This window comes from Nostoc sp. DedQUE07 (genome assembly GCF_034530975.2).
Classification (GTDB): domain Bacteria; phylum Cyanobacteriota; class Cyanobacteriia; order Cyanobacteriales; family Nostocaceae; genus Nostoc.
In genome coordinates, this window is record NZ_JAVRCC020000011.1 from 128,762 (window position 1) to 175,130 (window position 46,369).

General features: G+C 42.4%; 38 protein-coding genes and 2 pseudogenes (1 of these 40 only partly in view). 10 read left to right on the forward strand and 30 right to left on the reverse strand.

Annotated elements, in window-relative coordinates; all coding sequences use genetic code 11:
* From RMZ95_RS11885 to RMZ95_RS11895, 3 genes are all read right to left on the reverse strand, one after another.
* Positions 1-131, reverse strand: the beginning of a protein-coding gene (locus RMZ95_RS11885) for an RNA polymerase sigma factor, RpoD/SigA family (RefSeq protein WP_322639107.1). Its footprint begins 853 nt before the window's first position; only the first 131 of its 984 coding nucleotides appear in the window; it begins with the start codon at positions 129-131; its stop codon lies off the left edge, out of view.
* A gap of 687 nt (positions 132-818) precedes the next feature.
* Positions 819-2,549, reverse strand: coding sequence for an ATP-binding protein (locus tag RMZ95_RS11890; protein WP_322682475.1), 1,731 nt, complete (start codon positions 2,547-2,549; stop codon positions 819-821).
* A gap of 178 nt (positions 2,550-2,727) precedes the next feature.
* The gene (locus RMZ95_RS11895; protein ID WP_322682440.1) at positions 2,728-3,522 is read right to left on the reverse strand and encodes a glutathione S-transferase family protein; all 795 of its coding nucleotides are present in this window, start codon (positions 3,520-3,522) and stop codon (positions 2,728-2,730) included.
* 709 nt (positions 3,523-4,231) lie between these two features.
* On the opposite strand from RMZ95_RS11895, the gene RMZ95_RS11900 reads away from it, so the two are divergent.
* Entirely contained in the window at positions 4,232-5,080 is an 849-nt protein-coding gene (locus tag RMZ95_RS11900) for a fasciclin domain-containing protein (protein WP_322682441.1), read from the forward strand.
* 76 nt (positions 5,081-5,156) lie between these two features.
* On the opposite strand, the gene RMZ95_RS11905 is transcribed toward RMZ95_RS11900, so the two are convergent.
* Together RMZ95_RS11905 and hemL are read right to left on the reverse strand one after the other, a co-directional pair.
* A complete protein-coding gene (locus RMZ95_RS11905) occupies positions 5,157-6,077 on the reverse strand; it encodes a polysaccharide deacetylase family protein (protein ID WP_322682442.1) in 921 nt (306 codons plus the stop codon).
* Positions 6,078-6,797: 720 nt separating this feature from the next.
* Complete coding sequence (hemL, locus tag RMZ95_RS11910; protein ID WP_322682443.1) at positions 6,798-8,096, reverse strand: glutamate-1-semialdehyde 2,1-aminomutase; 1,299 nt, start codon at positions 8,094-8,096, stop codon at positions 6,798-6,800.
* Positions 8,097-8,325: 229 nt separating this feature from the next.
* Here hemL and hisIE point away from each other — a divergent pair, with 229 nt between their 5' ends.
* Positions 8,326-8,976 carry a bifunctional phosphoribosyl-AMP cyclohydrolase/phosphoribosyl-ATP diphosphatase HisIE gene (gene hisIE, locus RMZ95_RS11915; RefSeq protein WP_322682444.1) on the forward strand — a complete coding sequence of 217 codons (651 nt, stop codon included), beginning with the start codon at positions 8,326-8,328 and terminating at the stop codon, positions 8,974-8,976.
* Positions 8,977-8,995: 19 nt separating this feature from the next.
* Here the strand turns inward: hisIE and RMZ95_RS11920 are convergent, their stop codons facing one another.
* On the reverse strand, positions 8,996-10,255 hold the full coding sequence (locus RMZ95_RS11920) for an MFS transporter (protein WP_322682445.1): 1,260 nt from the start codon (positions 10,253-10,255) through the stop codon (positions 8,996-8,998).
* Positions 10,256-10,741: 486 nt separating this feature from the next.
* Here RMZ95_RS11920 and RMZ95_RS11925 point away from each other — a divergent pair.
* Positions 10,742-10,933 (forward strand): annotated as a pseudogene (locus RMZ95_RS11925) (DUF2811 domain-containing protein); the annotation flags it as partial.
* 655 nt (positions 10,934-11,588) lie between these two features.
* Here the strand turns inward: RMZ95_RS11925 and RMZ95_RS11930 are convergent.
* On the reverse strand, positions 11,589-12,308 hold the full coding sequence (locus RMZ95_RS11930) for a response regulator transcription factor (RefSeq protein WP_194040360.1): 720 nt from the start codon (positions 12,306-12,308) through the stop codon (positions 11,589-11,591).
* Positions 12,309-12,958: 650 nt separating this feature from the next.
* On the opposite strand from RMZ95_RS11930, the gene RMZ95_RS11935 reads away from it, so the two are divergent.
* Positions 12,959-13,585, forward strand: coding sequence for a CPP1-like family protein (locus RMZ95_RS11935; protein ID WP_322682446.1), 627 nt, complete (start codon positions 12,959-12,961; stop codon positions 13,583-13,585).
* Between the two features lie 165 nt (positions 13,586-13,750).
* On the opposite strand, the gene RMZ95_RS11940 is transcribed toward RMZ95_RS11935, so the two are convergent.
* The 11 genes from RMZ95_RS11940 to RMZ95_RS11990 form a co-directional block, all read right to left on the reverse strand.
* Positions 13,751-14,431, reverse strand: a complete 681-nt coding sequence (locus tag RMZ95_RS11940) for an HAD family hydrolase (RefSeq protein WP_322682447.1) — start codon at positions 14,429-14,431, stop codon at positions 13,751-13,753.
* Between the two features lie 118 nt (positions 14,432-14,549).
* Positions 14,550-15,656 (reverse strand): 4-hydroxyphenylpyruvate dioxygenase, encoded by a 1,107-nt coding sequence (gene hppD, locus RMZ95_RS11945; protein ID WP_322682448.1) that lies wholly within the window; start codon positions 15,654-15,656, stop codon positions 14,550-14,552.
* A 106-nt stretch (positions 15,657-15,762) separates the two neighbouring features.
* Positions 15,763-16,467, reverse strand: coding sequence for an SDR family oxidoreductase (locus RMZ95_RS11950; protein ID WP_322682449.1), 705 nt, complete (start codon positions 16,465-16,467; stop codon positions 15,763-15,765).
* Positions 16,468-16,548: 81 nt separating this feature from the next.
* Positions 16,549-17,691: an NYN domain-containing protein gene (locus RMZ95_RS11955; RefSeq protein WP_322682450.1), complete on the reverse strand. Its 1,143-nt coding sequence runs from the start codon at positions 17,689-17,691 to the stop codon at positions 16,549-16,551.
* Between the two features lie 313 nt (positions 17,692-18,004).
* A complete protein-coding gene (locus RMZ95_RS11960; RefSeq protein ID WP_322682451.1) occupies positions 18,005-18,784 on the reverse strand; it encodes a phosphate ABC transporter ATP-binding protein in 780 nt (259 codons plus the stop codon).
* Positions 18,785-19,200: 416 nt separating this feature from the next.
* Complete coding sequence (gene pstB, locus RMZ95_RS11965) at positions 19,201-19,980, reverse strand: phosphate ABC transporter ATP-binding protein PstB (protein ID WP_322682452.1); 780 nt, start codon at positions 19,978-19,980, stop codon at positions 19,201-19,203.
* Between the two features lie 71 nt (positions 19,981-20,051).
* The gene (gene pstA, locus RMZ95_RS11970) at positions 20,052-20,933 is read right to left on the reverse strand and encodes a phosphate ABC transporter permease PstA (RefSeq protein WP_322682453.1); all 882 of its coding nucleotides are present in this window, start codon (positions 20,931-20,933) and stop codon (positions 20,052-20,054) included.
* A gap of 73 nt (positions 20,934-21,006) precedes the next feature.
* The gene (gene pstC / locus RMZ95_RS11975) at positions 21,007-21,984 is read right to left on the reverse strand and encodes a phosphate ABC transporter permease subunit PstC (protein WP_322682454.1); all 978 of its coding nucleotides are present in this window, start codon (positions 21,982-21,984) and stop codon (positions 21,007-21,009) included.
* Positions 21,985-22,215: 231 nt separating this feature from the next.
* Positions 22,216-23,259 (reverse strand): phosphate ABC transporter substrate-binding protein PstS, encoded by a 1,044-nt coding sequence (pstS, locus tag RMZ95_RS11980; RefSeq protein ID WP_322682455.1) that lies wholly within the window; start codon positions 23,257-23,259, stop codon positions 22,216-22,218.
* Positions 23,260-23,561: 302 nt separating this feature from the next.
* Positions 23,562-24,401: a DUF6745 domain-containing protein gene (locus RMZ95_RS11985; RefSeq protein WP_322682456.1), complete on the reverse strand. Its 840-nt coding sequence runs from the start codon at positions 24,399-24,401 to the stop codon at positions 23,562-23,564.
* Between the two features lie 52 nt (positions 24,402-24,453).
* Complete coding sequence (locus RMZ95_RS11990) at positions 24,454-25,416, reverse strand: stage II sporulation protein M (protein WP_322682457.1); 963 nt, start codon at positions 25,414-25,416, stop codon at positions 24,454-24,456.
* 80 nt (positions 25,417-25,496) lie between these two features.
* Between RMZ95_RS11990 and RMZ95_RS11995 the strand changes: the two genes are divergently transcribed.
* Both RMZ95_RS11995 and RMZ95_RS12000 read left to right on the forward strand, forming a co-directional pair.
* A complete protein-coding gene (locus RMZ95_RS11995; protein WP_322669954.1) occupies positions 25,497-26,342 on the forward strand; it encodes a hypothetical protein in 846 nt (281 codons plus the stop codon).
* Between the two features lie 45 nt (positions 26,343-26,387).
* Entirely contained in the window at positions 26,388-27,173 is a 786-nt protein-coding gene (locus RMZ95_RS12000) for an RDD family protein (RefSeq protein WP_322682458.1), read from the forward strand.
* A 62-nt stretch (positions 27,174-27,235) separates the two neighbouring features.
* Here the strand turns inward: RMZ95_RS12000 and RMZ95_RS12005 are convergent, their stop codons facing one another.
* On the reverse strand, positions 27,236-28,024 hold the full coding sequence (locus RMZ95_RS12005; protein ID WP_322682459.1) for a DUF1868 domain-containing protein: 789 nt from the start codon (positions 28,022-28,024) through the stop codon (positions 27,236-27,238).
* Between the two features lie 413 nt (positions 28,025-28,437).
* Between RMZ95_RS12005 and holA the strand changes: the two genes are divergently transcribed.
* The gene (holA, locus tag RMZ95_RS12010) at positions 28,438-29,427 is read left to right on the forward strand and encodes a DNA polymerase III subunit delta (protein ID WP_322682460.1); all 990 of its coding nucleotides are present in this window, start codon (positions 28,438-28,440) and stop codon (positions 29,425-29,427) included.
* 109 nt (positions 29,428-29,536) lie between these two features.
* Entirely contained in the window at positions 29,537-30,019 is a 483-nt protein-coding gene (locus RMZ95_RS12015; protein WP_322682461.1) for a DUF4168 domain-containing protein, read from the forward strand.
* Positions 30,020-30,363: 344 nt separating this feature from the next.
* Here RMZ95_RS12015 and RMZ95_RS12020 read toward each other — a convergent pair whose 3' ends face one another.
* Positions 30,364-34,386 carry a PAS domain S-box protein gene (locus tag RMZ95_RS12020; RefSeq protein ID WP_322682462.1) on the reverse strand — a complete coding sequence of 1,341 codons (4,023 nt, stop codon included), beginning with the start codon at positions 34,384-34,386 and terminating at the stop codon, positions 30,364-30,366.
* Between the two features lie 190 nt (positions 34,387-34,576).
* Positions 34,577-36,958, reverse strand: a complete 2,382-nt coding sequence (locus RMZ95_RS12025) for a glycoside hydrolase family 31 protein (RefSeq protein WP_322682463.1) — start codon at positions 36,956-36,958, stop codon at positions 34,577-34,579.
* Between the two features lie 467 nt (positions 36,959-37,425).
* On the opposite strand from RMZ95_RS12025, the gene rsgA reads away from it, so the two are divergent.
* Positions 37,426-38,487 (forward strand): ribosome small subunit-dependent GTPase A, encoded by a 1,062-nt coding sequence (gene rsgA / locus RMZ95_RS12030; RefSeq protein WP_322682476.1) that lies wholly within the window; start codon positions 37,426-37,428, stop codon positions 38,485-38,487.
* Positions 38,488-38,711: 224 nt separating this feature from the next.
* On the opposite strand, the gene RMZ95_RS12035 is transcribed toward rsgA, so the two are convergent.
* The 9 genes and pseudogenes from RMZ95_RS12035 to RMZ95_RS12075 form a co-directional block, all read right to left on the reverse strand.
* Positions 38,712-39,719 carry an aldo/keto reductase gene (locus tag RMZ95_RS12035; protein WP_322682464.1) on the reverse strand — a complete coding sequence of 336 codons (1,008 nt, stop codon included), beginning with the start codon at positions 39,717-39,719 and terminating at the stop codon, positions 38,712-38,714.
* A gap of 22 nt (positions 39,720-39,741) precedes the next feature.
* Positions 39,742-39,933, reverse strand: coding sequence for a hypothetical protein (locus RMZ95_RS12040; protein ID WP_409882492.1), 192 nt, complete (start codon positions 39,931-39,933; stop codon positions 39,742-39,744).
* Positions 39,896-40,645: pseudogene (locus RMZ95_RS12045) on the reverse strand (SDR family NAD(P)-dependent oxidoreductase); the annotation flags it as partial. The pseudogene RMZ95_RS12045 and the gene RMZ95_RS12040, both read right to left, overlap by 38 nt.
* 198 nt (positions 40,646-40,843) lie before the next feature.
* Positions 40,844-41,587 carry an SDR family oxidoreductase gene (locus RMZ95_RS12050; protein ID WP_322682466.1) on the reverse strand — a complete coding sequence of 248 codons (744 nt, stop codon included), beginning with the start codon at positions 41,585-41,587 and terminating at the stop codon, positions 40,844-40,846.
* A 146-nt stretch (positions 41,588-41,733) separates the two neighbouring features.
* Positions 41,734-42,507, reverse strand: coding sequence for an SDR family oxidoreductase (locus RMZ95_RS12055; protein ID WP_322682467.1), 774 nt, complete (start codon positions 42,505-42,507; stop codon positions 41,734-41,736).
* Positions 42,508-42,564: 57 nt separating this feature from the next.
* Positions 42,565-43,062 carry a cupin domain-containing protein gene (locus tag RMZ95_RS12060; protein WP_322682468.1) on the reverse strand — a complete coding sequence of 166 codons (498 nt, stop codon included), beginning with the start codon at positions 43,060-43,062 and terminating at the stop codon, positions 42,565-42,567.
* 139 nt (positions 43,063-43,201) lie between these two features.
* Positions 43,202-43,564, reverse strand: coding sequence for a cyclophilin-like fold protein (locus tag RMZ95_RS12065; RefSeq protein WP_322682469.1), 363 nt, complete (start codon positions 43,562-43,564; stop codon positions 43,202-43,204).
* A 52-nt stretch (positions 43,565-43,616) separates the two neighbouring features.
* On the reverse strand, positions 43,617-43,772 hold the full coding sequence (locus tag RMZ95_RS12070; protein WP_409882498.1) for a hypothetical protein: 156 nt from the start codon (positions 43,770-43,772) through the stop codon (positions 43,617-43,619).
* Positions 43,738-44,139 (reverse strand): cupin domain-containing protein, encoded by a 402-nt coding sequence (locus RMZ95_RS12075; RefSeq protein ID WP_322682471.1) that lies wholly within the window; start codon positions 44,137-44,139, stop codon positions 43,738-43,740. Before RMZ95_RS12075 ends, RMZ95_RS12070 begins: the two co-directional genes overlap by 35 nt.
* Positions 44,140-44,348: 209 nt before the next feature.
* Between RMZ95_RS12075 and RMZ95_RS12080 the strand changes: the two genes are divergently transcribed.
* Positions 44,349-45,332 (forward strand): AraC family transcriptional regulator, encoded by a 984-nt coding sequence (locus RMZ95_RS12080; RefSeq protein ID WP_322682472.1) that lies wholly within the window; start codon positions 44,349-44,351, stop codon positions 45,330-45,332.
* Positions 45,333-46,369 lie beyond the last annotated feature (1,037 nt).

Genomic DNA, 46,369 nt, shown 5'->3' on the forward strand with positions numbered 1-46,369 from the left:
TGCTTGCCAAAGACAATTTCTTGTTCGCGGGTTAGCAGTGGTACACGACCAATTTCTCGCAGATAGGTTCGCACCATATCAGCCGTGAATTTGGTGTTGAGGTTTTCCGTTTGGGTATTGACAGTAGGCATTGGTGCGATGTCCTCTACTTCGTAAAGATAATGTATGTTTTATTACTAAATGGATGGGAAGAAGTAGTACATCTATCACGAAATATCGGGAGCTATCAAAAGCAATTAGTTAATTGATACAGCCGTTGTTAAGACGGTAAGCCCCCATTGATAGGTTCCCCTACCTTCCCTAAATTTTCAATTTTTTATAAGCACGCTGGTTATTTTTGAGAATTCTTCTCTTGGACTGTTACTAACACCAATCGGTAAATCCGAAGTCGGTATGAGTTTTACTTAACTTATGATACGATAAATCAGGCAAATAGTAAACTCTCTTAAGATAAAACCTATTATTATAATTTAAAAGCAGCCGTTATATAAAAAATTTTTAAATTTCCTCTAAATTGCTGACTACTTCTATAGTGACGCCAAAAACCCCTCTTCTGTTGCCAAAACTTGCGGGATAACCGAACTTAATTTGCTGTGATAATGGAGGGATGTCACGAATTAGTCATTTGTCATTTGTCATTGGTCATTTGTCACTTGTACTGAGCGGCTCGTGCCGACTTGTGCCGAGCGAAGTCGAGGTAGTGGAGCCGAGGTAAGTCGTTGGCGTAATCTCTGTCTTTGACACGCTGTTAGCGTTCGTAGAGAAGTATTGGTCATTTACAAAGGACAAATGACAAAGGACAACTGACAAATGACAATCTAAAATCCAAGGTCAGCTTTGGCTAGTTCCGCAGCGGCGAATACTTCTGCGTCAGGTTTTTCTTCCCAGGCTGGCTCACCAATTTCGGCATAAAAAGTTGCGTCATAAGGACGGGTACGGACTACTACGGGCATAGGAACGGCGTGACCCAATATTAAAGCTTGTTGTTTCGAGTCTAGCTTTGCCAATACCGATCGCAGTCCGCTACCACCAGATACACCTGTAAAAATCGCCTCAATGTCTTTTTCATCATTCAGCAAAGCGGTAATGCGAGTCCCTATTTGCGACATCACTTCATTATCAATGCCTGATGGACGTTGATCGACTACCAAAAGTGTGACAAAATACTTCCGCAGCTCGCGGGCGATAGTCCCAAAGATAGTACTTTGAACGATAGCCGGGTCAAGGAAACGGTGCGCCTCTTCAATGGTAATCATCAATGGCGTTGGGCGATCGCTAGGATTTTTGCTTTGCAGGAATTTATCTGCTTTCTTGACGTAATGCTCGTGAATACGTCGGGTGATCATATTCGTCACCAACATATAAGAGAGCATATTAGACTGGGAACCAAATTCTATCACAACATTCTTCCCAGCTTCCAGGCATTGCACAATTTTACTAATGTAATTCTGGGGGCAAACGGCTCGCATATACTTCAAGCTATCCATCCGCAAGAGTTTGCGCTGCAATGCCATAATCGAGCCTTTGTGTCCGCGTTTCTCCTCGCAGAACATCTCGATTTCTTCGTTAGTCATATTCAACAATTGGACAATCCAAGACTTGCCAAATTCGCTATACAAAATATTGGCATTATCCAAGGCTGCGTCAGAGAGTCCTAAATCTCGGCTACATAACTTAATATCTTCAACTTCTATTTGCTCGTAACTCAAATAAAGTTCTTGAGCATCACGCACACCCCGACGCTTTGTCGATTCCGGGTCGAGGGTATAAACTTCTACCTTACTAGGAAAAAGTTGCTTTAAGCCTTTAACAGTATTAACATTTTTACCTTCTGCAACGGCTTCCCAGCCATACTCAGAGTGCATATCAAAAATCAAATTGACTGCCGCATTTTTACGGATAACGCCAGCTAAAAGTAGCCGGGTTAGAAAAGATTTCCCAGTACCGGATTTCCCAAAAACCCCATTACTCCGTTCTACAAAGCGATTCAAATCGATACAAACGGGTACATCCATATCCAAAGGTTTGCCGATGGAAAAGTTGCGCCTTTGGGGGTCATCTTCCCAACCAAATACGCGGCGAAAATCGTCAACACTTGCTTCGTAAACTTGACTAAAGTGACTAGGAATAGTTTTCACCGGCAACAATTCTATTGTCGTGCTGGTTTGTGGCATAAATGAAGCTAAACCCGTCACCGATGGAAGGAAAGGATTTGCCGATTTGCCATTTGTTGGGGAGAAAGATTCTTCAGTTTCGGGAGTGAACATCAACATCGGCGCGAGGTTGATAGTACCATAAGTACCACTTCCGGCTAAAACATCTCGTAAAAAAGTGTCTTCCCAATTGGGGGGATTAGCAATAATTCGGGCATTAGCAGCTCCCAATGCTACATCTGTCAGCATACAAAAAAAACGCGATCGCATCCCTTGCACAACAAGAAATTTACCCACCCGCATATCTTCTACAGAAATGTCAGGATGCAATCGGACTTCTAAACCTTCAGTTAGAGAACCTTGAATGACCGAACCTAATGGCTGTGCCGAATTCATCTGATTAGTCATTTGTCATTTGTCATTTGTCATTGGTCATTGGTCACTTGTACTGAGCGTAGTCGAAGTATTGGTCATTTGTTTTTCTTTTCCATCCCCTATGCCCCATGACGCCAGTTGCTTCAAGTCGGCAAAGCCGCCCAACGCACTGGCTCCTCAATTCCCTATGCCCTATTATCTAATCAATCTGAATCGAGGTTGGCGCACTTCCTGTTGATGGAGTGGTACTAATTAACGGTTTGCGGAATTGGGCGTAAAGGCGATCGCGCCAGGTAAAGAATGGTTGATAATCTATATTCTCGGCAAAGATTGGCAATCCTTTACCTCTAATAGAAGCTGGTAAATCCAGATAGGGCCCAGAGGGGAACTTGAGTAATATCGATAAGCCAGCCACCGCTAAGTCAGCTAAAGTCGGCTCATCTCCTGTTAAATAAGGACTATCTGCCAATAATAACGTTAAGGCTTCCAAGTCTTGTTTTAAAGATGCGATCGCTGACTGTATCACATCTGGGCTGTAACCTACGCCAAAACCCAACACTGTCAGTAAGTCACTAGGTACTCCTTGAACCAGACTTTTAAATATATCTGGTGTTGAGGTGGGTAATAAAGACTTACGGAAATTTTGATCTTGACTTACGGCTGCAAATAGTGCTTTGCGACCTTTGATGCCTATGGACTCATCCGCCCATTCTTCTATTAATAAAGTTAAACCCCGTTGTTTAGAATTTTGCGGTATTATGGGGCGATCGGGATACTCTAAGTCTAAATACTTAGCTATTTCCGTGGAATCCGCAATATATTTATTACGATCCTTTAATACTGGCACTTGTCTTTGACCAGTCAGCCGGAACAGTTCCACTTGTCCAATCCCAGGCGTGACCTCTATTTTGCGGTAATCTAGTCCTTTAAAATCTAGAATTAGGCGCACTTTCTCTGAGTATTGAGAGAGTTCCCATTGGTATAATTCCAGCATGTGTTCTATCTCTTGTAACTGGTCAACTTATTAACTTTACAATTGTATCTTTAGTTTAAGTAATTTTTATTGGTATTAGTTGGTAAGCTATCTATTTAATTGACATTAAGGTTTAACCGATGCCTGATTGTTGGCAAAATTATCGATTTGAAAAAATCTTGTTTTCTGATTGATTAAAATATCAAATAACTAAGTAATTTAATTCGGCATGTATTATATAAATAGCCCTAACCCCTCATTTGTGGATCTTCAACAGTTACTTCAATTTTTGTCAGCGTTAGCCTACCCTAAAATATTTCGGGAATTAATTTCTGTGCTTTTGCTGAATAACCAATGTAATTCAACATTTATGAATCAACTATTAATTTAAGTACAACTTTGTATATAAATTATCTTTCAAGTATAATCTTTCTTTGGAGCTAATTGTAACTTATAGCTTGTAGAGGTGGGATTTTCATACTTTCCGATAATTTATGTTATCCGAGTGGGGTTTTTAAATTTTTGTGTGATGGAGAAAATTTGTTCAATTTCCAAGAAATAATATGGTAGATATATTTCATGACGAACGGCGTGAATCGAGGTTAAATATTTAACCTCACTAGCACAAACTATTCTACAGAAAAACCTTACTTCCCTCTTGAGTTAGATTTTGTGCATAGCAAAATGTTATAAATCTTTATGTAATGTGTGGACAAAAAAAACAAAATTTATGAAGACAAATTACAGCAAATTGCTGACCACGTTGGCAGGCATAGCAGGATTTACTAGTTTCAGCGTCCTCATTACTTTACCATCTGATGCGAAAGAGGTATTAAATCCTAACCCCAGTATTTTCAACGAAGCTCCTTATAACCAAGGTCAACGCCTTCAAGCAAACACTCAATACGTACCTACTGAAGCCGTTTCCCAAATCGAAAAGGGCAATACCAAACGCAAGCCAGTAGCACAGAGAAGTGGTGGAACGGTAAATCCCAGACCAAGTATTTTCAACGAGCCTCCTTATAACCGTAGTGGTGGTAGTGCTACACCTAGTGAACCTACACCCGTCACCCCAAGTACTACCCCAGAAACTCAACCTACCACACCATCTACTAATACACCTACTACAACTCCACCAAAACCAGGGGCAAGTAGCAATCAAGGCAAAAACTTATTAGCCTTGGCAGAGTCAAACGCTTCCTTTACCACGTTGACCAAGGCTTTGAAAGCAGCAGGATTAACCGCAGCTTTGCAAGGCAAAGATAACTTAACTATTTTTGCACCCACAGATGCAGCTTTTGCTAAGTTACCAGCAGATGCTTTGCAAGAATTATTAAAGCCAGATAACAAAGAAGTATTGCTCAAGATTTTAACTTACCATGTGGTGCCTGGTAAGGTATTGTCTACTGATTTAAAGTCTGGCGAAGTTAAAAGCCTCGAAGGTGGCACAATCAACGTTAAAGTCGATCCTGCTACTGGTGTCACTGTCAATGATGCTAAAGTAACACAGGCAGATATCACAGGTAGTAACGGCGTAATCCACGCGATCGATCAGGTGATTTTACCTCCTGACTTGTAGTTGTAAGGTATCAGCACAACTGGCAACATAACTAGATTGGCATAAAGTATTAATACGTTAAAGTTCCGTTCAGATGTTAGTTTTGGACGGTTTTTTTGTTTGCAGTTAGCTTTTGATCTTTATCTTGCATTTCTAAAAGTTCAGGAATAGTAACAAATTTATAGCCCTGTTTCCGAAAGTTGGCAATAATTTCTGGTAAAGCTTGGACAGTTTTAGAGCGATTACCACCACCATCATGCATTAGCACAATTCCACCTGGCTTGGCCCTCCTAAACACATTATTAATTAATTTTGGTACAGCAGGACGTGAGTAGTCTACAGAGTCAGATGACCAGCGAATAATGGCATATTTGCTATTTCTAGCGTAACTAGCCACCCCATTGTGCATGATTCCCCCTGGTGGTCGAAATAAATTTGTTTTAATCCCTGTCACTTGATAAATCAAGTCTGCTGTGTGGTCAATTTCATAGGCAGCTGCTTGTGGATTTAAGAATTGATACCAATGATGCCAAGTGTGATTACCAATTACGTTACCTTCAGCAATCTCCCGCTTCACTAAGCCTGGATAATTCTTTACGTTTTGCCCAATCAGAAAAAATGTCCCTTTTATCTGATTTTTTTTGAGAATATCTAGTACTTGTCCGGTACTTTCAGGCCATGGCCCATCATCAAAGGTGAGCGCAATTACTTTCTGGTCGGGAGTCAATTTTGCCGCATCAACTATTGCCCCTTGAAAACGCTGTGGCACAGTATATGAAAAACCTTTTGTTTGTACTTGTTGCTGCCAACTTCTAAGCATCGTTGCTTTGAGTTCTTCAATCTGCTGCTGAATTCCAACTTTGCTTGGTTGATTGTTTACATTTATATTCTCTGTACTTTGAGCATTAGAAGAGCTTGACTTAATAAGCATCATCGTGCTGACACTCACACTCCCACTCAATACAAGCAACGTAACTAATATTTTTTGCAGACCAAAAAATGACTTATTGTCGTCCACTTCATAGCTCCTTCAAGGTCGAACCATTTTTTTTCACAATACTTATGGCAGCTTTTTCTACTCTGTAAGCCTTGCCATCCAAGCTACAGTTATGACTGGTATATTTTTTAAAGTTAGCTTCAACCCTGACTCTGAAAAAATACCTTACCCGATGGATAATCTAATATCTATAAGCACAACCCTCACCATAAAGGTGAGAACCTTATTACGCATTAATTTTTGTAATCTATGGGGAATAAGGGAATTTCAAGAACTGTAAAAGGCAAGTAAAATAATTTGTAATTAAGTTAAGTTTTGCAACAGAGATTCAGACAAGAGCCACAAAAGTTGACACCTCTTAGTTGCCAATAACTTAACCCCCTATAATTTATTAATCCTTGCCTCATTAACTGTGAATCTTAATGTAGGCCAAATATTGCATATTCTATTGACGAAGCCATTGCGAAATGATGACGAAGATGTGACCTTTCTTGAGTAATGACGGTAGATAGCAAATCTGTTAAAAAATTTCTTCTATCCCCAACAGCGTCAGAGGATTGAACACCATTAACTGCTGAAAATTCTGCAAATAATGCTTTAAAGTGAGTCCGAAAATTCCGCACACTTGTTTCTGTCTCAAAAAAGGGACTTCCTATAAATCATCCATTTTGTGGGGCAAGATGCCTACCCCACAAGAGATAACAGGATACTTTTTATTTGGAAATCCCTTATTTTAAAGGATTACAAACTAGACATTACATCCCGTGCAACTGCTAAAGTCTGTTCAATGTCTTCTTCTGTATGAGCAAAAGATGTAAACCCAGCTTCAAATTGAGAGGGTGCTAAGTAAACACCACGCTCTAACATCCCGCGATGGAAGCGTCCGAATTTGGCTGTATCAGACTTTTTCGCATCTTCGTAGTTATGAACTGGGCCAGGCGTAAAGAATAAACCGAACATGGCGCTGATTTGACCGCCGCAAGCTGCATGACCAGCTTCTTTAGCAATTTGCAGCAAACCATCTGCTAGCTTTTTAGTAATTCGCTCAAGAGACTCGTAAGTACCTGGCTTTTGCAGCAATTCTAAAGTCTTAATCCCAGCAGTCATCGCCAAAGGATTACCAGAAAGAGTCCCAGCTTGATACACGGGGCCGGCGGGCGCAACCATTGACATAATATCTCGGCGACCACCATAAGCCCCTACTGGCAAACCACCACCAATCACCTTACCCAAGGTTGTTAAATCGGGAGTGACGCCAAATTTTTCTTGAGCGCCACCGTAAGCAATGCGGAAACCTGTCATCACTTCGTCAAATACCAACAACGCTCCATATTCGTGAGTTAGTTCCCGTAACCCTTCTAAAAAGCCAGCATCAGGTGCGATAAATCCAGCATTGCCGACGACTGGCTCAAGAATGACACCAGCAATCTCGTCGCGATTTTCTTCAAATAAAGCTTTGACTGCTTCTAAGTCATTGAAAGGTGCAGTAAGAGTACTGCTAGTTGCTGCTTTAGGAACTCCCGGTGAGTCTGGCAAGCCAAGTGTGGCAACACCAGAACCCGCTTTCACTAGAAACGTATCGGCGTGTCCGTGGTAGCAGCCTTCAAATTTAATGATTTTGTCTCGGTTGGTGAAAGCCCGCATCAGCCGCAAAACTCCCATACAGGCTTCAGTTCCAGAGTTGACAAATCTGACCATTTCGATGCTAGGAACGGCATCGATGACCATTTCTGCCAAAACATTTTCTAGGACTGAGGGTGCGCCGAAACTGGTGCCTTTTTCTAAAGCTTCATGCAATGCTGCAATGACTTCTGGATGAGCATGACCACAAATAGCTGGGCCCCAAGTGCCTACATAGTCTATGTATTTATTGCCATCTACATCCCAAATATACGCGCCTTTGACACGATCGAAAACGATGGGTTGTCCGCCCACAGATTTAAAAGCACGAACTGGAGAACTGACTCCTCCGGGCATAAGATTTTGAGCGGCGGCGAAGACTTCTTGTGATTTTGTTGTTTTAATTGTGGTATTTACCAAAGTTCTCTCCTAACAGTGGGCAATAAAACGCTCTATCTTAGGATAAAGTCAAACACTGCTTAGAATTTCTATCCTATAAAATTAGCGGAACCAAAAAAATAACATTATGTTATGCAAGTCGAGTGAAGACTTGCCTTGAGATATTTAATTCAAAAAAACATATCGGCTGTCCTATTTTGAATGGTATCGTGAATCCATAAATTATTCTCATGAGAGCAAACTAGCTGGTATGTCTTCTTACGATTCGCGATCGCTGCATTACACTATCCCGGTTGAGAAAATTCGCTACGATGAACGGGGTCTAGTGCCTGCAATTGTCCAAGACTATCTAGATGGTACTGTCCTGATGATGGCGTGGATGAATCAGGAGTCGTTACAAAAGACTTTAGAAACTGAAGAAACTTGGTTTTGGAGCCGTTCCCGGCAAGAATTGTGGCACAAGGGGGCGACTTCTGGACATATCCAAAAAGTGCAGAGTATCCGTTATGACTGTGATAGTGATGCGCTGCTCATCGGGGTAGAACAATTAGGAGATGTTGCCTGTCATACTGGAGAGCGCAGTTGTTTTCACCAAATAGAAGGAAAAATTGCTTCCCCTCCAGGTGATACATTGTCACAATTGTTTCAAATAATATGCGCTCGCCGCGATAATCCTACTGAAAGTTCTTACACTTGTAAACTATTTGCAGGTGGCGATAACAAAATTTTAAAAAAGATTGGTGAGGAAACCGCTGAGGTGGTAATGGCTTTTAAGGATGATGAAGCAGATGCGATCGCAGGTGAAGTGGCTGATTTGCTATATCATACTTTGGTTGCCTTAGCTCACCATCAAGTGGATTTAAAATCGGTATATCGCAAGCTCCAAGAACGCCGCCAATAGAGTCAAAAAACAGGTTATGTTACTCAGCCAAAATTCGATTGAGATACTGTAAAATTACCACAGCGATCGCTACACTGAAGATGAAGCCTAGCCAGTAACTATTAGTAATAATTTGTGGTTGGTCTAATGCCCATCCACCCAAAGGATGACCAATAAAAGAGCCAACAGCCCAGCATAAAGCGTTGATAGAAAAATACACGCCGCGTTGATTTTCCGGGGCTAACTCAGTCACTAAAGAGGCAGCAGATGGGGTATAGGAAACAATTGCCACAGCAAATACTCCCAATGCCAATGTTACCCAAAGCAGATGATGAGATGGGGCTATGCCGCTAACCCAAATCAGTCCGAAACCAATTGCCCAGAAAATGGCGGAAACAGTTAGTGCAAGTGTGTGAGAGCATCGTTTTAAGATGCTGGTGACAGGCAACTGACAAATAATTGCGAACACCAAATGCCAAGCAAATAGTCCGCTAATGGTAGTTTCAGTAAATCCCTTGACGGTACTTTCGACAAGGACAAAATTTTTGAAGTAAAGCGGCAGTGTACTGTGGATTTGAGAAATATAGATTGTAAAGAATATATTAACTGCGATGTAGACCAGGAAACGCCAATCTCTTAATACTGCCATCCAAGCAGCAAAAAGTTCTGTCTTTTCAGGTTCCTTTATCTGCTGTTGTTCGGTTTCATTAATCCCTACATAGACAACTCCAAAAAATGCCATAAAAGAGATGGCATCAATCACAAATAGCCAGCGATAACTCCCAATTATCGCGATCAAAAACCCAGCCAGCACAATTCCGATCGCTAACCCCAGATTATCAGCTAGTCGAGCGATCGCAAAAGTTTCCCGGCGATTGTCAATTTGGCTAGCGTCAGCAACCACAGCTTCAGCCGCAGGCCAATAGAAACCTATCCCTAAACCGCTAATCAAGCTACCGATTACCAAAGAACTGAAATTATCGGTTGCAGCTAAAACTAGAGAAGCAATTGCTGAAATCGCCGTCGCTAGCAACAAAGTACGCCGGCGTCCCCAATATTCAGAATCAGCCAAAGAACCACCCGCAATCCGCCCTACGATGCCGGAAATCGAGGCGCTACCCAAGGCTACCCCAACACTGGTTGCAGATAAACCAAGTTGATTGACAAAAAAGATGGGGGCGTAAAACAGGGTACAGCCGGTACCAACTTCCGAGAGAAATCTACCAATTGCGAAAACCCAGACCTGGGGATGTATCGAGGGCAACCACGATGATAACTGAGATTGAGAAGCTAATTTCATGAGTTTAAATGTCATAACTTGATGACATTTTTGTAATTCTTATCATTGGTTACTATTTTCCTCACTGATTCCACAGGGTTTCCACAGGGATTTTAGCAGTTTTCCACAGGTGCTATACGAGCTAATAGGCTTCTTGCTGTCTAACTGGGGATTGTTGATTACAAGTAGGAAAGAAGTTTAAGGACTGAGTTTTTATGAAGTAAAGTAACAAAAAATCGGCTTAAATCCTGATTCTTTCGTTCGCATTTATTTTTTATACCATCGTTTTTAACATTTCGCAGCATTGACAAACCCACCCCCTCTTGGCGCACAATGATGCGGCTTGCTTTTATAATTCCGTTCAACCGCTGGCATCAAATGTGTAAAATATATTACTACTAGATGTAAGCGCAGATTGTCGGGATAGCGAAAGAGCGTGTAAAGCCGTAAACCGCTTTACCGCAAGCAACTTGTCCCTCTTGATTATCCTCATAGGAGGAAAATCTCATGAAATCAACGGTTAGTATCTTTACAGAAATTCCTGAAACACTCCACGAATCCTTAAAAAACTACTTAGAAACCCATCCCGATTGGGATGAAAACAGAGTACTAACGGCGGCACTATCATTGTTTTTACTCCAAAATGGAGATAGCGATCGCCGTGCTGCTCGAGTCTATCTGGAAACTTTGTTCCATCACTCCACAGTAGAAATGCCCTGTACCGACTCACCAGCAACAGCTAATTTACTAGACACCCCATAGCTACTGGTATAAAGGGCCTTATTCCCCTATTTATTAATGGGGCACGGCATACCGTGCCCCATTAACGGGATTTTCAACTGATAGCGATCGGCAATATTACAATAAAAAAGATCGGTAGATTCCGATCCATAAAAAAGTTCTAATAGTTTCTTTTATTGCCAAAAGTAGTTGCTAATAGAGCGCAATTTACCTTTGTTCTCAGTCTCCAACTGGAAATATCTATTTTGAGGCTGCCGCTTCCCTGACTTACGGCAGCATTTCCAGACAGAGGCTATAAACGGGCTTTTAATGGGACTTTAGCTTCATTTGACTACCAATGCACAGCTATGTACCCTATGAACTCCAATCTCAGCACCGTTATATCTACCAAAACGGTTACATACCAAGAAATATTTTCCAGTGGACTTTCTCCCCTGTTTACTATCTTAAATAGATAGATAAATAAATATCTCAAATCACTGTTTGGCGTGTATTTGAGGAATATCTACTTATTTTGATTATCTAAATTTGTCTGTTACTAAAACTAAGAAAATTCACCAACCACTACCCCAAGAGTCAACAGTCAAGAGTTAAAAAACTCTAGACTATAAACTCAGGACTTGCCTTCCAACTGCTGGGGGTGAGCAGCAGATTCAAACTTATAGCCTACGCCACGTACAGTTTGAATTAATGCTGGCTGACTAGCATCAATTTCAATCTTCTTGCGAATTTGGCCGATATGAACATCTACAACCCGCTGGTCGCCGACATATTCATAATCCCACACCTCTTGGATTAGCTCTGCACGCCGCCAAACTCGGCCTGGATGACTAGCTAAAAAATGCAACAAGTCAAATTCCAGAGCAGTTAAGGGTACTGGTTGGTTATTAAGTGCTACCTCCCGTCGCACTGGATCGATCATAAGTTTTTCAAATACCAAGCGTTTCTGCTCGGCCGTAGTTATCACTCGCTGACGCCTCAAAATAGCTCCAACTCTAACTTCTAGCTCTCCTAGTCCAAAAGGCTTGGTGAGATAGTCGTCAGCACCTTTAGCAAAGCCGCGAATTTTATCAGCTTCGTCAGCACGGCTAGTCAACATCAAAACAAAAACACCATTACGACTTTGCATCTCTTGGCAGAGGTTAAACCCTGTGACATCTGGTAGATTCACATCTAGAATCACCAAATCAGGGTTAAATTGCTCAAATAGATTTAAGGCTGTCTTTCCGTCTTCGGCAGCCTCCACCTGATAGTTCTGTTTAATCAAAAAGCGTTGGATTAAATTCCGAACCGCAGGGTCGTCGTCAACTACAAGAATCTTGGCGGGAGCCATGACCATTACTTTGCACAAAAATTCGTAAGATTAACAAGAGAGTTGCGTAAAAACGCAGTTGCCACTTTAGGACTAACTAAGAATCTACATGGCTACGGTATAACAATCCCGATTATTCTAAAATAAATACTCTAATCAGGATTGTGGGCAATGAGAAGGCGAAACTTCTGTTAGCCAACAGTATATAAGCGCTCTGACTTGAACTGCAACCGTTCTTGATAGCAAGACACCTTCTCGATCCCAGTTAGCTGGTAACTTAAAACGTTTCAATTTTAAATCGATATGTGGATATATACCACAAGCGATTATTCAGTATAATTAAAAAAAAACTCTTTTAGGGCACAGTAAGTTGCCAAATTTGAAACATTAAAGTTGATTTTTTCATAAAAACCATGACTTTTAGGTACTCTCCGTTCAAATTCTAGATTAGAGCCAGAATTAGACAACGACATGAGGGTATACACGGAGTTATAGCGATATGTTAAAGTGACTATAGTTGAAATTACAAAGTCGATCAAACTAACCCGTGCTACTATCCTGGTAGGGCATATAAATAGGTCGAGACTTTAGTTTCGATCGAAATAAAACCTAAAATTGTTTTTTATTCGATAAAAGACTGCCGCTGATTGAGGCTGAAGTAACAAACTCCCATGAGCGATCAAAATCCCTACGAAAAACTTGGGGTATCAGAAGAGGCTAGCTTCGATGAAATTCAGGATGCTCGTAATCGCCTATTCGATCAACATAATGGCGACGCCAAGCATTTAGAAGTTATTGAGGCGGCTTACGATGCGATTTTAATGGATCGCTTACGGATGCGCCAGGAAGGTAAAATCAAAGTCCCTGAGCGGATACGGTTTCCAGAGTTGCGAGTGCCATCGCCTCCTAAAGAAAGTCCAACCCCTCGCGAGCAGTCACCCGCATGGCTGCAACGGATGCTGGATCAGCCAACACCTGCGGATATACTCTTACCAGGAGCTTGGTTTCTCGGTTTGAGTTCTATTAGCCTGTTCTATCCAGAGGGAGGCGATCAAGTTTTGCAGTTAGCATTGGTGGTTGGCGTAGGCACTAGTATTTACTTTCTTAATCGCAAGGAAGGCAAATTTGGCCGAGCAGTTTTGTTCACCCTGGTCAGTTTAATAATTGGCCTAATCGTTGGGGGACTAATTGCTAGCTGGCTTTTACCACAAATATCATTTATCAGTCTGGAAACGAATCAGTTCTCTACTGTAGTGACGTTTATATTGTTGTGGTTAGTTAGTAGTTTTCTACGTTAAACCACTGCCGTAAGCAGGTTTTGATAAAGAAGACATGGTTTATGTGTGTTCTTCTAAGATAAAAAGTTAGGAGTCAGAATACCTATTCTGACTCCTATTTTAATTTGCAACTCGAATGCTGATTAATTGAATATGTTGCAGGTACAGAGCCTTTTAGACAAGGTGTTAAGCTTTTAAAACTAAATCTACAGCAGCGCTAAAATCCTGAACAATTAAGTCGGGGTGGTAAAGTTCTAATTGGGTGCGATCGCGAATCCCGGATTCCACAGCCATTACCTTAATACTATAATTTTTCGCAGCGGTGATGTCGGCTTCCGTATCGCCTACCATCCAGGTATCAGCTGCGGGGGGCAGTTCTTCTAAAGCCCTAGCCATCAACAAGGGCTTATCTTCAATATCGCGAGTTTTAACGTAGTCGTTAGTCAAGCAAAAACAACGATTTTCTGGGAAAAATCTCCCTAAATCGTGTTTTTGGAAGGCATAATCTAGTTCCCGAAACCGGCGCATAGTCATAACTGCTAAATCAATTCCAGCTTGTTGAATTTTTAGCAGTGCATCCACAGCACCAGGCGCGAGGGTGTCATAGTCAAAGTAGGGTTCTGTATGCACAGTTTGTCGTCGCAGCTGGGCAAATTCTTGGGCTTGGGCTTCGTCTAACCCGGAATTTAAGGCGATTTGTTTTTCGGGAACACGCGATCGCTTTAACTGCCAAAATTCCGCTTTCGGAAGTTCTTGCACTACTTGATCTGGGCGACGGGTTTTATCTAAGCAGAATTGATAAACACGGTAGTACCGTTCGGAAACATCAATAATTGGGCCGTCGAAGTCAGTAATAAGTCTTAGCATCGGCGGTAAAAGTTAATTTTTATTAAGTTTATCTCAGATGTATGGCTATTTTTTGAGGGTATCAAGTCTAGCTAAAGGTTTTTTGTAAACTATTTTTAAGAAAGTATCGACAATTACCTCATTGCAGCGTACCGCGTTTAATTTGTTCGCTTTCAATGGCTTCAAATAAGGCGCGAAAATTACCTTCGCCAAAACCTTGAGCTTGGTAACGACGTTCAATAAACTCAAAGAAAAATGTCGGCTGTTCAAAAATGGGCTGGGTGAAAATTTGTAGTAATAAGGGTGCAGTATTTCCTCCGTCTAAAGGAGTATATTCTTGCCAGTCCACGAGAATTTCCTGTTGAGCGATCGCTTCTAATTCTAGAGGTGATAGCGTGAGTCCTGGTCGCTGTTTGAGTTGTGAGTAGTAGGTTTGGGGAACCGAGAGTAAGGATAAACCACTGGCACGAAATTTCGCGATCGCACTCACAAGATTAGTCGTCCGCAAGGCAATATGTTGAATTCCTGGCCCCCGATTGACATCTAGAAATTCCTGAATTTGAGAATTCTTGGAAGCCGGTTCATTAATTGGCAATTGAACGCTACCGTTACGCGAAACCATCACCTGGCTGTGTAAAGCAGAGTGATTGGTTTTAATTTTAAATGTTTGCTGGGGTTGAAAATCTAAGATATTTTCGTACCAAGCGACGGCACGATCTAATTCACCAACAGCCACGTTTAGCACTATGTGATCTATGGCAGTAATAGTGTTGTCATTTGTGATTTGTCCTACCCTGCGGGAAGCCGCAGAAGCGTCTATGTCATTAGTCATTTGTCCTTTCTCAAAAACCAATGACCTTTCTATCAACGTATGAGTCAATCCACCCCAGGCGGCAATTTTGCCACATTTGATGAACGCCGTACCTACCTGGCGTTCCTGGATGGGTTGTAGGATTGTAGCACCGTGCATTTGAGCTAGTGCGATCGCGCCTTCGACATCTTCGACAGCAAAAGCGACATCTGCCACACCAGGTGGATAGTGACGCAGAAATTCAGCTACTGGACTTGTGGGTAACAGTGGTGAAGACAGAAAAAAGCAAACAGTACCACTTTTTACCACTTCTGTACAAGTGTGAAATGAACTGCTGCGATCGTCGGTTACTGCTTGAAAACCAAGATGGCGTACAAACCAATCTCGCCAAACTTTGGCGTCTTCTACATAGAAATGAACGCGATCAATTTTCATAAATATTGAAAATCAAGCATAACAGTTTATATATCTGTAAATTTTGCCTTTTTTGCTAGATTTTCACTTCTTTCCTAAGCAAGAATTATGTAAGCATACTCCCCTTTTAAAAGAATAAATGACTATCAGGTTGAATGTTAATTTCCATTGGCACAGCCTGCGGTTCGGCAGAAAGAGCAAAGAAAATCGCATTGGCAGCAGTTTCAGGACTAAGCATTTTCTTTCGGTCTACTTTTAGGTTGACGTTATCCCAAAAAGGAGAATCTACCCCACCAAAGTAGAATAGCGTGAACTTGATACCAAAACGCTTGAGTTCTTCTGCCATGCACTTGCTAAAACCGACAACACCAAACTTAGAAGCCGAATAAGCCGCTGCCATCCCCATCGAATGCTTGCCCAGAATTCCTACGATATTACAGATGTGACCAGACTTGCGCTTTTGCATCTCTTCAGCAGCCGCCTGAGTGGTGTAAAAGCTACCTTTTAAGTTGACATCTAACATCTTGTCTAAATCAGCAGGTTCTAGGCTGTTGTAGGGCTTGAGTATACCAGCGCCAGCTGCATTCACTAAAATATCAATTTGACCAAACTCAGCGATGGTTTTTTCTATCAAAGTATCTACCTGTTGGGGGTCAGTAATATCGGTGGGAACAGTCAAAACTTGTCCTGGTAAATCAGCAGCCAATGTGGTTAAACGAACTGTATCTCTCGCAGCCAGTACCAACCGGACTCCGGTAGGCGCAAGTTTTTGTGTTAAAGCTGAACCAATACCACCAGTAGCACCGACAATAACAACAACTTTATTCTGCATCGTATTATTTACATTTCTTTACATCTTTGTACATAATACTGAATTATAGGCTCAGGTTATACGTAGACATCTAAAAAGTATCTATTCGGAGAATAGCGGCATTACCTCATATTCCTTGCCATTCATTTTTAATGTAAACGTGGGAGATGATTTTAGATATTTGGTAAAATTGGAACCTAACTTTAATTTTTTAATAATTGAATTAGGAGATTCTCCGGTTATTCTCCGTAACTCTGAGCCTAGTTTGGACACAGACACTTGAGTTTGGGGAGACTTTGTTTGTATATCTTGAATAATTTTTAATAATAATTTATCTAATGTTTTTTCATTAGGGATTTCCGCAGGTTCTTCTTGAATTAATTGTGCAGATAAATTATTTATAATCGGGGTAATTTCTTCAATCTCTGGTTGCTTATGATGAGATTTATTATTGATATTGGATCTTTCTTGAAACAAACTTGCAATCGTTGTTAACCTGTGTAATCGAGTATTGATTGAATCTTGTTCATTTTTAATTAAATCTTGAATTTGCTCAACCACTTTTTCTAAAGATAGAACTTCTGTTGCCATTGCTAAAGAATAATGAGTGAATTTGCCAGTATTCCGGTTTTCTATATGCAAAGTTTGCCCTTGTCTACGTACCCAATAGACAATTAATCCTTGGTTTTGGAGTTCATTACAGAGGTGACTTAAAATCCCATCGCTAGAACAGACTAATATTTCTTTAACGGTTGGATAAGAACGTACAATACAAGCACCGAAAGCAATCATTTTTGCATCAGCACTATCCTTACCTTCTGGCACATGGACAAGTTGATAGCCACGGTTATATAGTTCAATATCTTGCTTTCCAATACTTGGATTTTTCCAGTTAGCAAATGCCATTTTAAATTGGAGAGGATACTTACAGACACTAGCTAAAAATAATTCTGAATTAATATCTAATTTTAAGTTTTCTGCATCCAAAAGTAGAAGTGATATTCCTGTATCTAATTGATATTTTATTTCAGCTTTTGGTTGAATTTTTTGGATAAATTGGCTCAAAGCAGCAGATTCTAACCAACTAGGCGATAATATTGTTTGCAGCAGTTGTTCAGCTAATGTCAAACTAAAAGAACTAAGGCTTTTTTCTGTGATTTCTTCTTCGGGCAGGTTTTTTAATAAAGAAAGTTCCGTCGTTTCAGCCGTAGATACTTTAGTATATCCGTTGCTGTTAGCAAGCAAGTCAGTTTCTAAGGAACGAGAGAATGCAGATTCTAGGAATTGTTTACCACAATTTTTGCAGAGGTAATTCTGCTTGTCATTCCGACGACCATTTTTACGATATGAAGTAGATTCGCACCGAGGACATTTCATTTTATGATTTAGGTGGTTTAGAGAAGATACTTTCCTCTAAATATAGAGTATAAAAACAGACTGTCAATATCAGTCTGCATTGCCTAAGACAAGAAAAACTCAAAGCAAGCAGAAATTAAATTCAATCTTAATTTCCACTTGCACTATGTCATATACTTCTAAATCGCTAGAGTGAAACGCTTTAACTGACGCGGGCGAAAATGTAGTCGCGGGTGCGAAAATCCACAGGGTTAGTAAATATTTTATTTGTAGTACCAAATTCAACCATTTGAGTAATACGATTTTCATTACTATGAAAGAAAGCCGTAAAATCAGATAGGCGAGTAACTTGCTGCATATTGTGAGTAACAATCACAATTGTTAACTCAGAGCGCAAATTATGGATCAAATTCTCGATTTTCATACTACCCATAGGATCGAGACCTGAACAAGGCTCATCCATTAATAGAACGTTCGGTTTGACCGCTAAAGCACGGGCAATACATAATCTTTGTTGTTGACCACCAGAAAGCTCTAAAGCAGATTTGTGTAGTTTATTTTTCACTTCATCCCAAAGTTCGGCAGCTTTGATGGCAGATTCAACAATTCCATCTAATTCTACTTTCGGATGCCATCCAACTAACTTCACCCCATAAGCAACATTATCGTAAACGCTCATGGGAAAAAGATTTGGCTTGGGAAAAACCATATTAACTTGGCGGCGTAAGCGATTGATGTTAACGCGACGCTCATAAATACTCTGCCCAAAAAATTCTACTTTTCCTTCAACCCTTACTTCTGCCTCTAATTCACTCATGCGATTTAACGATTTAAGAAAAGTAGACTTCCCACAACCACTAGAACCAATAATTGCCGTGACTTTGTTTTGGTAAATATCCATTGACACGCCTTCAACTATCTTTTGAGTGTCGTAAGAGAAGCTGAAGTTTTTGACTCTGATGGCTGGAATTAGTTTACTCATATTCCTAAAACGTGTGAAACAAAACCTGACTAGGTAAAGTAGTACAAATTAGCGCCGCTGTTTCACTATGTTACCCCCAAAAGAAGATATTCATGGAAATTACGTAGCCATGCAGTAGCTATACAGCAGATAAACTGTTAGTCGATACTTATATTAAAGTTATGCCTCAACATTTATCTTTTACAAACTTTTTATACCCACCTTTCACACCTTAACTATTGAACAAGGATTAGGTCTTGTTCGATTTAAAATAGCTATGTAGAAATCAAAATACGAATATTATATACTCCTCATGGGTAGTAAGGAGTTAATTTATTTATAAAAATAAATTAGTAACTTTTTTCAACTACACTTTATAAGTATCTTTTAGTGCAAGATAGCTCGACAAAAATCAATAAGTCACGCTAGAACGTACCTTAACCGAAACGCCCTGAAATGTAGTCGCGGGTGCGAGGATCGAGTGGATTGTTAAATATTTGCTCTGTAGCGCCAAATTCAACCATTTGACCAATCCGACTTTCATCGGTGCTAAAGAAAGCCGTAAAATCAGAAACGCGAGCGGCTTGCTGCATATTATGGGTAACGATCGCAATTGTCAACTCAGACTGTAAGCTATGAAGTAGTTCCTCAACTTTCATGGTGGCGATGGGGTCAAGAGCCGAGCAAGGCTCATCCATTAGCAAAACTTTTGGCTTGACTGCTAAAGCACGGGCAATACATAATCTTTGTTGCTGACCGCCAGAAAGCCCTAAAGCTGATTTATCGAGCTTATCTTTGACTTCATCCCAAAGAGCAGCACTTTTGAGGGCTGATTCGACAATCTCATCTAATTCTAATTTTGAATGCCTACCTGCTATTCTCATCCCGTAGGCAACATTTTCGTAAATGCTTATCCCAAAAGGATTCGGTTTTTGAAACACCATACCAATTTGGCGGCGTAACCGATTGATGTTGACACGACGATCGTAAATATTCTGACCAAAAAATTCTACATCTCCTTCAACTTTGACAGGCCCTTCTAATTCGCTAATGCGATTAAGAATTTTGATGAAGGTAGATTTACCACAACCACTAGGGCCAATAATTGCAGTTACTTGGTTCTGATAAATATCTATTGATACCTTTTCAATAGCTTTTGTTGTCCCATAGTAAAAGCTGATGTTTTTAACTTTGATAGCTGGAATTAGGTTACTCATGCTTGCCCAAGGTGCGAAAGAAAAATTGATAAAAATAGGATTCAGGAACCAGGATAAATATTATATAATTCTCATTTGATTTTTCTTTGCCTAATAACTAAGCGAGAAAGAATACTGACAGATAAAATTAAGCCGAGTAGAACTATAGAAGTAGTCCAGACCAATTGACTTTTCTGTGGATCGGGGTCGTTGTAGAGGTTAAAAATCAATACTGGTAAAGAAGCTGTAGGACTTAACAATCCTTCTGACCAATCTAAACTAAATAAAGCGGTAAAAATTAAGGGTGCTGTTTCACCAGCCGCACGAGCTACAGCTAATAAAATACCTGTAGTAATTCCGGGGATTGCAGTAGTTACAACAATGCGAAAAGTTGTTTGGAAGCGAGTTCCACCTAAAGCAGCAGAGGCGAGGCGTTGAGATGTAGGAATCAGTTTTAAGGATTCTTCTGTTGTCAGTATAATTACAGGTAGCATAATCACGGCTAAAGCAAAACCACCTGCGATCGCACTAAATCCTTTAGTGACCAAAACTATTACACCATAAGCAAACACGCCGACAACAATTGAAGGTACGCCTGTAAGAATGCTGGTGACAAAGCGAACAATACTAGCAACTGGGTTAGTTTGACTAAATTCTGCTAAGAAAATTCCTGTCATGATTCCTGTGGGAATGCTTAAAATAGCACCAATTACCACCATAATTATGGTTCCCAAGATAGCATTGCCAAAGCCATTATCAATAACTGCTTTGACAAACATTTCTGATTTAAGTCCAGATATTCCCCGAATAAAAATTTCCCACAAAATTGATAATAAAGGAATAAGTACTAGACCTGTAAGACCAAAGGCGATCGCATTCATTGCATAGGTAAATATTACCCGCTTTCTTGGCAGAGGACTGCATAATTCTGCCGCCAAAGATTCATCTTTTTCTGACTGAATGTAACCACTCATAAGTTTGACAAATTTTTATTGATAAATGTCTTGTTAACTGAGGTATTTGTAGGAATTTAAAAATAAGATAGTGTTATTTATTTTTTCTGCCAACCCACTTCACTAAGATGACAGCGCCAATATTTACAGCTAAAATCAACCCAAACAAAATCAATGCTAAATAGCTTAAAGCACCTATATGCAAACCCGGTTCAGCTTCGGCAAATTCATTAGCTAATACAGAGGGAATTGTATAAGCTGGATCGAGTAAAGAAGCGCTGATTTGAGCAGAGTTACCAATCACCATAGTAACGGCCATTGTTTCACCCAAAGCTCGTCCTAAAGCAAGCATTGCTGCACTTACTATTCCAGAAAATCCAGATGGTAGCAAGACTCGAAAAATTGTTTCCCAACGAGTGCCACCCAAAGCCATAGATGCAGAACGTAATTCTTTAGGGATAGCCATTAAGACATCACGACTAATTGCTGCCATTGTGGGCAAAATCATGATGGCGAGAATAATTCCAGCAGTCAACATATTAGTCCCAGAAGGATCTTCTGTATTAAACAGTGGTATCCATTTAAAAGTACTGGCTAACCACTTTTGTAGAGGTTCTAGAACTGGAATAAAGACAAAAATCGCCCATAAACCAATAATTACACTAGGAATTGCAGCAATTAATTCAACAACAAATGCTAGGGTGATTCGCAGCGATGTAGGTAAAAAATTTTCACTTGTGACCAAGGCTACTGCAATTCCCACAGGGACAGCAAATAAAATAGCGATCGCACTACTTACTAAAGTTCCATAAATATAGGGTAATGCACCAAAAATCTGATTACCTGTATCCCAATCTTGTCCCCACAAAAACCCCATTCCAAACTGCTTAATGGCTGGTAGAGCTTCGTGTAAAATTACCCAACTCATTAACAATAGTATTGCAACAGTAATCACAGCAAAAAAGTATACTAGCCGTGTAAAACCTTGGTCAAACCAGAAATTTGTGCCGCTAGTAGTAGTTAGATTGAAATTTTCATCACCTAGATTTGATTTCTCTGATAAATTTGCCATTACAAATCAATAAAATAGTTTTTTCTTACTATTAGAGCGAGTTATTAACTCAGTCTGTCATTCGTCATTAATCATTTGTCCTTTGTTATTTGCAATTACAAAGGACAAATGAGCAAGGACGACCATAAAAAAAGTTTTCACAATCTCATTTAGGATTGCTATATTCAAAGCATCCTTCCCTTTTTAAGGGAATTGGGAAATCTCTTGTACATAATTTCTAAAAATTACAAATTAAGGCTTGACAGAGCTATTCACTGTCTGAAGCACTCGATTTGCTACATCAGATGGAATTTTGGTGTAGTTCAGATCGTCGTTATACTGTTGACCGTCTTTCAATACCCAATTAATCCATTTCTTAATTGCATCAGCTTTAGCAGCATTAGCATACTGTTTGTAAACCATCATCCAAGTAAGACCGACAATGGGATAACCTTGTCCTGGATCTCCTATAAAAACGCGGTAGTTGTTTGGAAAAGTGACAGTTGATAAAGCTGCATTTGCAGATTCTAAAGAAGGAGCAACAAATTCTCCGTTCTTATTTTGTACCAGTGCTGATTTCAGATTATTTTTGACAGCGTAGCTATATTCTACATAACCAATAGAACCAGGAGTCCGAGCTACTATAGCAGCTACACCTGGATTTCCTTTGCCTTTGAGGACGTTTGGCAGATTCCATTTTGGAGCAGTGTTAGTTCCAACTCTGCCTTTAAAATAACCGCTGATGGCACTTAAGTGATTTGTAAAAATGAAAGTTGTACCGCTACCATCGGCACGAACAGCAAATTTAATTGTTTGATTTGGTAGATTAGCGCCTGGATTATCAGCTTTAATTTTCGCGTCATTCCATTTGGTAATTTGACCTGAATAAATTGCTGGTAGTGTAGCGCGGGATAATTTGAGATTGTTAACGCCTGGAAGATTGTAAACAACAGAAACAGCACCGCCTGCTGTAGGTACTAAAATTGCACCATTCTTGACTTTAGCAATTTCATCATCTTTCATTGCAGCATCACTACCACCAAAGTCAACGGTTCCAGCGATGACTTGACGAATACCACCACCACTACCAATTGCTTGGTAGTTAATTTTCAAGTCTGGATATTTCTTCTTCACTTCACGAGCATAGCGTTCGTAAAGCGGAGCTGGGAAAGTTGCTCCTGCACCATTGAGAGTTTCAGCTTGTGCGATCGCACCAAAAAATGGACTAAGTGCAACAGAAGTTGTCACCATTGAAGTAGCAACGATACGATTCAATATGGCTGTCGAAAAAATCATATTACCTCTAATTAAAGGAATATTTTACTGCTGTAATTCCAGTCTTAAACAGGCTACATTTTGTATGGTTAAACCTTATTTAACAATTGATAAGCAATAAATTAAGATATGTTTAAATATTGAATTAAAAGATTTTTGCTTATTGATTTTGATTGACTAAATTATTTGATTAAAAATTAATAAAAATTTAAATTAAAATTTAAATAATTAAAATTGAGTAAATCACGCAATCTAAAAATTTTCACTTCAGTAAAAAAGAGATAAACACAGATGTTTATCGGTGAATCTCTGGAATTGCACATCTAAACAGACTCAGGATCTTGTCCCTGATAATATCGCTCTTCTTGAGAAGGATGTTTTCCGTGGCAAGCATAAACACTATAGCCGTCAGCAAATTGAAGAGCAGCTTCCCCTTCAGGATGAAGCATATTTTCTTCGTCAAAAGACAACTTGCAAGGGCGATCGCAGACTATACAAACCTTTTCAAATTGGAATATAAAACCACAATGCTGCATTAAATCTTGAAGTACATTCCATTTTTTCTTATCGTGTTGAAGATTAAGAACTGAGATACAAAAATCTAGCATACAACCCCAAATTGCCCATTCTGCTGGTCTAGTCAGGTTGTTTGTAAAGTATAAAATATCAGTAAATTCAAGTTCAAGCTTGTCGAGATCGGCAATTAGTTGATGTTTAAGACATCTTTCTGTATACGGAAAGTATGAAACTAGTGGATGACTCTCAGTTGAGTAGTACGGAAATTCAGGGTGTTGAACTTGGTTCCGCAATCTGATATAGAGATGCTTGTCAAGTTGTTGCGTTATTCCATGTAAAAGGTGATCTATTACTCTTTTACCGAATTTCATGTGGATATCGCGCCCTAGATATGCCTTAAAGTTCTCAATAGTAAGAATCTTCTCAATTGCGGTCATCGGACTGCTATAGAATAATATCTTAGGTTCGGGATAATCACTCACCGCATAAGCAGCTTTGATTACTCCTATCGCTTTTGCTTGCTCAATTGGTTCAGTTGATACTTGTATCGATCGCCATTTTTCTCTGTAGAAAGGAAGCATCGCTTCTTGTTCGTCAGATAGTTCGGTGATGATGCGTTTTGGCATATCATTTGTGCGTCTTGGCATATTTCAGTGCATATTCTAAAATATTTTTTCAATTTACTAATCCGTCGTTAACTCAATTATTTAATGTTCGCTTGCGGCTACAATACATTACCAAAAGTATAAATAATCCTATTCCTGCCAAATATTTAATCGGCTCAGATACGCTGGGATTAGGGGAGAAAAAGCCTTCGATCGCACCAGCAAGAATTAACATTGGTACAATCCCAAATACTAGCTGCACTGCCTGATATCCATAAAATTTCAGTGCATCTCCACGGCGATATTTACCAGGAAATAAAATTGCTCTTGCTAATAAAAATCCCGCACCCCCAGCAAAAAAGATTGCAGGTAACTCCAAAGAACCATGCGGAAATACAAAGGCCCAAAAAGGATAAGCCAGATTATTTTGACCGACTAAAGTACTAACAGCACCAATTAATAAACCATTAAATACCATCAAATAGGCTGTGTATGCTCCACCTGTCATACCACCAGCAACAGCCCCAAAAGACACCGACAAATTATTGATTGCGATGCCGCTGGATGCCAAAGGTTCAACACCAACAATTGAACCCATCCATAATTTATGCTCATCTCGCACTTTGGTAATCAAGCTTTCAGGTACAATCAAAGGCATAAAGCTGGGGTTTTGCCAAGAATACCACCAAGCCACTAGTGCGCCTAGTAGAAATAGCGCCGTTGCCATAGCAATATATACAAATGTTTTCTGGACTACAGATGGTAATCCCCAACGATAAAATTCTAAGATTGCCTGCCATTCCTGCCGCCGCGAACCTTGGTAAATCTGCGTGTAAGCACGAGTTGTTAAAGATTGTAAACTTTGGATTAAAGTATTGCCGATTTGCTGAGCGCGGGCGCGTGCCAAATCTGCGGCTACGGAACGATACAAACTCGCTAACTCTCTAATTTCTGCTGCCCGTAAGGACTTTAACCCTTTTTTTTCTATCTGCCTTAATAAAGCATCCAAACGCTGCCAATTAGGTTCTCGTCGCGCAATCCAACGTTGAATATTCATGAATTTTGGGAACACTGAGTTTAACTTAGCTTAAGATAGCCTCAAATTGATCTCCGTAATTTCAAGGGAAATTTAGCATTATGTCTGAAAACTTTGGATCTTCCGGCCAGATACAACCACTGAGTATCGGTAACGTTGTCAGTGCTGCGGTACGGTTGTATCGTTCTCATTTGAAGACTTATCTTAACCTAGCTGCGATCGCGCACTTGTGGGTTCTAGTTCCTGTGTATGGTTGGGCAAAATATGCAGCCATCTCTGGACTAATTTCACGCTTGGCTTTTGGAGAATTGATTTACCAACCTGAAGGTGTTCAAACTGCCAGGAGCCATATTAATCCACGTCTTTGGTCATTTTTAAGAGTTGGTTTGCAAGTAGGTATATATTTACTGCTAATTTATATTGGATTAGCGATCGTGGGCGGTGTAGTGGCTAGCTTGATCGGAGTAGCATTAGGAGGAATATTAGGTACTTCAGGCGTTATAGTTATAACCACATTGGTAATAATTGTAACGGCAGGCATTATATTGTTAGGACTAACCTGGTTCTACTCCCGTTGGATAGTAGCTGAAGTGCCTTTAGCAGTTGAGGAAAATATCAATGGTGGCGAAAGTGTTGCCAGAAGTTGGGAGTTAACTAAAGCCTCAGTCTTTCGCATTCAAGGCATTGTTTTAGTTGCTTTTATCGTTACAATGCCGTTGGTGTTTGTATTAAACTATATACCTAGCTTATTCCTAATTAAACTTGAGCCTGGTACTGCTATTTACTCGATTGTGTATATTATTTCTGTGATTGGCAGCTTGATCGGTGGAGTTTTAGTCATGCCATTTTGGCAAGCACTAAAAGCTGTTTTATACTTGGACTTGCGTAGTCGGCGTGAAGGTCTAGGTTTGCAATTACGAGAACCTCCCTCGCAAGATTTTCGTTAACTCAACATCTTAATCCAACTCTATTAATTTTGAATTAGTTAAAATATGCGCTTTTTTAATCGCATCACATTCCAGACTCCAGAAAGTGTAGAGTTGGAATTCACTCTCGCGGGAATCGGTAATCGAGTTTTGGCACTCCTGATTGACTATACAGTGTTGGGTGTAACTTTGCTTCTGTTTGTCCTTACTTGGAGTGTCTTCTCGACACAGCTGTTAAATTTTGTTGAATATTTTTTTAAAAAATTAACAAATTTAGATATTTGGTTGTTAGCAATTTTCTTCATTATCGCCTTTGCAATTTACATCGGCTATTTTGTATTTTTTGAAACCTTATGGTTTGGGGAAACTCCTGGTAAACGGTTTGCCAAAATTCGTGTAGTTCGAGATGATGGTAGACTGATCGGGCTACAACAAGCAACACTACGTGCTTTACTGCGACCCTTTGATGAAACTTTGTTTATCGGTGCTTTTTTAATTATGTTGGGTAGCCGCGAAAAGCGCTTAGGTGATTTGGCTGCTGGCACAATTGTCATTCAAGCCCAAACACCGACTGCATCTGCAAGATTGATAATTTCGGAACAGGCAAAAGGACTTCATGAACAGTTAATCGAAATTGCTGATTTCTCGCAATTGATGCCAGATGATTTTGCTGTGATTCGTGAGTATTTACAGCGACGCGGTGCAATGTCGTTAAAGGCAAGAACCTCACTATCTCTAAAGCTAGCCGAGCAAGTTAAAGCTATTATTAATTTAGAAAAATTGCCAGAAGCTGTTACGCCTGATGTTTTTTTAGAAGCAATTTACCTCGGTTATCAACAACCGAAATTTTAAGCTGATTGATAATGAGTAGTCAGTAGTCAGTGAATGGAAACTACTGACTACTAACTAATTGCTTAAAAATCTAAAATCGGCCAGTCTGATTCACGATAATAGCGTGTCATGTTGTCAAACTTTCGTAATTCAACACGATCGATCGAGAATTCTGGCAAATTCAACAGCCATTGTTCATTCAATTGAGAAAGTATAGTGCTGAAGTTTATTCGGTCTAGGTCAGATGAAACCTCCCCAAAATAGGCTAATGTAACATGGGCTGTGAAGTGATAATGCTGCTCAATACCCAAGGCAATTAACTTGGGATTTTGATAAATTGTTCGACGAAATTGAATAATTTCCTCGTAACAGCGTTCATCTTGGGGGACTAAACAAATGGCTACAGCTCTTGGCATCAGTATTAGTCCCAGCATTTGCCATTTAATTGGATGACTTCTGTTTGTCACCAATTGTTGATATTTTTGAAATATTTCAGCTAAACAAGAGTGTAACTCCTCGTCAAATTTAGGATTTTTTTCGTAGGCATCAAGGTAAGCATTGTCCCAAATTAAATCCGCTAAAGTCAGATGGAAGCTAGCAGGAGGTACAGGTACAATCAAATTACGGTTTACAGGCAACTGCAAAAGTTCCTGTTGATAAGTCTGTAATTTGGCATAGAAAGCAGAATTGTGTGATTCTTCTTCTGCCGGCGGGGTAATTAGCGTATAGCCAGGAAAGGATGCCGCTTGTCTCAACCCAGAATGTAGCTGAAATTTAGAAGATTCCTGAATATGCTGGGCTTGGGATCTGTAGGCTTCTGGCAGCGTCAGTCTTGCTAACCGATTTAAGTAAGTTTGATAGTTGTCGTCCAATCTTCATAGCCTCACGCTCTCACTTGATAGATTTTAGGGAAAATTACCTTGATTAAGAGAATGATTTCAAAAGTATTTAATTTTTGCGAATGGGGAATGGGGAGATGAGAGAGGTAGGGGGACAAGGGGCATAGGTGTCAACTTCAACTGGAAATAGCTTATCTGTTGGCTTACATCCCCGCCCAGAAATAAATTTTCCGGCTTTTAGCTTAACTCTACTGAAGTAGACTGGAGATTTTTGGCGATATTTAGTCATCTTCAGATGACTTTAGCTATGAGGCGGGAATTTCAATTCCCGACGGACAAGGGGTTTTGCGTTAAGTTGACACGTATGGACAAGGGGGTAAACAAAACTCCTAACTCTTAACTCCTAACTCAGCACTCCTAATGCCCATCTACTAAGAGGTTTATCTATGCCAATCTATGTTTACTGGGGTGAAGATGATTTTGCGATGGAAAAGGCGATCGCACTTTTGCGCGATCGCGTCCTCGATCCCCTATGGACAAGTTTTAATTACACTGCATTCTCCCCAGATCGAGCTGATGCTGCTATCCAGGCGTTAAATCAAGTGATGACGCCTACTTTTGGCGCTGGTGGGCGCTTGGTATGGCTGATAAACACCACTCTGTGTCAGCACTGTCCTGAGAATGTGTTGGCAGAATTGGGGCGATCGCTAAGTGTCATTCCCGAAAACTCATTTTTATTGCTCACCAGCCGCAATAAGCCAGATGAACGCCTCAAATCCACGAAATTGTTAAAACAGTTTGCTACCGAATTCCGAGAATTTCCTCTTATCCCACCTTGGAAAACAGAATTACTGGTGCAATCTGTTAATCAAGCAGCCCAGACTGTAGGCGTGAAACTGACTGCCAATACTTCCCATCTGTTGGCAGAAGCCGTAGGAAATGATACACGGCTCCTTTACAATGAGTTAGAGAAATTACGGCTATATGTCCAAGATAGCAATCAGCCTTTAGACACAGATACTGTTACAAAGTTAGTAAGAAATACTACCCAAAATAGCTTACAATTAGCAGCAGCAATCAGAACAGGAGATACAGGTAAAGCTTTGACAACACTAGCAGATTTGAGCAATGCTTCCGAGCCAGGATTACGGATAGTTGCGACACTGATTGGACAATTTCGCACCTGGCTGTGGGTGAAGATTATGATAGAAAGTGGGGAACGGAATCAACAAGCGATCGCTGTTGCCGCTGACATCGGTAATCCCAAACGAATTTACTTCTTACAGCAAGAAATTAAGCTGCTTTCTGTGCAACAGTTAATCTTTTGCTTACCCCTACTGCTGGAATTAGAGGTTAGCCTTAAGCAAGGAGCATCAGAAATGTTAACACTCCAGACTAAAGTTATCGAACTTTGTCAAGTATGCCGAGGAAATTGACAATCAAATATAAAAGCTTGATGTATTGAGCAGTTCCTGGAACTTCCAACTCTGAAAATAATTCAAAGTTCTTATAATATCCCTGATGTAGTTTCGTGTCACATACTATATGAAGAAAATTTCTGATTTATTTTCCCGAACTAGCCGAAAGCGAACCCTGTCGCAATCGTTATTGTTCGGTGCGATCGCTACTGCGAGTTTGATTTTTAATGGTTTTTCATTGAGTTCTAAAGCTGACGCTCAAACTCCAGCACCAATAGTTAACAATACTGAAATCGACAGTTACGCTCAAGCCGTGCTAGCAATGGAGCCAGCCCGTCAAAATGCTTTTGAAGAAATTAAAAAACTTATTGGCAATGGAGAAATCCCCCAAATTGTTTGCAACGATTCTAATAGCATAAATGGTCTTCCAAAGAAGGCTCAAGATATCGCAGTCAACTACTGTAACCACGCTCAAAAAATTGTCGAAGATAATGGTTTAAAATTTGAACAGTTCAATAAAATTACTATAGAATTACAAAATAATACGATTTTAAAAAGGCAGGTTTACAATACCCTATTACGCCTGCAACAACCTGCTGAGTCTCGATAAGTAGAAGAGGCTACTTCAATTAAGGCACTTAGTAAGAAAGTGGCTAATTACTATGGGAATCAAAACTCAATTATTCGGACATTATCGTAGTCCTATTTGATTCATGAAAATATAGATAAGGCAACGAACCTCTTTCTCTAGGAGACATAGGGGTGAATTTAATTCATATTCCCCAATGCCCCATTTCTAATTCCGTCCTAATACTCTTCGGTTAAGGCAAGAGACGCGATGAATCGCCGTCTCTACAATAATAATTGGTCTTTCGTAATAGCATCATCTGTCAACGTTGCGGCTGGAATTCTCTTTTGTTCTCACATCTTCGTGGGGCATACTGATGTCGCTGACTAAACAGAAGGGGGTGGGGGCAGAGGGGTGGAAGAGCCGAGGTGAGCATTCTTCAGAAGTGGTAGTTTGACGGTAAACGTTGCTCCTTGTTCTTTGCCTGGGCTATCTGCGCGGACAGTACCGCCATGTAATTCTACTAAATGACGGACGATCGCTAATCCTAGTCCTAATCCACCATAGATTCTAGTGCTAGAACTATCAGCTTGACGAAAGCGATCGAAAACGTAAGGAAGAAAATCAGGACTGATACCAATGCCTGTATCAATCACCTGAATTTGGGCATATTTATCCGTTGTCTGTTGTTTTTCTTGTCCACTAACCACTGACAATTGCAACTCTACCCTTCCGCCAACGGGTGTAAATTTGATGGCATTGGATAGCAGATTCCAGATAATTTGTTGTAAGCGCTCGAAATCCCCGGAAACTAAATATTGAGAATTTTCACTCGGCTTGCTGTCATTGGAATGTTGATTAGTTTGGGATTGTGCTGCTGGAAATTCGAGATTTTCGTGATTAACTCCTAATTCCCATGAGGAAATTAGGGAAAATCTCAAATCGATTTCCTTGGATTGAGCGGCTAAACTAACAGTCTTGATGGCTGACTCAATTATGGGAACCAAATTACAAGTACGGACATTGAGGCGTAACTGGCCTCTACTCATCCGCGATATATCCAGTAAGTCTTCAATTAACTGGGTTTGCGCTTTGGCGTTGCGCTCAATTGTCTCCGTTGCTCTAGCCATTTGGCTATCACTGAGCTTGCTTCGTTGCAGTAATTGCGCCCAGCCAAGGATGGCATTGAGGGGCGATCGCAATTCATGGGATAATATTCCTAGAAACTCATCCTTCATCCGGTTGGCTTGTTGTAACTGCTCAGTTTGTTGCTGTAAAGAAGCAATTAAACTAGCCCGTTCCATTGCGATCGCTATTTGGTCGCATACTGCTTGCATCATCCCTTTTTGATTGTCGGTGAAGCTTAACCGAGTGCGGCTGCCAAAAGAAAGAGTACCTAATAACCGTCCTTGGGCTATTAATGGGTATGCATAATAAGCTGTAATTCCAAAAGAACGAATCAATTCTGTTTTCGGGTCAATTGATTGCTGCACATTCTCTAGAGCAATTGCACAACGCTCATGGGCGACAGTCGCACAAACCGCTTCAGCAAATTCCAAGGATTCGATTTGGTTTGCTAGTTCTGGGGAAAAGCCGCTGTAAGACTCTAGCCGCATTACCTGAGAGTTATCCTCAACCAAATAGTTAAAGTAAATATCTAAACCAATTTGGTCTCTTAGTTTTTGGTAGACGCTATCGATTAGTACTACTGGTTGCTGACTCGATAATAAATCATTGGCTGTGTCAAATAGTAGCTTTAACCTTTTGTAACTTAATGAGAGGGCTTTTTGTGCAGTCTTGAGGTTGCTGATTTCTTGGAACACTAAGATACAGGTAGCCGGATGACCGTGCATTGCTGGTAAGGTATCAGCAAATACAAGTAGAGAGCGCACGCCAGCGGGAGTATGCCAGTCCACCTCCAATCCATTCAGGCTTTCGCCACGGGCAACCCGCACTCCTGGCATAAGTTCATTGGGGATGCGATCGCCAGCTGCATCTGTATAGTAGTAAGCTGTGTGATAATCTTCGGCGGGTATCCCTTTGGGAAATTCGCCCCCAGCTAATTCGTCAGCAGAGCGATTGGCAAAAGTTACCCGCGCCGTTCCTGGTTCGATAAACAGCAATGGTCTTGGCATCAGATTTAACACATTCTCTAGCCATTTTTGCTGCTTTAGGAGTACTTCCTCTGCCTGTTTGCGCTCCGTAATATCTAAAAATGCGCCAACGCTTCCTCTGGTTTTACCCTCTTCGTCAAACAGGGGTGCAACGTACTCCAACAGCTTGACAATTTTGCCATTTTCATGAATGACATCGAGTTCATAATCGATCACCTCAACACCATGAGCAGCAGAGTACTGCATTGGGAGTTCTTCTGTTGACAGTTCCCTTCCCTGGCGATAGATTTTAAAGCTTGTTGGTCTTTCGTCCAAGTCAGCACTGAGGGAGGCATTTGTATCTGACGATATCCCCAACTGCTTCGCAAAAGAAAGGTTGACCTTAATATTTTGGCATTTTGGATCTTCGGCAATGCCAATTCCAATGGGAATTACCTCCAACAAAGTTTGTAATTCAGTTATGCGGCGCTGTAGATCCCTGTTTAGCTGTAAGATTTGTTCCTGGGTCTGCTTTTGCTCGCTGATGTCACGAGTTACAGTTGCTAAGGCAATTGGCTGACCTGTTTTGTTATCTGTAACAGTGAAGATATTGTAATCAACTGGTATCGGTTGACCTGTTTGGAGATGCCGGAAGCAAAATTCTCCCTGCCAGCGCCCTTCTGATAGCACAGTCGGCAGTATATATTTTTGAAAATAGGCTTTGTCTTTGGGCATGAAGTAATCTAATACTGCTTTTTGCCTGACTTCATTCAGGTTGGCAAACCCTACCAACTTTTGACCTGCATCATTTATGTAGAGTAATTGACCCTCAAGGGTGGCAATGCCGATAAAGTCAGAGCTATTTTCTACCAGCAATGCTAATTTTTGTTGTTCTGCTTCTGCTTGTTTGCGTTCGCTCAAATCGAGGATAAAGGCTACTGACTCTTCGCGGTTTTCTCCTAGCAGCACGTAACCAACTAAAATCGGGATACGGCTACCATCCTTGCGAATAAATTCTTTCTCGTAGGGCGTACAAGCAGCGTCGGTGTTTCCTTGGGCTTCAGCGATACCTTGCTCGTCTAAATATAAATACTCTGGTGGTGTGATATTGCGCCAACTGAACTTACCAGTTAACAAATCCTCCCGCGCGTAACCAATCATCCTCAAGAATTCGTCGTTTGCTTGCTGGATACCGCCATACACATCGCTAAAGAGAATACCGATGACGTTAGCATCTACAAAACTTCCTAATTTAGCTTCGTAGGTTCTCAGTGCTTCTTGGGCAAGGTCGCGTTGATAGCTGAGGCGTTCAATAACCCTGGCACTTTGCCAAATCAAAATAGTAAAAATTACAATCAAAACGATCGCAAATACCGATATTGCAAATGCCGGATCGTATTGTCCTGCCCGTTGACCTTCGACAATTACCCATCCTAATATAAAAGGTACTGCGATCGCGGCAACTAGTAAACGACGTGCAAGTAAGCCGCCGTAACTATCACTTGTAACTACCCTCATTAAGCCATGTTCTGCCCGCGCCCACAGAATCCCTATACTTAGTAATAAGAACAACAGCGCCGTGTGTAACGCCATTGATGTTGTATAAGGGGCGAGTCCGTAAAGAACTTTCACTTGGTAGGCATAGCCCATCAGCGCCTGAAAGGAAATTAAAGTAGCAATCAGAGTAATAATTTGGGCATACCAATAACTGCGGTGGCTTTTTGGATGAATCAGAATTTGTAGAGCGACACTGACTAGTATAAAGTTCAGTGCTGTGTTCACCCCCATCCGCCCCGGATGCAATGTCGCTATACTAGTTCGCGAATCACGAAACACCAGTTCGTCAATGCCGAGATTCCAGCCGAATATATATTGACATAGAGTAAGCGCCGCAATTGTGGTGACAGCTATTGCACAGACCTGAGAGATGAGAAAAGTAAGTACGGGCAAGGAGGCTGTGGAACTATGCGGGTAATTTTGAATTCTTCTTTCCCCCCTGCTCGACGGCAGTTGCTCCTGGGGGAAACCCCCAAGACCGCACTGCCTCCCCTGCTCCCCTGCTCCCCTGCTCCCCTGCTCATCTTTGAAAAATAGCCACAGTGACACACCAGACAACACAAAACACAACGCCGTGTTGACTTTCATCGTGGCAGGACTACCAGGGAAGCCGCGCTTAAGAACTTCTATGCCAAGACACCAGCCAACTAATACCAAGCTACCAACAAAAACAGCGATCGCACTTGCGACTCTTGCCACAAGTGCATTTGTAGAGATTTTAAATCTATCTTGCAGCCGCAAGCGGTTAATATTTAACATTGAGTGTTCTCTAACCGCATCTATCTAGCGTGGTAAACTTACGTATTTCTTACGAGCTAATCATTGATGTTCTTTGTATTGTAGGTTACACTTCGGCTACTTTTTCATCTACCTCTATGCATATTTTTTCTTGCTTGCATAATTTCAAGTAGGAAATAATGGTGGCTCAAAAACCACCTTTACGAGTATTTCAGAATTGTAAGCTATGTCGCTTACCGTCATCTTGAAAGCGTTGCTCTCCAACACCTACAAGTTCTACGATCGCTTCTCGCAGTGGAGGTGTCCACTTTCCAACTCTTGCTGCAATTTCCACTACTGTTTGGCTTGCCTGGGTAAATACACGGATGTTAGTTATTGAGTGGTTATTATCTTGATACTTGCTTGTCTGCCCATCATCTTCAAATAACTGATATTCGTTGTTACCAGGCCAAATTCGTAACCGAATCTCGTCGAGTGGCGATTCATCAACGTATTGGCTGACAGGTTGCATAGGAACGATCGCACCGCTACGGACATACAGTGGCATTCTTTCTAATGGTGCATGAGCAAGAATGTGAATCGGGCCTTCATAGCGATCGCCACTCCACCAATCATACCAAGTGCCAGCGGGTAAGTAGACAGATCGATGCTCAACTCCAGGGCGGTAAATTGGTGCAGCCATCAGCGATGCACCTAGCAACACTTGATCGTAGAGGCTATAAATTTTCGGATCGTTGGGGAAGTGGTATAATAATGGTCTTAAAATCGGTGCGCCCGTTGTTGCCGCTTCCCAAAAAAGACTATAAATATAGGGAAGTAATTGGTAACGTAGATTAATGTATTCTCGACAGATATTTTCAACGCGATCGCCAAATACCCAAGGTTCATGACGAGCAGTAGACATTGCCGAGTGACCGCGCATCAATGGGTAAAGCATTCCTACCTGCATCCACCGAGCGAATAATTCAGCAGTGGCGTTACCAGCAAACCCGCCAATATCGCAACCCACAAATCCCACACCCGAAAGTCCCATGTTACAAAGCATCGGCAGAGACATTTCTAAATGCTCCCACAACGATTGGTTATCTCCCATCCACACAGAAGACCAGCGTTGCACACCAGCATAACCCGATCGCGTTAACACAAAAGATCGCTGTGAACTTCGATGCCGTCGTAACCCTTCATAACAAGCTTTAGCCATCATCAACCCATACAAATTATGCACTTCTGTATGGGTTGAAAAAGATGCAGGGATATCTCCCTTGTCCCCTTGTCCCCTTGTCCCCTTGTCCCCTTGTCCTCCCTGCGGTGCATCTAGGGGAAACCAAATCTTTTCCCCATCATCGCCGAAAGGGCGATCGTTTATGGCAGGTTCATTCATATCATTCCAAATTCCTGCCACACCAATATCAGTTAGGCTTTTGTGTAAATCAGCCCACCAGTTACTAACATCAGGACGTAAAAAGTCAGGAAAAACAGCTTTCTCAGGCCAAACATAGCCGTGAAACAACGTACCATCAGCTTTACGCACAAAATAGTCGTTTTCTATTCCTTCGTCAAAAACATGATAATTACCTTCTGGTTCATACTTCACACCAGGATCGATAATTGTGACTGTTTTGAAACCATCCTTTGCTAAATCACTAATAAGTTTTGCCGCATTGGAGAAACGTTGAGGACTCCAAGTAAACACTCGATAGCCCCGCATATAGTCAATATCCAAGTGAATAACATCGCAGGGAATGCGGCGTTGACGAAATTCCTTTGCTAGTTCTCGCACAACGTTTTCTGATTCGTAACTCCAACGGCATTGATGATAACCTAGCGCCCATTTCGGCGGTAATGGCATTCTCCCAGTTAGTTGAGTGTAAGTCTCTAGGATTTGGGCTGGTTCGGGGCCGTAAATAATGTAATAATCCAATTCACCGCCACGAGTTTCCATCTTCCAAATACCTGGTTGTTCAGCACCGATATCGAACTGACTCCAAAAAGTGGTGTTGAAAAAGATGCCATAGCTTACTTGCGGACGCAAAGCCATAAAAAATGGAATTGCCTGGTACATTTCATCAGTCAGCGAATCATAATCTAAGGCATCCGTTGTCCAGTTAGTTTTTACTTCGCCAAGTTTATCCAGAAAGCCTGTACGTTCGCCAAAGCCATAGAAATGTTCGTCGGCTGCAATTTCTTTCCACCCTGCAACTGCACCCATCCGCCAACCCATTCCCATATCTGCATCTTGGGCGAAGGGACGATTAGCTTTGTCAAAACAGGCGATGCGACACTTTTCCCGCTGAACGCACACACGAATCTGTGCTGTTTCAATTTCGATTGTTGCTTCAGTTTCGCGCACTGCAAAAGGTGTTATTGCCCATTCTGCATCATCTGGCGTCACTGCCCAAGAGCGGCGGGGCATAAATTCCCCATTTGGTGCGAAACGCACGCGGATTAAATTTGGAGTAAGTACGCTGATGGTCAGGCGTGAGTCGCCACAGTCAAAATTAACAATATTATTTTCCCAGGTTACAGCTTTTACATTGCTAACAGTTGTCCAAGCTTGGTTTGTGGTGGGTAATTTTCCGAAATATTGCGGCATATCAGTTATTTAGCAGGTAAACACTTATCCGCATTCATGATTACAGAGATACTCACCCTCAAACTCTTTCTTTCGCTAGAAGTTGCTGAAAGATGAGCAGATATTTTTTATCAAAATTGTTTTTATAATGTACAAACTTGTGCATTGGTCTTTCAATCCGCGATAAATATCAAAGTTAAAATTGCATAATTTAAACAATTTTCTGGAATAGGCTAATGTAGTAATGTAGATTATTTACTGTAGTACATAAGGAGGACGAACTATGACTGAATTACTAGCAGTCCGGGTTACTTTGACCATTCCAACTCAAAGAACGCAAGGCGCAGAGATTCTGTTCAGTCCTCTTTTCTACAGGAATGAAAACTAGAATTCACAGACATTCTGGTGCGGGGAGAACTCCCTGCATAGAAGTGTCTTCCTCTGTGGAACCTTGTGCAAAACAAGTAGCACACATCGAGGAAACATCAATGAATTTGGATTATTTAGGCTGGAGTAACTTTTTTGCTCGCAGTTTTGAACCCTATCGCTTACAAGGATTTAGCGTTGCTAGGGTTGCCATTGAATATAGAAATACTTACACCCTCTATAGCGAACAAGGGGAACTTTCAGCAGAAGTTTCAGGTAAATTGCGGCATCGTGCTTCTCAAGCACAAGATTTTCCCGCCGTTGGAGATTGGGTTGCGATTAGTGTCAGAGAATCTGAAGGACGAGCCACTATCAACGAGATTTTACCCAGGAAAAGCAAATTTTCTCGCAAGACAGTAGGTAGTAAAACAGAAGAACAAATTGTTGCAGCAAATATTGATACAGTCTTCTTAGTCTCAGGATTGGATGGCGATTTTAATCCAAGAAGAGTTGAGCGTTATCTGATTCTGGCTTGGGAAAGTGGTGCAAATCCGGTAATTGTGTTAAATAAAGCAGATTTGTGCAATTCTCTGGAAGAGTATTTAACCCAAGTAGAAGCAGTTGCTTTGGGTGTACCAATTGTAGTTTTAAGTGCCACCAATCATCAAGGATTGGATGCCTTAAAACCTTACTTACAACCAGGACAAACAGTTGCTTTGTTGGGGTCTTCTGGTGTTGGTAAATCCACCATCACCAACCAACTGCAAGGTGCATCTGTGCAAGTTGTGCAACCAGTACGGCAAGGTGATGACCGAGGTAGACACACAACAACTAATCGTGAGTTGATTTTGCTCTCTACTGGCGGATTAATTATTGATACTCCAGGAATGCGGGAAATTCAAATTTGGGCAGGTGATGAAGGTTTGCAAGAAACTTTTGCAGACATCGAAACTTTAGCGCAAGAATGCCATTTCCGCAATTGTCAGCATAATAACGAACCGGGTTGTGTGGTGCAGCAGGCTTTGGCTGAGGGAGAACTTGATTATTCTAGATTTCTTAGCTACCAAAAGTTACAAAAAGAACTCGACTACCTTAACCGCAAACAAGACCAAAGGGCGCAATTAGCTGAGAAAGAACGATGGAAGAAGATTCATAAATCTATGCGAAATCATCACAAACGCTAGTAGTCTGCCAACCCAAAAATGCGCTTGTGAGGACTGGGGAAAGGGAAAAGGGGAAAGGGAAAAAGGTAAGGGATTTAAACCCTTTCCCCCTGCCCCTTATCCCCAAAGGGGGCCCCACCTTCCCCCTTCCCCTTTTCGCCGCCAAGTTCCCTTGGCAGACTACTAGAGGCAGGGAACCAGTCATACCTTACCTTGCCTACTATACGGCTTAACTTAGTGCCAGTTTAACGACCGGTCATTTGTTCCAGCTTTTCGGGATACCGAGCGCCTTGCACCGCAATTTTGGAGGCGGCGTCATCGATGTCACGCAGATCGTCGGGTGTGAGTTCAACTGAGACTGCCCCGATGTTTTCGTCCAAGCGATGCAGCTTTGTGGTGCCTGGAATCGGAACAATCCACGGCTTCTGGGCCAGCAGCCAGGCGATCGCAATTTGAGCAGGTGTCGCTTGCTTCCGTTCGGCGATGCTGCCGAGCAGATCGATCAGGGCTTGATTCACTTTGAGAGCCTCCTTAGTGAAGCGAGGCAGGGTGCTGCGGAAGTCGGAGCTGTCAAAAGTCGTGCTTTCGTCGATCTTGCCCGTGAGAAAGCCCTTGCCCAAAGGGCTGTAGGGGACAAAGCCGATGCCAAGTTCCTCCAGGGTCGGTATCACTTCCGCTTCAGGCTTTCTCCACCATAGTGAGTACTCGCTCTGGAGAGCCGTGACAGGCTGAACGGCGTGGGCGCGACGAATCGTTTGCACTCCTGCTTCTGAGAGTCCAAAGTGCTTCACCTTACCTGACTGAATCAGTTCTTTCACCGCTCCTGCCACGTCTTCGATCGGCACGTTCGGGTCAACCCGGTGCTGATAAAGGAGGTCGATCGCCTCGACCTTGAGTCGCTTGAGTGAACCCTCCACGACTTCCTTAATATGCTCCGGTCGGCTATTCAATCCGGGTGAACCCTTCATCCCACGGGGATCGGAATTCGGACTGATGTCGAACCCGAATTTGGTGGCGATGACCACTCGATCGCGGAAGGGAGCGAGGGCTTCGCCCACCAATTCTTCGTTTAGGAACGGGCCGTAGACCTCGGCTGTGTCAAAGAATGTAATGCCGCGATCGATAGCGGCCCCCAGAAGAGCGATCATCTCTTGTGTGTCTTTGGGTGGGCCATAAGAAAAGCTCATTCCCATACAGCCCAGCCCGATCGCCGAGACTTCCAGGTTACTGTTTCCAAGTTTGCGCTTTTGCATTTTTTGAACTCCTGTCTTTGATTTAAAGGTGAATTAAAGGTCGGAACTGTCCTACTCCAAGATCGGGTCTGGTATTGTTCATCGCTGATTTAGTCCACAGTCTTGCATCGATCTGTTGCTGAATGGCGATGTGCATCATGTCCGTAGATTTGATGATGATGCTTCTTGCGCGATCGCTAGAACGAACCATCTGTTGATTTCGATAGCTCTTCATGGGCGCGCGTCGCCTGCAACCGTTCCTCGACAGCCGACGCGATCGTCGCAAGGGCATCACTTCCGGCAACGAACAACTTCGGCGGATTCTCCATCCCGGCGATTTTGACCAGAGCATCACCCAACTTTGCTGGATCACCCTGCTGCGTGCCGTTGTAGACCGACCAAGTGTCCTGAACGTTGCCCTCGGCGGCATAGTCTTCGATGGCGTTGCTGGGCCATCTGACATTCCGGTCATCCAGAAGATCCGTGCGGAAGAAGCCAGGTTCGACAAGCGCGATCTTGATGCCGAACCCCTCCACCTCGGCTGCGACCGACAGCGAGATGCCCTCGACCGCGAACTTCGATGCGGCGTAGGCAGCACAGTGCTTAAACCCGACAACGCCAGCAACGGAGCTAATGTTAATGATGTGACCTGACTGCTGCTGACGCATAACTGGCAGCACAGCACGCATGACGTATACCACACCATAGAAGTTTGTCGCGAACTGGCGTTCGATCTCGGTCGTGGTCATCTCTTCAAAATTACCAAGCAGGCTGTAGCCCGCATTGTTAACCAAAACGTCGATGCGACCGAACCGATTCACTGCCTCCTCGACGGCTGTTTTCGCCTCTACCTCGTCGGAAACGTCCAACTGAACAAATGCAAGATTCTCGCTTGCAACATCGCGCAAGGCATTACGCACTTTGTCGAGGTTTCGGCCAGTCGCAACTACACGGTCACCGGACTACAATGCCGCCTTCGCGGTTCCGGCTCCAATGCCGCTGCCAGCGCCTGTGATAAACCAAACTTTGCTCATGATTATTCTCTTTATTATTCAGTTCTTAATCAGGCCTTGTTCGTCGCTGACCTGTTCCATCCACTCGACGGTATTACCGCAGCAGTCGTTGCCTAACCACCAGCACTATCCTTACCAAGGCTGCGTGGTTGGGCCAATCGTAAATTCGTTCACGTTTGTATCTTCTGGCTGGTCAATAGCAAATGCCACAACATTGGCTACTCGATCCGGTGAAATGCCATACTGCTCATACAACTGAGTCATTTTTTCAGCCATATCTTGGCTGGTAATCTGATTTAATAGCTCAGTGTTAATTGCCGCAGGATAAATTGTCGCAGTACGAATGTTACTCCCCTCTTGAGCAGACTCCATGCGTAGAACTTCCATGAAATCGCGCACGAACCATTTCGTCCCACCATACACTGCACCACCTGGATAAGCTTTTAACCCAGCAACCGATGAAGTTGTAATAACATGCCCAGACTTTTGGCTAATAAACGTTGGTAACACAGCAGCGATACCATTTAGTACACCCTTGATATTGATATCAACTGTTTGATTCCATTCATCAGTTTTCAATGCAGAGAGTGGAGAATTTGGCATTATGCCAGCGTTCAAGAAAATAACATCAACGCCTCCAAATCTTTTCTTGGCAAGCTTGACGATTTCAGCATTATCAGATGGGTTAACCACATCCATCACTTGATAGACTGCTTGTCCGCCATCTGTTTGAATTTCATCAACCAGTTTTCTCAATTGGCGATCGCGTCGCGCGCCCAATACGACTTTAGCGCCTTTGCTTGCAAGCAATTTCGCAGTTGCTTCACCAATCCCTGATGAGGCGCCGGTAAGAATCACAACTTTGTCTTTAATCATCTGATTCCTCTTTTTGTTGAGTAACTATTGAGTTTCGCTTTCTTCGGATTTGCTAATCAGTGGCTAAGGGCACGCTGACGGTTCGATGTGGCATCAGCAAAAACTTTTCTGGTAATACCGCAAAGTCGGCAGTTGGCGACGAACAATCACTGCACCGTTTGACCGCCATCGACGACCAAGGCGTGTCCGATGATAAAGGCAGCCGCGTCTGAACACAGCCAGACAACGGCATTGGCAATCTCTTCGGGCTGGCCCATCCGTCCGACCGGCTCCTCCGAGATTACCTGCTTGCGTCCTTCAGCAGTGCCGCCAGTGAAGCGATCCATCATCGGTGTGTTAATGTAACCAGGGGCAACGGCGTTGACGCGGATGTTCTGCGAGGCATAGTCGAGAGCCGCCGACTTGGTGAGTCCGATCACGCCGTGTTTTGCGGCGGTGTATGCGGCTCCACCCTTGATGCCTATGACCCCAGCACCCGATGATGTGTTCACGATCGCGCCGCCGCCTTGCTTGAGTAGCAGCGGAATTTCATACTTCATGCATAGAAAAACGCCGCGCAGATCGATGTTTACGATCCGATCCCACTCTGACTCTTCGATTTGGGCTGTTGCTGCCTTTTTCTGCTCCACACCGGCGTTGTTGAAGGCAAAGTCCAGCCGCCCGAAGGTCTCAATGGTCTTGGAAAGAGCCGCCTTCACGTCTTCGGCTTGCGTTACGTTGCACTTGACGGCGATCGCTCGTTTGCCGAGTTCTTCGATCATGCGGGCCGTTTCTTGATTGCCCTGTTCTGAAACGTCGGCGACCACTACATTAGCGCCCTCACGGGCAAATGCCAGCGCCGTAGCTCGACCGATGCCGTTCGCTGCTCCGGTTACAAACGCAACTTTTCCTGTGTACTTTCCATTTTCGTTTGTTGTCATGATTTTTTTCCTTTAATTCTTTACCTAACAAGGTCTTAAAACCACCAGATGCAGAGATCAGTTGGGATACTGCTCGTCGCTGACATGCTCCAGCCAGTCCACAGGTTTGCCGTCGAGTTCTTCGTGAATGGCAATGTGCGTCATAGCTGTGGTGGCTGTAGCTCCATGCCAGTGCTTCAGTCCGGGCGCAATTCGGACAACATCACCTGGTTTGATTTCCTGAATTTGTCTGCCCCATTGCTGGACATAACCAGACCCAGCAGTCACAATCAGGGTCTGTCCCAGTGGATGGGTGTGCCATGCTGTCCTAGCACCAGGCTCGAAGGTTACACTAGCGCCAGCCGTGCGTGACGGGTCGCGTGCTGAAAACAGAGAATCGATGCGGACGGAACCTGTGAAATATTCGGTTGATCCTTTAGTAGAAGGCTGCGAACCTTTCCGAGTAATCTCCACTGTCCGTGTGCTATTATCTGATGTAACTTGTGTCTGACCCGCATAAGCAAGCCCCGAAGTAAGCAGGGAAAATGACACGATAGTCGTCGCAAGCAGTTTCATTTCCGTCTCCAACTTTCAAGTTTTACTAAACAATCTCTAGGGAAGATGGACTGACCTGGATATCACTTGTATTGGAAGGCGAAATGTTCCCAGTTACATGACCTGTCGCCCTCCTAAGGCGAAAGGCAGATCGCCCTGTTTATTGCGATTGAACAAGCTCGATTGTCACTTCTACAGAGCCAGGCACATTGAATGCTTCTACGCCAGCATCGATCTTGCCGATCGCGATGATGCCGGGATCGGGGATTTCCTCTCTATCGTGGCGATAATAAATAGCCACATCAGGGCCGGGGGACCAGTAAATGACATCTCCAACTTCATAGGTTTTGGTTCGCTCTCCCTCCTCCGAAATCGCTCTCGGCAGGTGGGCAAACTTTTCTCTTCCAAACAAATCGTTCATCGTCAGCGTTAATGGCAGCAGGGAAACAAAATCCTGAGTGGTTTTGCTGTCGATTAAAGTGGCTGTAACAACTTTGTCTTTGACCTTGATGTTTATCTTCATACTGTCTGCCTGCTTGGTTGATATTTCAGTCGGCATCTTCAACGAGGGACTGCTAGTAATACTGTTGTCGGCACGGCAGGCTGAGTAATTCAGGGACATCGCTAGGGCGAGAACCAAAATCAGCATTCTCTGCTGGCAGTTTTTCTCCTTGATGAAAAACCATCTCAACAGCACTAAGATATTCCTCCATACTCCTCGTCGCTGACATGCTCCATCCAGTCCACAGGCTTACCATCGAGCCATTCCTGAATAGCGATGTGCGTCATCGCCGTGGTTGCTGTAGCACCGTGCCAATGCTTCTCACCCGGCGAGATCCAGATTGTATCCCCCGGTCGAATTTCCTCGATCGCGCCACCCCAGCGCTGTACAAGACCACAGCCAGCCGTCACGATCAAGGTTTGTCCCAATGGGTGCGTGTGCCATGCTGTCCGAGCGCCAGGCTCAAACGTGACACTGGCTCCAGACGTGCGTGCTGGATCGTGCGCCTCGAATAGGGGATCAATGCGGACAGTGCCGGTAAAATAATCAGCCGGCCCTTTGGCAGAAGGCTGTGAGCCACTTCTTTTGATGTCCATTTTCTTAATTCCTTCACTTGATGTAATTTTTGTGGCTAGGAGGCAAGCCTCTTACCCAATCAAAACTGAGTTTTCTATTAAATAAAAATCCAGAATGCTTATAAGAAGCCGAAATCACTTTTCATTGCTTTAGCTTCATTCTAAGAATCTTGAAGAACAAGTAATAGGACGATCGTCTAAGATAGTTGTACAATTCTGCAAACTTAGAAATGAACGCTGCCAAAACGAGTGAAAAGTCCGATCGCGATTTAATGAACGACTTGCAGGCAAAGCGTGAGGCAGACAGAGCGCAAGCCAATAGAGACGAACTGAAAGAGCGGATTGCACACGCGATTCGTCATGATGGGACGATTGAACCGCTCAAAGGTTTGCACTTCAACCGCGCCTCTTCGCCTTCGGAATGCCTTCATAGTGTCTCTATCCCTGCGTTTTGTGCGATCGCTCAGGGCAGCAAAGAAGTTCTTTTGGGTAGCGATCGCTATCAGTACGACCCAATGCATTATCTGCTTGCTACGGTCGAACTGCCAATTATCAGCCAAATTCTGGAAGCGTCCAAGGCGCAACCGTTCTTTAGCCTTCGCCTCGATCTTGACCCCACTCTTGTTGGCTCAGTGATGGTCGAAGCAGGGCATCCCTCATTGCGCAGCCGTGCTGATGTGAAAGCTATTGATGTAAGTCCGTTGAATGCAAATCTGTTGGACGCTGTAGTGCGGCTCGTCAGGCTTTTAGATTCCCCTGCTGAAGCTCATGTTCTCGCACCACTGATTAAACGGGAAATCATTTACCGACTCTTGATGGGAGAGCAAGGTAATCGGCTCCGTCATATTGCAGTTCTGGGTGGCTACACCTACCACATCGCCAGAGCCGTCGAGCGACTTCGTAAAGATTTTAACGAACCGATCAAGATTGAAAGCATTGCACGAGAACTGGGGATGAGTGTATCGGGCTTCCACCATCACTTTAAATCTGTCACTGCCATGAGTCCCTTGCAGTACCAAAAGCAACTGCGGCTCCAGGAGGCTCGCCGTCTGATGCTGGGGGAAAAGCTTGATGCTACCAGTGCTGCCTACCGCGTGGGTTATGACGATGCCTCGCATTTTAACCGGGAGTACAAGCGGCTGTTTGGTGCGCCACCGATGCGCGATGTGGAGCGGCTGCGAGAAGCTACTAGGGAGACTACTAGTTCAATATGATGACAAAATTTTTGACTGCAAAAATAAGAATTTATGTTTTCTTTTTCAAACATTAGTTTTAAATACTTTTATCAAATTTCCAAAAGTATCTAACTGCACATATTGGCTAGGATAAATAATTTCATTAACTAGTTAATAACGAGGGTGTAACCTATGACTATTAAAGGTTATAAGAATAATCTTATATTAAATAGATAAATAATTTGAGATTCGGCAAATTAATTAGTGGGATGTATGTTATGGTTTTTATAGGAATCAAACAAGTGAAAACACAAAAAGACTTCAAGACAAGTTTGAGGCAAACTCAAGAAAGTTTTTTTGCTCTGGTAAGTCCCCTTCAATTCGCTACATCTTTTTTTAACGAAAATCTAAAACTAGATTGAGTAGGATAGTAGCCTTTGTAACAACTTGAAGTCAATCAAAATTTATCTGGGTACGAGCCAATAAGAGTTGGCTAACCTAGCTAGAGCATTACCCGCCAAGGCAATTACTCTTGGAGTCTGGGAAGAAAGACTCTTAGTACAGCCTGACAATTCAATAGAAATACAGAATATTTACTAACTTCGTCTTGCGGAAGTAAACGTTTTCAACCGCAAACTAAGTTGAAGCAGTTGCTGACTTTTGGAACGAAAACTTCAAGCAGAATGGTGTCTTTCCATAATTTCTAGGAATTTAGCCATCTGTCAAAAATCACCAAGATATTATCTAAGCCGAAGTATCAGATGTTGTCTGTGCAGATATTATATTACTGCACTGCTAGCTACCACTTTTAGGCTGGAATTTATCTTGCTGCATCAATCACGAAACGAGAAGCACTATAGATTTTCTTGGTTACTTGACATCAGCAAAATCAGACAAGTTGTAGCAACCATTTAAGAGTGGATTGCAATTTGGTTGGTTGTGTGGTTCAAGGAATAAATCTGCGTTCATTTGAATTCCTGCTGCAACCACTCTTGAGGCTTGAGCAACCATTTGGGATTCGTTGAACCTATCCCACTAATAAAATCCTTTGAACCCAGATATGGATAGTAGCAAGG

Excerpts from the sequence above, each read along its gene's own strand:
- RMZ95_RS11900 (WP_322682441.1), top strand. The coding sequence starts at position 4,232 with ATGAAGACAAATTACAGCAAATTGCTGACCACGTTGGCAGGCATAGCA.
- RMZ95_RS11940 (WP_322682447.1), bottom strand. The coding sequence starts at position 14,431 with ATGCTAAGACTTATTACTGACTTCGACGGCCCAATTATTGATGTTTCC.
- RMZ95_RS12070 (WP_409882498.1), bottom strand. The coding sequence starts at position 43,772 with ATGTCAGCGACGAGGAGTATGGAGGAATATCTTAGTGCTGTTGAGATG.
- RMZ95_RS11950 (WP_322682449.1), bottom strand. The coding sequence starts at position 16,467 with ATGCAGAATAAAGTTGTTGTTATTGTCGGTGCTACTGGTGGTATTGGT.
- RMZ95_RS11990 (WP_322682457.1), bottom strand. The coding sequence starts at position 25,416 with ATGAATATTCAACGTTGGATTGCGCGACGAGAACCTAATTGGCAGCGT.
- RMZ95_RS12055 (WP_322682467.1), bottom strand. The coding sequence starts at position 42,507 with ATGACAACAAACGAAAATGGAAAGTACACAGGAAAAGTTGCGTTTGTA.
- RMZ95_RS12040 (WP_409882492.1), bottom strand. The coding sequence starts at position 39,933 with ATGAAGAGCTATCGAAATCAACAGATGGTTCGTTCTAGCGATCGCGCA.
- RMZ95_RS11930 (WP_194040360.1), bottom strand. The coding sequence starts at position 12,308 with ATGGCTCCCGCCAAGATTCTTGTAGTTGACGACGACCCTGCGGTTCGG.
- pstB (WP_322682452.1), bottom strand. The coding sequence starts at position 19,980 with ATGAGTAACCTAATTCCAGCTATCAAAGTTAAAAACATCAGCTTTTAC.
- RMZ95_RS12050 (WP_322682466.1), bottom strand. The coding sequence starts at position 41,587 with ATGATTAAAGACAAAGTTGTGATTCTTACCGGCGCCTCATCAGGGATT.
- RMZ95_RS12025 (WP_322682463.1), bottom strand. The coding sequence starts at position 36,958 with ATGCCGCAATATTTCGGAAAATTACCCACCACAAACCAAGCTTGGACA.
- pstA (WP_322682453.1), bottom strand. The coding sequence starts at position 20,933 with ATGAGTGGTTACATTCAGTCAGAAAAAGATGAATCTTTGGCGGCAGAA.
- RMZ95_RS12075 (WP_322682471.1), bottom strand. The coding sequence starts at position 44,139 with ATGGACATCAAAAGAAGTGGCTCACAGCCTTCTGCCAAAGGGCCGGCT.
- RMZ95_RS11920 (WP_322682445.1), bottom strand. The coding sequence starts at position 10,255 with ATGAAATTAGCTTCTCAATCTCAGTTATCATCGTGGTTGCCCTCGATA.
- pstS (WP_322682455.1), bottom strand. The coding sequence starts at position 23,259 with ATGATTTTTTCGACAGCCATATTGAATCGTATCGTTGCTACTTCAATG.
- RMZ95_RS11960 (WP_322682451.1), bottom strand. The coding sequence starts at position 18,784 with ATGAGTAAACTAATTCCAGCCATCAGAGTCAAAAACTTCAGCTTCTCT.
- hisIE (WP_322682444.1), top strand. The coding sequence starts at position 8,326 with ATGTCTTCTTACGATTCGCGATCGCTGCATTACACTATCCCGGTTGAG.
- hppD (WP_322682448.1), bottom strand. The coding sequence starts at position 15,656 with ATGAAAATTGATCGCGTTCATTTCTATGTAGAAGACGCCAAAGTTTGG.
- RMZ95_RS11890 (WP_322682475.1), bottom strand. The coding sequence starts at position 2,549 with ATGAATTCGGCACAGCCATTAGGTTCGGTCATTCAAGGTTCTCTAACT.
- RMZ95_RS12065 (WP_322682469.1), bottom strand. The coding sequence starts at position 43,564 with ATGAAGATAAACATCAAGGTCAAAGACAAAGTTGTTACAGCCACTTTA.
- RMZ95_RS11995 (WP_322669954.1), top strand. The coding sequence starts at position 25,497 with ATGTCTGAAAACTTTGGATCTTCCGGCCAGATACAACCACTGAGTATC.
- rsgA (WP_322682476.1), top strand. The coding sequence starts at position 37,426 with ATGAATTTGGATTATTTAGGCTGGAGTAACTTTTTTGCTCGCAGTTTT.
- RMZ95_RS11985 (WP_322682456.1), bottom strand. The coding sequence starts at position 24,401 with ATGCCAAGACGCACAAATGATATGCCAAAACGCATCATCACCGAACTA.
- RMZ95_RS12035 (WP_322682464.1), bottom strand. The coding sequence starts at position 39,719 with ATGCAAAAGCGCAAACTTGGAAACAGTAACCTGGAAGTCTCGGCGATC.
- RMZ95_RS12080 (WP_322682472.1), top strand. The coding sequence starts at position 44,349 with ATGAACGCTGCCAAAACGAGTGAAAAGTCCGATCGCGATTTAATGAAC.
- RMZ95_RS12060 (WP_322682468.1), bottom strand. The coding sequence starts at position 43,062 with ATGAAACTGCTTGCGACGACTATCGTGTCATTTTCCCTGCTTACTTCG.
- pstC (WP_322682454.1), bottom strand. The coding sequence starts at position 21,984 with ATGGCAAATTTATCAGAGAAATCAAATCTAGGTGATGAAAATTTCAAT.
- RMZ95_RS12020 (WP_322682462.1), bottom strand. The coding sequence starts at position 34,386 with ATGTTAAATATTAACCGCTTGCGGCTGCAAGATAGATTTAAAATCTCT.
- holA (WP_322682460.1), top strand. The coding sequence starts at position 28,438 with ATGCCAATCTATGTTTACTGGGGTGAAGATGATTTTGCGATGGAAAAG.
- RMZ95_RS12015 (WP_322682461.1), top strand. The coding sequence starts at position 29,537 with ATGAAGAAAATTTCTGATTTATTTTCCCGAACTAGCCGAAAGCGAACC.
- RMZ95_RS11895 (WP_322682440.1), bottom strand. The coding sequence starts at position 3,522 with ATGCTGGAATTATACCAATGGGAACTCTCTCAATACTCAGAGAAAGTG.
- RMZ95_RS12000 (WP_322682458.1), top strand. The coding sequence starts at position 26,388 with ATGCGCTTTTTTAATCGCATCACATTCCAGACTCCAGAAAGTGTAGAG.
- RMZ95_RS11935 (WP_322682446.1), top strand. The coding sequence starts at position 12,959 with ATGAGCGATCAAAATCCCTACGAAAAACTTGGGGTATCAGAAGAGGCT.